This is a genomic window from Streptomyces sp. NPDC045678 (assembly GCF_056432085.1).
Genome location: NZ_JBWKJS010000002.1, coordinates 515,601 through 557,678, shown reverse-complemented (window position 1 = coordinate 557,678; position 42,078 = coordinate 515,601). Strand labels below are relative to the sequence as shown.

30 protein-coding genes and 5 pseudogenes are annotated in these 42,078 nt (G+C 69.8%); 15 read left to right on the top strand and 20 right to left on the bottom strand.

What is annotated here, in order from left to right:
* Positions 1 to 142: 142 nt before the first annotated feature.
* A complete protein-coding gene (locus tag AC07DO_RS08990) occupies positions 143 to 592 on the bottom strand; it encodes a carboxymuconolactone decarboxylase family protein (RefSeq protein WP_479057970.1) in 450 nt (149 codons plus the stop codon).
* 82 nt (positions 593 to 674) lie between these two features.
* On the opposite strand from AC07DO_RS08990, the gene AC07DO_RS08985 reads away from it, so the two are divergent.
* Complete coding sequence (locus AC07DO_RS08985; RefSeq protein WP_479057969.1) at positions 675 to 1,556, top strand: sigma-70 family RNA polymerase sigma factor; 882 nt, start codon at positions 675 to 677, stop codon at positions 1,554 to 1,556.
* Positions 1,557 to 1,586: 30 nt separating this feature from the next.
* Here the strand turns inward: AC07DO_RS08985 and AC07DO_RS08980 are convergent, their stop codons facing one another.
* Positions 1,587 to 2,135, bottom strand: coding sequence for a DapH/DapD/GlmU-related protein (locus AC07DO_RS08980; RefSeq protein WP_479057968.1), 549 nt, complete (start codon positions 2,133 to 2,135; stop codon positions 1,587 to 1,589).
* Between the two features lie 172 nt (positions 2,136 to 2,307).
* Between AC07DO_RS08980 and AC07DO_RS08975 the strand changes: the two genes are divergently transcribed.
* Positions 2,308 to 3,321: a LysR family transcriptional regulator gene (locus tag AC07DO_RS08975; protein ID WP_479057967.1), complete on the top strand. Its 1,014-nt coding sequence runs from the start codon at positions 2,308 to 2,310 to the stop codon at positions 3,319 to 3,321.
* Here AC07DO_RS08975 and AC07DO_RS08970 read toward each other — a convergent pair.
* From AC07DO_RS08970 to AC07DO_RS08955, 4 genes are read right to left on the bottom strand one after another with little or no spacing between them, the layout of a single operon-like run.
* Complete coding sequence (locus AC07DO_RS08970) at positions 3,245 to 4,927, bottom strand: ABC transporter family substrate-binding protein (RefSeq protein ID WP_479057966.1); 1,683 nt, start codon at positions 4,925 to 4,927, stop codon at positions 3,245 to 3,247. The genes AC07DO_RS08975 and AC07DO_RS08970 overlap by 77 nt on opposite strands.
* A 53-nt stretch (positions 4,928 to 4,980) precedes the next feature.
* Complete coding sequence (locus AC07DO_RS08965; protein WP_479057965.1) at positions 4,981 to 7,197, bottom strand: dipeptide ABC transporter ATP-binding protein; 2,217 nt, start codon at positions 7,195 to 7,197, stop codon at positions 4,981 to 4,983.
* Entirely contained in the window at positions 7,194 to 8,114 is a 921-nt protein-coding gene (locus AC07DO_RS08960) for an ABC transporter permease (protein WP_479057964.1), read from the bottom strand. The genes AC07DO_RS08965 and AC07DO_RS08960 overlap by 4 nt, the downstream gene beginning before the upstream one ends.
* Before the next feature lies 1 nt (position 8,115).
* Positions 8,116 to 9,084, bottom strand: a complete 969-nt coding sequence (locus AC07DO_RS08955; protein ID WP_479058573.1) for an ABC transporter permease — start codon at positions 9,082 to 9,084, stop codon at positions 8,116 to 8,118.
* A 583-nt stretch (positions 9,085 to 9,667) separates the two neighbouring features.
* Between AC07DO_RS08955 and AC07DO_RS08950 the strand changes: the two genes are divergently transcribed.
* Complete coding sequence (locus AC07DO_RS08950) at positions 9,668 to 11,929, top strand: glycosyl hydrolase family 18 protein (RefSeq protein ID WP_479058572.1); 2,262 nt, start codon at positions 9,668 to 9,670, stop codon at positions 11,927 to 11,929.
* A 102-nt stretch (positions 11,930 to 12,031) separates the two neighbouring features.
* Here the strand turns inward: AC07DO_RS08950 and AC07DO_RS08945 are convergent, their stop codons facing one another.
* Complete coding sequence (locus AC07DO_RS08945) at positions 12,032 to 14,305, bottom strand: catalase (RefSeq protein ID WP_479057963.1); 2,274 nt, start codon at positions 14,303 to 14,305, stop codon at positions 12,032 to 12,034.
* 634 nt (positions 14,306 to 14,939) lie between these two features.
* Positions 14,940 to 15,194 carry a DUF5133 domain-containing protein gene (locus tag AC07DO_RS08940; protein WP_479057962.1) on the bottom strand — a complete coding sequence of 85 codons (255 nt, stop codon included), beginning with the start codon at positions 15,192 to 15,194 and terminating at the stop codon, positions 14,940 to 14,942.
* A 131-nt stretch (positions 15,195 to 15,325) separates the two neighbouring features.
* Between AC07DO_RS08940 and AC07DO_RS08935 the strand changes: the two genes are divergently transcribed.
* The 3 genes from AC07DO_RS08935 to AC07DO_RS08925 all read left to right on the top strand — a co-directional run bounded on the left by AC07DO_RS08935 (position 15,326) and on the right by AC07DO_RS08925 (position 17,510).
* Complete coding sequence (locus AC07DO_RS08935) at positions 15,326 to 15,979, top strand: chemotaxis protein CheB (protein WP_479057961.1); 654 nt, start codon at positions 15,326 to 15,328, stop codon at positions 15,977 to 15,979.
* Between the two features lie 22 nt (positions 15,980 to 16,001).
* The gene (locus tag AC07DO_RS08930; RefSeq protein ID WP_479057960.1) at positions 16,002 to 16,748 is read left to right on the top strand and encodes a Crp/Fnr family transcriptional regulator; all 747 of its coding nucleotides are present in this window, start codon (positions 16,002 to 16,004) and stop codon (positions 16,746 to 16,748) included.
* A gap of 504 nt (positions 16,749 to 17,252) precedes the next feature.
* Positions 17,253 to 17,510: a hypothetical protein gene (locus tag AC07DO_RS08925; RefSeq protein WP_479057959.1), complete on the top strand. Its 258-nt coding sequence runs from the start codon at positions 17,253 to 17,255 to the stop codon at positions 17,508 to 17,510.
* Between the two features lie 357 nt (positions 17,511 to 17,867).
* Here AC07DO_RS08925 and AC07DO_RS08920 read toward each other — a convergent pair whose 3' ends face one another.
* The 4 genes from AC07DO_RS08920 to AC07DO_RS08905 all read right to left on the bottom strand — a co-directional run bounded on the left by AC07DO_RS08920 (position 17,868) and on the right by AC07DO_RS08905 (position 26,373).
* Positions 17,868 to 19,994, bottom strand: a complete 2,127-nt coding sequence (locus AC07DO_RS08920) for a glycoside hydrolase family 6 protein (RefSeq protein ID WP_479057958.1) — start codon at positions 19,992 to 19,994, stop codon at positions 17,868 to 17,870.
* Positions 19,995 to 20,100: 106 nt separating this feature from the next.
* Complete coding sequence (locus tag AC07DO_RS08915; RefSeq protein WP_479057957.1) at positions 20,101 to 21,621, bottom strand: GH12 family glycosyl hydrolase domain-containing protein; 1,521 nt, start codon at positions 21,619 to 21,621, stop codon at positions 20,101 to 20,103.
* Positions 21,618 to 24,440, bottom strand: a complete 2,823-nt coding sequence (locus AC07DO_RS08910; protein WP_479057956.1) for a glycoside hydrolase family 48 protein — start codon at positions 24,438 to 24,440, stop codon at positions 21,618 to 21,620. Before AC07DO_RS08910 ends, AC07DO_RS08915 begins: the two co-directional genes overlap by 4 nt.
* 106 nt (positions 24,441 to 24,546) lie before the next feature.
* A complete protein-coding gene (locus AC07DO_RS08905; RefSeq protein ID WP_479057955.1) occupies positions 24,547 to 26,373 on the bottom strand; it encodes an endo-1,4-beta-xylanase in 1,827 nt (608 codons plus the stop codon).
* 192 nt (positions 26,374 to 26,565) lie between these two features.
* On the opposite strand from AC07DO_RS08905, the gene AC07DO_RS08900 reads away from it, so the two are divergent.
* Positions 26,566 to 27,306 carry a GNAT family N-acetyltransferase gene (locus tag AC07DO_RS08900; protein ID WP_479057954.1) on the top strand — a complete coding sequence of 247 codons (741 nt, stop codon included), beginning with the start codon at positions 26,566 to 26,568 and terminating at the stop codon, positions 27,304 to 27,306.
* Positions 27,307 to 27,780: 474 nt separating this feature from the next.
* On the opposite strand, the gene AC07DO_RS08895 is transcribed toward AC07DO_RS08900, so the two are convergent.
* Positions 27,781 to 28,098 (bottom strand): hypothetical protein, encoded by a 318-nt coding sequence (locus AC07DO_RS08895; protein ID WP_479057953.1) that lies wholly within the window; start codon positions 28,096 to 28,098, stop codon positions 27,781 to 27,783.
* A gap of 86 nt (positions 28,099 to 28,184) precedes the next feature.
* Between AC07DO_RS08895 and AC07DO_RS08890 the strand changes: the two genes are divergently transcribed.
* On the top strand, positions 28,185 to 28,763 hold the full coding sequence (locus AC07DO_RS08890; protein ID WP_479057952.1) for a hypothetical protein: 579 nt from the start codon (positions 28,185 to 28,187) through the stop codon (positions 28,761 to 28,763).
* Positions 28,764 to 29,503: 740 nt separating this feature from the next.
* On the opposite strand, the gene AC07DO_RS08885 is transcribed toward AC07DO_RS08890, so the two are convergent.
* On the bottom strand, positions 29,504 to 30,901 hold the full coding sequence (locus AC07DO_RS08885) for an MFS transporter (RefSeq protein ID WP_479057951.1): 1,398 nt from the start codon (positions 30,899 to 30,901) through the stop codon (positions 29,504 to 29,506).
* A complete protein-coding gene (locus AC07DO_RS08880) occupies positions 30,898 to 31,755 on the bottom strand; it encodes an alpha/beta hydrolase (RefSeq protein WP_479057950.1) in 858 nt (285 codons plus the stop codon). The genes AC07DO_RS08885 and AC07DO_RS08880 overlap by 4 nt, the downstream gene beginning before the upstream one ends.
* 93 nt (positions 31,756 to 31,848) lie before the next feature.
* Between AC07DO_RS08880 and AC07DO_RS08875 the strand changes: the two genes are divergently transcribed.
* Positions 31,849 to 32,817 (top strand): LysR family transcriptional regulator, encoded by a 969-nt coding sequence (locus tag AC07DO_RS08875; RefSeq protein WP_479058571.1) that lies wholly within the window; start codon positions 31,849 to 31,851, stop codon positions 32,815 to 32,817.
* Between the two features lie 246 nt (positions 32,818 to 33,063).
* Here the strand turns inward: AC07DO_RS08875 and AC07DO_RS08870 are convergent.
* Positions 33,064 to 33,915, bottom strand: a pseudogene (locus AC07DO_RS08870) (ATP-binding cassette domain-containing protein); the annotation flags it as partial.
* Positions 33,916 to 34,034: 119 nt separating this feature from the next.
* Between AC07DO_RS08870 and AC07DO_RS08865 the strand changes: the two are divergent.
* The 4 genes and pseudogenes from AC07DO_RS08865 to AC07DO_RS08850 form a co-directional block, all read left to right on the top strand.
* A complete protein-coding gene (locus AC07DO_RS08865; protein WP_479057949.1) occupies positions 34,035 to 34,823 on the top strand; it encodes a hypothetical protein in 789 nt (262 codons plus the stop codon).
* A 27-nt stretch (positions 34,824 to 34,850) separates the two neighbouring features.
* A complete protein-coding gene (locus tag AC07DO_RS08860) occupies positions 34,851 to 36,011 on the top strand; it encodes a sensor histidine kinase (RefSeq protein ID WP_479057948.1) in 1,161 nt (386 codons plus the stop codon).
* Positions 36,008 to 36,700 (top strand): response regulator, encoded by a 693-nt coding sequence (locus AC07DO_RS08855; protein ID WP_479057947.1) that lies wholly within the window; start codon positions 36,008 to 36,010, stop codon positions 36,698 to 36,700. The genes AC07DO_RS08860 and AC07DO_RS08855 overlap by 4 nt, the downstream gene beginning before the upstream one ends.
* 53 nt (positions 36,701 to 36,753) lie before the next feature.
* Positions 36,754 to 36,906, top strand: a pseudogene (locus AC07DO_RS08850) (HD domain-containing protein); the annotation flags it as partial.
* A 137-nt stretch (positions 36,907 to 37,043) separates the two neighbouring features.
* Here the strand turns inward: AC07DO_RS08850 and AC07DO_RS08845 are convergent.
* The 4 genes and pseudogenes from AC07DO_RS08845 to AC07DO_RS08830 all read right to left on the bottom strand — a co-directional run.
* Positions 37,044 to 37,442: pseudogene (locus AC07DO_RS08845) on the bottom strand (zinc-binding dehydrogenase); the annotation flags it as partial.
* Between the two features lie 342 nt (positions 37,443 to 37,784).
* The gene (locus AC07DO_RS08840; RefSeq protein ID WP_479057946.1) at positions 37,785 to 38,519 is read right to left on the bottom strand and encodes a hypothetical protein; all 735 of its coding nucleotides are present in this window, start codon (positions 38,517 to 38,519) and stop codon (positions 37,785 to 37,787) included.
* A gap of 696 nt (positions 38,520 to 39,215) precedes the next feature.
* The gene (locus AC07DO_RS08835; RefSeq protein ID WP_479057945.1) at positions 39,216 to 39,683 is read right to left on the bottom strand and encodes a 3'-5' exonuclease; all 468 of its coding nucleotides are present in this window, start codon (positions 39,681 to 39,683) and stop codon (positions 39,216 to 39,218) included.
* Positions 39,684 to 39,702: 19 nt separating this feature from the next.
* Positions 39,703 to 40,068, bottom strand: a pseudogene (locus tag AC07DO_RS08830) (glycosyltransferase); the annotation flags it as partial.
* A 1,000-nt stretch (positions 40,069 to 41,068) separates the two neighbouring features.
* Between AC07DO_RS08830 and AC07DO_RS08825 the strand changes: the two are divergent.
* The gene (locus tag AC07DO_RS08825; protein WP_479057944.1) at positions 41,069 to 41,251 is read left to right on the top strand and encodes a hypothetical protein; all 183 of its coding nucleotides are present in this window, start codon (positions 41,069 to 41,071) and stop codon (positions 41,249 to 41,251) included.
* A gap of 114 nt (positions 41,252 to 41,365) precedes the next feature.
* A pseudogene (locus AC07DO_RS08820) lies at positions 41,366 to 41,586 on the top strand (IS1380 family transposase); the annotation flags it as partial.
* Positions 41,587 to 42,078: the final 492 nt, after the last annotated feature.

The following is a 42,078-nucleotide window of genomic DNA, read 5'->3' as shown; positions in this document are numbered from 1 at the left end:
TTTTCGTGGTGTCCTAAGGGAGGAGAGAGAGGGAGAGAGGGGAACATAGAGACGGCGAATCGCGTTTGGTGGTGACCCCCCCCCCCCACACCCTCCGCCACGTGCCGCTCTCGCCTTCCCGCCGCCGTCCGTACGGCTCAACTCACCACGTCTTGCCCGCCTGTTCCCGCACCGCGCGGTTGATCCGGTTGAAGAAGTTGGTCAGCGACGCCTCGAGGACGATCGTGCCCAGCTGCTCCTCGCTGAAGTGCTCGGAGGCGGCGTCCCAGATCTCGTCGGTCACGCCCGGCGCGCCGTCCTGGATCCGGGTGGCGGCCTCGGCCAGGGCGAGGGCGGCCCGCTCCTCCTCGGAGTAGAACGGCGTCTCGCGCCACGCGACGACGTTGTCCAGCCGCTCATCGGTCTCGCCCGCCTTCCGGGCCCCCGCGACCGAGGCGTGAATGCACGGACTGCAGCCGTTGATCTGGCTGACGCGCAGATGGACGAGGGCCAGCAGGCGGTGGTCGACGCCTCCCGAGTGAATCGCCTTGTAGAGGTGCTGGATCGCCGTGGTGACGTCGGGATTCGGCGCGGCGTTCACGCGTGCTTCCATCGGAGCTGCTCCTTCATCGGTTACCTGTGCCCCTTTGGGCCCGTCATCCCCATGACGGAGCAGTCCCGAGGAAGGTAACAACATGTCCGACACCAGCTCGGCGGACCCGATGGCCGAGGCGTTCGAAGTCCAGCGAGACCGGCTGCGCGCCATCGCCCACCGCATGCTCGGATCACACGCCGACGCCGAAGACGTGGTCCAGGAGGCCTGGTTGCGGCTCTCGCGCCAGGACGCGGCGGGCATCCACAACCTCGCGGCCTGGCTGACCACGGTGGTCGGACGGATCAGCCTCGACGTCCTGCGTTCGCGTCAGGTCCGCCCGGAGACGCCGTACGACGACGGCCTGCTGCCCGAGCTCGTCGTGACGGTCGACGACGGACCGGTTCCGGAGGACGACGCGGTGCTCGCCGACTCAGTCGGGCTCGCCCTGCTCGTCGTCCTGGACTCACTGGGGCCCAACGAGCGGCTGGCGTTCGTGCTGCACGACCTGTTCGCGGTGCCGTTCGGCGAGATCGGCCGGATCCTCGGCAAGTCCACCGCCGCCGCCAAGATGCTGGCCAGCCGCGCACGCAGGAAGGTGCGGGGCGCCGAGCGGCCGACAGGCACCGGACGCGAACAGCGGGAGGTGGTCCGGGCCTTCCTGGCGGCGGCCCGCCACGGCGACTTCGAAGGCCTGCTGCGCGTCCTCGACCCCGAGGTGCGACTGACCGTCGACACGCCGTCCGGCACGGTCGTCGCCCTCGGCGCCACGAAGGTCGCGACGGGTGCGCGGCTCTCCGCCTCCACGGCGGCTCAAGGGCGCGCGGTACGCGTCAACGGCCTTCCCGGCTACGTCGCCTGGCGCGAGGACGGCACCCCTCTCTCGCTGCTCGCGTGCACGGTGACCGACGGCCGGATCACGGGCATCAGGATCGTGACCGACCCAGCGAAGCTCGCCCGGATGAACCTGCCCGATCCGGCGTGAGCCCGCGGACCCGGTCGTCCCCGGTGGTCCTCAGTCGTCCCAGGTCTTGCGCTCGAACGCCGCAGGCCCGGTGACGAGGGTGTGCGGCGGAACGTCCTTGGTGACCACGGCGCCGGCGCCGACCACGGCACCGGCACCGATGGTCACCCCGGGCAGAACCGTCACCGCGGCACCGAGCCACGCACCGGCTCCGATGGTGATGGGCGCCCGCGTGATGAACTCGGGCCGCTCGGACGCCCGGACCGGGTGATCGGAGGAGATGAGGTTGGTCTTGGGTCCGATCAGCACCCCGTCGCCGAGGCGAATGCCGCCCTGGTCGTAGAAGACGCAGTTCTGATTGACGAAGACGTGCTCGCCGAACTCGATGCGGAGCCCGTGATCCGTGTAGAAGGGCGGATAGACGGTGACCGAGGCAGGCAGCGGCTTGCCGATGATGTCGGACAACAGGGCCGCACGCCCCGCATTGTCGTCGAAGGGCAGGACGTTGAGCCGCGAGGTGAGGGCGGTGACGTGCTCGATGCGCTCGGCCACGCGCGCCCATTGCGGGGTGTGGATGTAGAGACGGTTCTGATCAGCCATGAAGACTCCCCATGAGAACTCCTGACGGCGGCAGGGCACCACGGCTCGCGGCAGTGTCGCCCGGCCAACCAAAGGTTGACCCGGGACATGGAACAGACCGCCCTGCCCCTGCATCAAGCAACAACCAGTGCGTGTGTGAACAACGTTTGGTTGTCCGCCTAGGATGGGCCGCATGGACGTCACCGCCGTGCGCACCTATATCGCCGTCGTGGAGGCGGAGCAGTTCCAGGAGGCAGCGATCGATCTGTCGGTCACCCCGCAAGCGGTGTCGAAGCGGGTGGCCGCGCTGGAGAAAGAACTCGGCGTCCAGCTGTTCACGCGCGACGCGCGCGGAGCGAGACCGACCATCGACGGGCAGGCCTTCCTTCCCCACGCCCGAGCCTTCATCGAAGCCGCGGAACGCGCCGTGGCCTCCGTGCGGCCGGGCCACCGGGCGCTCCGAGTCGACGTGATCGGCCGGCAGCTCTCCCTTGCCGGCCTGCTGCGCGGATTCCACCGGGCCCACCCCGACACCGAACTGGACGTCGTGACGCTGTTCGACTCCGCCGCGGCGCTGTCCGCGGTACGCGACGGAGTCATCGACGCGACGTTCCGCGCCGTCACGATGCCGGGCCGGCGACTCCCGCACGGCGTCGAGGCCACCCCCGTCCTCGACGAACCGCTGCACCTGTTCACGGGCCCGGACCACGAGTTCGCCGACGCCCCCGCGATCCGTCCCGACCAGCTCGCCGGCCACCGGATCTGGATGCCCGGCAACACCCCGGGCACCGAGTGGGCCGCCTACTACGACGAGCTCGCCGCGACCTTCGGCTTCACCATCGACTCCGTCGGCCCGGACTTCGGCATCGAACCCCTGCTCGACACCATCGCCAACTCCAGGACGCTGGGCACCTTCGTCAGCGAACAGACCCCGCTGGTCTGGCCCGCCGGCCACGACCTGCGCCGCATCCCCCTCAGGGACCCGACCCCGGTCTACCCCCACGCCCTCGTCCGGCGCCCGGACAACCCCCACCCGGCCCTGACCACCCTCCGCGACCACCTCACCGCGGCCTACCCCGGCCGCCCGGGCAACGGCATCTGGACACCGTCGTGGACCGAGGGCAGGACGGCTACTTCTCCCAGCCCACCGTCTCCGGCAGCGGACTGTAGAAGATGGTCGCGCCCACGTTGGCCAGGCCCTTCTTGACGCTGTACGTCGACGGGCCGCTGTAGAGCGGGAGCCGGGCGTAGTCCTGGAGGGCCCTTCGTTCGACGTCGTTCGCCGCCGCTGCCTGCTTGTCCGGGTCGGCGATGTCGCTCGTGGCGCGGATCTCCTTGTCCAGCTCCGGGGACCCGGCGCCCGTGAGGTTGGAGTCACGGTCCGAGCAGTACGTCTCGCAGAGGTAGCGGGCCCCGAAGGGGTCCATGGAGCGGTTGCCCGAGAGGAACAGGTCGAACTTCCGCTCACTGAGGATGCTGGAGAAGTCCGCGTCGTCGGCCTTCTTGATGGTGAGGCGGATGCCGGACTGCTTCAGCATCGCTGCGAGCGCGCCCGCCGTCGCCTTGGCCAACGGGTCCTCGCCCAGCAGCGTGTAGCCGACCTCGAGCTTCTTGCCGCCCTTCTCGCGGATCCCGTCGCTCCCGGGCTTCCAGCCCGCCGCGTCGAGTTCCTTCTTCGCCCGGTCGGGCCCGTACTTCAGGACGGCCGAGACGTTGTCCTCGTACCCCTTCTGGAAGCTGTAGAGCAAGGCCGAGCCGGGCAGCGGCTCCTTGTAGTCCAGGCCCTGGAACTGGATCTTCGCGATCTGGCCGCGGTCGACGCTCTCCTGGATCGCCTTGCGCACCGTCTTGTCCCCGAGGACGGGGGACTTGGTGTTGAAGTACAGCGAGTACACGAACGGGCTGCCACCGCTCCGGATCTCCGTGCCCTTGAGCCCCTTCACCTGCTTCAGGCTCTCGGCGTCGACCGCGGAGACGTAGTCGAGCTGGCCGTTCTTGAACGCGTTGATCGCCGCGGTCGACTCCAGGTTCACATAGACGCGCTTGTCCAGCTTGCCCTTCCTGCCCCACCACTTCGCGTTGCGGACGAACGTGATGTTGCCCGAGTGGGTGTCCCACTTGCCGACCGTGTACGGGCCCGCGCCCCACTCGGGATGCGCCTTCTTCACGTACGCCTTGTTGAAGTTGTCGACCTTCGCGGCCTTCGGGTGCAGGAACGTGGTGAACAGGCTCGGCCAGGAGGCGTTGACGCCCTTGAAGGTGACGACGGCCTGCTTGTCGTCCTTGCCGCGCGCGACGTCGGTGATCTGGCTGTAGCCGTCGGTGGTCGAGGCCGCGTAGTCCTCGTCGGAACCGTTGTTGGCCTTCCAAGTGGCTTTGATCGCGGTCCAGTCGATCGGTGTTCCGTCGTTGAAGACGGCCTTCTTGTTGAGCGTCAGAACGACCTTCTGGTTGCCGTCCGCGACGGACACCTTCACGTCGCTGAAGTAGTCCGGGTTGTACTGCACCGCGCCGGTCGGCGAGAAGGTGATCGCGTTCGCGTTGTACCAGGCCCACACCCGGGACGCCGTCAGCGTGCCGTTGACGTGGAACGGGTTGCCCTGCTCGTCGAACGTGCCCGCCGTCGTGTAGGTCCCGCCGTCCCTGAGCTTGTCGTACGCCTTCGGGTTGTAGTCGGCGGCTCCCGAAGCGGCGGACGGGGCGTTGTCCGAGCCGGAGCCCGCGGCGCCGTCACCGGATGAGGACTGGCACGCGGTGGCGGTGACGGAGACGGCTGCTATGAGGGCGACGGGCAGGGCCAGTCTTGTGCGCATGGGAAAAGCGTCCTTGAGTCGAAGGTTGGTGAAGGGAAGGAGAGGGGCGTCGGCTACGCGGCGTGGCAGGCGTACGCGTGAGTCCGCTGCCCCGGCACCGGCCTGGTCGCGGGACGCTCCGTACGGCACCGCTCCCGGACGTCGTCACCAGCGGACCGGTACAAGGGACAGCGGTCGACGAACACGCAGCCGCGCGGCAGGTCCGTGGCGCTGGGCTGCTCGCCCTTCAGGACGATCCGCTCACGGGTGCGTTCGCGCTCGGGGTCGGGTATCGGGATCGCCGACAGGAGGGCCCGCGTGTACGGGTGCCTCGGGTCGGAGAAGAGCGTCTCCGTGTCGCCGGACTCGACGATGTGCCCCAGGTACATCACCGCGATGCGGTCACAGATGTAGCGGACCACGGCGAGATCGTGGGCGACCATGAGGTAGGCGAGCCCCAGCTCACGCTTGAGCCGGCCGAGCAGGTTGATCACCCCGGCCTGCACCGAGACGTCCAGGGCGGAGAGCGGCTCGTCGAGGGCGAGCAGCTTCGGGTCCGTGGCCAGCGCCCGGGCGATGCCGATCCGTTGGCGCTGGCCGCCCGAGAGCGCGGCGGGGAAGCGGTCGCTCACCGCCGGGTCGAGACCGACCAGCGTCAGCAGTTCGGTGACGCGGGAGCGGACGGCGGCGCGGTCGCGTCCCACGGCCCGCAGGGGTTCGGCGAGCAGTTGGTGGACGGTGAGGCGCGGATCCAGGGCGCCCGTCGGGTCCTGCATGACGATCTGCACGTCGTGCCGCAAGGTGCGTCCGGTCCTGCGAGGACCGGCTGGAGCGTCGTGGGTGGCGTGGGCGCCGCCGACGACGGACGTACTGACGGCGGCGCCACCGACCGAGGCGCCTGCCCCTGCACCTGCACCCGCTCCTGCACCCGCGTCCGCACGAGCTGCGTGATCCACCGCCGCCCCGATCTCGATCCCCCCGATCTCGATCCGGCCGCCCTCCGGTCGTCTCAGCCGCAGGATCTCCATCAGCGTCGTCGTCTTGCCGCTGCCCGACTCGCCCACCAGGCCGAGCGTTTCTCCGGCACGCAGTTCGAAGCCGACCCCGTTGACCGCGTGCAGCGTCCCGACCCTGCGCTTGATCAACGCGCCCTTGGTGACGGGGAAGGTCTTGACGAGGTCTTCGACGCGCAGCACCACATCACCGCCCGCGGCCCGCCCGGGGTCCTCCTCCCGGTCGACGGGCACGACGCCCCCCGCCGGATCCAGCGTGCCGTCGGCGATCTCGGCCGCCCGCAGGCACGCCACCTCCCCGTGTCCCGTGACCTCGCGCAGCTCCGGTTCCTCGGCGCGGCACGCGTCGAGCGCGACGGCGCACCGGCTCGCGAAGGGGCAGCCGCCGGGCAGGCCCGACAGGGCGGGCGGCTCGCCGCCGATCGGGACGAGGGGGCGGCGGACCCCGCCGTCCACCGTCGGCACCGCTGCCAGGAGCCGTGCGGTGTACGGCATCGTGGGCCTGCGGAACAGCCCGTGCACATCCGCCTTCTCGACGAACCGCCCCGCGTACATGACGGCGACGTCGTCCGCGTGGCCCGCCACGACGCCGAGGTCGTGGGTGATCAGGACGAGCCCGGCGCCGGTCTCCCGCTGCGCGAGACGGAGTACGTCGAGGATCTGCGCCTGCACGGTGACGTCGAGCGCGGTCGTCGGTTCGTCGGCCACCAGCACCCGCGGCCGGTTGGCGATCGCCAGGGCGATGACGACGCGCTGGCGCATGCCGCCGGAGAACTGGTGCGGGAAGGACGTGGCCCGGCCCCGCGCGCCGGGGATGCCGACGAGGTCGAGCAGTTCGACGGCCTGCTCCCAGGCCGCCTTCTTCGACAGGTTCTGGTGGACCCGCAGCGCGTCCGAGAGCAGGCGCCCCACGGGGAAGATGGGGGTGAGCGCGGACAGGGGGTCCTGGAAGACCATGCCGATGGATTTGCCGCGTACGCGCGACAGCGCCCGGTCGTCGAGGCCGGTCAGGTCCTGGTCGCCGAGGCGGACCTGACCGCGCACGTCGGCGGTGGGCGGCAGCAGCCCCATGATGCCCATCGCGGTGGCCGACTTGCCCGAGCCGGACTCGCCGACGATGCCGAGGGTGCGTCCCGGCAGCAGATCGAAGCTGACGCCGCGCACCGCTTCGACGGGCCCGGCCTCGGAGGGGAAGGAGATCCGCAGGTCCCGTACGGAGAGCACGGGGGCGGCGGTGAGAGGGGAGACCTCGTCGTGCACTGTCGTGGTGAGTGTCATCGTCGGCCTCCCGCCGCGCCGGTCACAGAGGTGGGGTCGAGGGCGTCGCGCAGCCCGTCGCCGATGAAGGTCATCGACACGGTGAGCAGCACGACGAGGCCCGCGGGAAAGGCGAAGAGCCAGGGTGCGCTGGTGACGGTGGCCGCCCCGGCGGCGAGCATCGTGCCGAGGGAGACGTCTGGGGTCTGGACACCGAACCCGAGGAACGAGAGCGCGGTCTCGCTGAGCACGGTCGTGACGACACCGAGCGTCAGGTTGACGATGAGCAGGGAGCCGAGGTTGGGAATGATGTGGCGCAGGATGATGCGCAGGGGGCGTACGCCCATGAACTCCGCCGCCGTCACGTAGTCCCGTTCGCGCAGCGACGTCGAGACGGACCAGATGACCCGGGCCGTGGACATCCACCCGAACAGGGTCAGTACGAGGATCAGGGCGCGCCAGTCACCGGCGAGGCGGTGGGACACCAGCGCGAGGATGAGGAACGAGGGGACGATCAGCAGGAAGTGGATGACGGCGAGGGTCAGCCTCTCCACCCGGCCACCGAAGTACGCGGCGCTCGCACCGATGACCGCGGCGACGGCGATCGTCAGGACGGACACGCTCACGGCGATCACCAGCGACCGCCGCAGTCCGTGCACCGCACTGGCGTAGATGTCGTTGCCGCCCTGGTTGGTGCCGAACCAGTGCACGTCACTGGGTGGCTGGGTGAGGGCGGTGAAGTCGGCGTCGGTGTGGGTGTAGGACGTGAACAGGTCGCCGAAGACACTGAACAGGACGAGCAGCGCGAAGATCACGACGCCGGCGACGGCGAGGCGGTTGCGCAGGAAGCGGCGCAGGTAGAGCCGGCCGCGGCCGAGTTCTGCGCGCGGCCGGGCCGTATCGGTCCGCGGGTGGACGGCCTCTGTTGCTGTCGCCATGTCAGTTCACCCGCACTCTCGGGTCGAGGAAGACCGTGGCGATGTCCGCGAGGATCGCGCCGATCGCGGTGAGCACCGCGGCGAACGCGGCTGTCGCGACCGCGCCGTGCACGTCGTTCTTGCCGATGGTCTGGATGAAGTAGCGGCCCATGCCGTTCCAGCCGAAGATCGTCTCGGTGATGACGGCGCCGGTGAAGACGGCGGGCACGCTGAACGCCACGGACGCCGCCGTCGGGATCAGCGCGGCGCGCAGCGCGTGCCTGCGGACCGCCTGGCTCCGGGTCAGGCCGGTGGCCTGGGCCGTGCGCACGAAGTCGGAGTTGATCGTGTCGAGCAGCAGCGACCGCTGGGTCAGGTGGTAACCCACGTATCCCATGAGTGTCAGCGTCAGGGTCGGCAGGATCAGGTGGAGGAGGCGGTCACCGATCGTCGGGAGCAGTCCCTCCACGTCGGGTGAGTTCTCCCCGGCGACGTACAGGAAGTGGAGCCCGGCATGCTGGTTGAGCCAGATGGCGACGAAGACCACGGCGAGCGCCGCGACGGGTGTCGGGACGTTGAACAGCGCGATGGACACCGCCTGCGAGACGCGGTCGGCGGGGCCGTACTGGCGTGCGGCGGTGTAGACGGCGAGCGCGACACCGATCACGACGGACAGGACGGTCGCCATGACGACCAACTCGGCGCTGACGAGGGCGCGGTGACCCACCTCGCCGTTGACGGAGATGCCGGTGGGCGAGCGGCCCCAGTCGAAGTGGAGCGTCACGGAGGTGAGCCAGTGCCACCACCGCTGCACCAACGGCACGCCGGGGTCGAGGTTGTACGGGGCGAGGGCGCCGGCGATCTGCGCCTCGCTGCGGGCGGGCCGCAGCTCCTTGAAGTTCGAACGCGGGTCGAGAAACCAACTGGCCAGGAAGTACGTCGCGTTGGTCGCGACCGCGATCATCAGGAGCCAGCCACCCGCCTTGCGCATCACATAGCGCACGGCGCGGACCGCCCCCTCACCACACACGTGGGACGCGCCGAAAAGGCGCCGGACAAACAGGTGCAGTACATGTGTGGTGGTGCTTTCTGAGGATGTACGGGTATGGAACGGTGCCGCGAAGGACGAATGTCAGCTTGATCCGTACTGACCGGCCGCGCCAGCTTTTGACCGCTTCCGCCACGAGGCCGCAACACTGTCGCGGAGCGCGCAATGTTCCCGTAGGAGCCGCAATGCTCCCGTAGCAAAACGATCACCGGCGGCGTCAAGGCGAGGCAAAATATCGTCGAGTTGGTCCAGTCCATTGCGCCGGTTCTTTGCGGACGCGGGAGCGTGGCGGAGGGGCCCGGCGTCACGCGGTGGTACGTCCGCACGCCCTCCCGTCCGCGTTGACATGCCCACGGGCAGTGGTTCTCTGAAAGGTCCGTACCGCAGGAAGCGCGTCCTCACCTCATGAAGGAGAGCCGTGTCCTTACGCAGATTCGTAGACAGGGCCGTACGCAGACCCGAACGCAGATCCTCACCCGGACCCGCTGCCGGACCCCATGGCCGCCCGGCCTTCCCCCGGCGCCTCATCGCCGTCCTCGCCGTCTTCGCACTGGCGCTGGCCGGACTCACCGCACTCGCGGCCCCCGCCGTCGCGGCCGCCAAGCTCACCGCCACCTTCGTCAGCGAGGGCAGCGGTACGTCCTGGACCGGCAAGTTCGTCGTGAAGAACAGCGGCGACACGGCGGTCAGCACCTGGTCCATCGAATTCGACCTGCCCGACGGCGTCACCATCGGCGACCACACCCACGGCACCGCCGAGATCAAGGGCAAACACGTTGTCGTCACGCCCGCCTACTACAACGCCCGTGTCCCCGCGGGCCGCGACACCGAGCCGTACAGCTACACCTTCCGCGGCAGCGGCCAGCTCAAGCCGCCCACCGGCTGCCTCATCAACGGCGACAAGTGCGACGGCACCGCGGCCGTACCCCCGAAGGCGCCCGCCGGACTGAATGTCGCCGACGCCACCGCCCGTACCGTCAGCCTGAAGTGGACGGCGGCCGCGCAGGGCGACTTCCCCGTCGCCTCGTACGAGGTACTGCGCGGCACGACCGTCGTGGCGGCCAGCGCCACCACGCAAGCCACGGTGCGCGGCCTCGAACCCGCGACCGCCCACCAGTTCAGCGTCCGCGCCAAGGACTCGCGCGGCAACACCGGTGAGGCGAGCGCCCCCGTCACCGCGACGACTGTGGACCCGGCGACCGACACCGTGCCGCCCACCGCGCCCCGCAACCTCCGCGCCAGTGACGTCACGTCGAGCACCGTGAAGCTCGCCTGGGACGCGGCCACCGACAACCAGCGCGTCGCCGCGTACGACGTCTACCGCGGCACGACCCTCGTGGAGAGCCTGCCGGCCGACACCCTCACCAGCACGGTGACCGGCCTGACGCCCGCCACGGAGTACACCTTCACCGTCAGGGCGCGGGACGCGGCGGACAACGCCTCGCCCGCGAGCAACCCCCTGTCCGTCACCACCAAGGAGGCCGTGGGGGAGGGCGGTTACGCGAAGGTCGGATACTTCGTGCAGTGGGGCATCTACGGTCGGCAGTACTTCGTCCGGGACCTGGAGACCTCCGGCGCCGCGGCCAAGCTCGACGTCATCAACTACGCCTTCGCCAACATCGACCCCAAGAACCTCACCTGCCTCAACGGCGTCACCAAGGGCACCACGCAGAACCCCCAAGACCCCAACCAGGGCGAAGGAGCCGGGGACGCCGAGGCCGACTACGGCCGCGCCTTCCCCGCCGGGCAGTCCGTGGACGGCGTCGCCGACGACGGCTGGGGCAAGCTGCGCGGCAACTTCAACCAGCTGAAGAAGCTCAAGGCCAAGCACCCGAACCTCAAGGTGGTCGTCTCGCTCGGCGGCTGGACCTACTCCAAGTACTTCTCCGACGTCGCCAAGACGGACGAATCACGGAAGAAGTTCGTCAAGTCCTGCATCGACATGTACATCAAGGGCAACCTGCCCGCCTACAACGGAGCGGGCGGTGACGGCGTCGCCGCGGGCATCTTCGACGGCTTCGACCTGGACTGGGAGTGGCCCGGCTCGCCTGACGGCCACCCCGGCAACCACTGGAGCACGGACGACAAGGCCAACAACACCGCCCTGATCGCCGAGTTCCGCCAACAGCTCGACGCGCTCGGCGGCGGCCACCGACTGCTCACCGCCTTCACCCCGGCCGACCCCAAGAAGATCAACGAAGGCTGGGAGCTCAAGGAGGTCTTCAAGCACCTGGACTTCGGCAACGTCCAGGGCTACGACTTCCACGGCGCGGGCAGCGACAACTCCTGGGAACCCAACCGCACCGGGCACCAGGGCAATCTGTACAAGGACGCGCAGAGTCCGTACGCCAACGACTTCAGCGTCGACGACGCCGTGAAGGCGTACACCGACCAGGGCATCAAGCCGCGCAAGCTGACCATCGGCTTCCCGTTCTACGGACGCGGCTGGCAGCAGGTCGCCGACGGCGGCGCGCACGGCGAATGGCAGAGCGCCAACGGCGCCGCGCCCGGCCAGTTCCAGGAGGAGGCGGGCACACGCGGCTACGACAATCTGGTCGCCGCCTTCCCGAACCTGACCGTCTACCACGACGAGCAGTCCATCTCCACGTACGGCTATACCGGGCCGAACGGCCAGTGGTGGTCCTTCGACGATCCCTGGTCCATCGAGAAGAAGACCCAGTACATCAAGTCCAAGGGTCTGCTCGGCGGAATGATCTGGGAAATGTCGGGGGACACCTCGAACAACACCCTGTTCAACGCCCTGGACCGCGGTCTGAAGCAGCCATGACGGAGGGACTGGCACGCTAACGCCGGGGGCGGTGCACCGACCCGGTGACACCCGGGCCGGGAAGAGCCTCTTCCCGGCCCGGGGGCGTGCCGCGCGAAGTGGTCAGCCGACCAGTCCGCCGGTGAAGCGGTCCCAGACACGGTGCTGCGAGAGCAGCTCCCGCATCCGGTCGAGTACCGCGGTGCCGCCGGAGCCGAGTACGACGCCGGGTGCGTCGGCCGGGACGCCCGCGGCGTCGAGGACCCGCTCGGCCCCGGCCCAGCCGCCGATGGCCTTGCCGTGGCGGAACGCCTCGTCCAGCAGCAGCCGCAGCCGCGGATCGGGCTCGGAGCCCGCGGTCTTCGCCTTCGAGTCCCGCGCGGGCAGCGCATCGGCGCCGGCCGCGGGGCTCCCCACCACCAGCAGGGCGTCGAACTCGATGGAACGGGCCGTGGCGAACGTCCGCTGCACCGTCAGGGGCGCACCGTCCGCGTCCAGCTTTCCGCCCGCCGGGGCGACGACCAGCGGCACCATGCCCGCGTCGAGCACGGACTGCCGGACCGCCCGCACACCGTCGGGGTCCTCCGTCCCGTCCGTCACGATGCCGATGATCCGTCCGTCCAGCGGCCACGTCCGGCCGACCTGGGAGAGGGCCGGGCTGGGCAGCGCGTCCCGGAGCGGCACGGTCGGGGCGGGAGCGGGCAGACCGAGGGCGGCTGCGACCTGGGCGCACAGGTCGGGGTCGATGTTGGCCAGAGCCTGCAGACCACGTTCCTTGACCGCCTGCTCGTAGCACTTGCCGAGCTCGAAGGAGTAGGCGTTCGCGATGTGCTCGCGCTCCGGCGGGCTCATGCTCAGCCAGAACATGCGCGCCTGACTGAAGTGGTCGTCGAAGGTGGCAGGCGCCTCACGCACTTTGCGCGACGCGGGCAGCGCGACAGGCACCTCGATGTCCGCCCCGGTGCCGGCGCCCGCCATGAACGGGCAGCCCCCGTCGAGCGAATTGGGGTGGTACGGCGCGACGCCGCGGTGCACGGCCGTCTGGTGCATGCCGTCCCGCAGCATGTCGTTGACCGGGGCGTGCGGACGGTTGATCGGCAACTGGGCGAAGTTGGGCCCGCCGAGCCGGCTGATCTGGGTGTCGAGGTAGGAGAACAGCCGCCCCTGGAGCAGCGGGTCGTCGGTGACGTCGATCCCCGGGACGAGATGGCCGACGTGGAAGGCGACCTGCTCGGTCTCGGCGAAGTAGTTGGAGGGATTGCGGTTGAGCGTGAGCAGCCCGATGGGCTGCACCGGGGCCAGCTCCTCCGGCACGATCTTCGTGGGATCGAGGAGGTCGATGCCCTCGAAGGTCTGCTCGGGGGTGTCGGGGAAGGTCTGGATCCCCAGTTCCCACTCGGGGTGGGCACCGGCCTCGATGGCGTCGGCGAGGTCGCGGCGGTGGAAGTCGGGGTCCACACCGCCGGCGATCTGCGCCTCCTCCCAGACGAGGGAGTGCACGCCGAGCCGTGGCTTCCAGTGGAACTTCACCAGGGTGGTCTCCCCGGCCGCGTTCTCCAGCCGGAAGGTGTGGACTCCGAAGCCCTCCATCATCCGGTACGAGCGGGGGATGCCCCGGTCGGACATGTTCCACAGGGTGTGGTGGGTGGCCTCGGAGTGCAGGGTGACGAAGTCCCAGAACGTGTCGTGCGCGCTCTGCGCCTGCGGGATCTCGCGGTCGGGGTGGGGCTTGCCGGCGTGGATGACGTCCGGGAACTTGATGGCGTCCTGGATGAAGAACACCGGGATGTTGTTGCCGACCAGGTCGAAGGTGCCCTCGGTCGTGTAGAACTTCGTCGCGAACCCGCGGGTGTCACGCACCGTGTCCGCAGAGCCGCGTGAGCCGAGGACGGTGGAGAACCGGACGAACACCTCGGTCTCCACGCCTTCGCCGAGGAAGGCGGCCTTGGTGACGCCGGCCGCGTTGCCGTAGCCGCGGAACACACCGTGGGCGGCGGCGCCGCGCGCATGGACGACCCGCTCCGGGATCCGCTCGTGGTCGAAGTGGGTGATCTTCTCCCGCAAGTGGTGGTCCTGGAGAAGGACGGGCCCGCGCGGGCCGGCCTTGAGCGAGTGATCGGTGTCGTACAGCCGGTCGCCCTGCGCGGTGGTCAGCCACTCGCCCTGCTGCGCGGCCGCCGCACGACCGTCACGCGACGGTGTACCGGTGGGACTCACAGGTTTTGGACCGGTCTGGTCGGCCTTCGGCGGCAGCGGCTCCCGCGGCTCGGTCGGCTCGGCCACCGCCGGCGACTCGGGGCCGGGCTTCCCCGGCACTCCCTCCTCGGGCCCCTGTCCCCCCGTGACCGTGTCCTTCAGCTTCTCCACCGCGGCCTTCACGGGGTGCTCGCCGTCCATCTTCATCTCCTCTGCTGCGATGTGTCGCGTACGGGGCGCCTGAGAAGCCCGCACGCGATGGTCGAAACGGAGTACCCGAATTTGACCGTTCCGCACCGATCGGTGCTGCCAAATGCGCAGAAGTGGAGATGACGCCTGCCGAGGGCGCGTAAAGCTGCCCTTGCTCGGGCGCGCGGCGCCCGAGGCCCCGGCAAGTCGGCGGTGGCCGGGAGTCGTCGGCCACGTACAGGCGCGTGAGCGGGCCGAACCGTGCGGCAGTCAGCCCACCGCCCTGTCATGGGGAGAACCGGTACGGTCCATCTGCCTCCAGGCGCGGCGAGCACGGCGGACAGCAGTGCAGAACGCGACGGCCCCGGCCTTGGCGGCGCTGCCCGTGCTCTGCAGCACGAACCACGGCATGAGGGAAAGCGCCCACCGTGAACGAAGCAGGTCAGCCGGTGGGCGAAGCGAAGTGGTCGGCGTCTGGCGCGCAGGGCGAGGCGCACCGCGGTGCGGTGTTCACCAGCAGTGCCTCCAACACTCCGCCGGGATGACCACCCGGCATCTCCCGCATGGTCACCTCGGACACCGGCCCTCCGCAACGACGATCCGTCTCAGTGGGCGAGCTCGCACAGGAAGCAGACCGAGTCGCTACTCAGGCGGTGAGGTGCGTGTCCTTGGCGACGGAGGTCCGACGGGACGCCGGGGACCGGCCGGCCGCTGCCAGAATCTCGTCGGCGGCCGCGATCGCGGCGTTGATGGAGCGGGTCCCGGTTATCGCGCACAGTGCGTGGGTCACGTCCGCCAGCTCCCGCTGCCAAGCGGGTACGGGCTTCTCCGCGAGTGCGATGCGCGCGTTCGCGTAGCGGGTCAGCAGGCTCCTCACCCGGCGCGGGTCCGACTTCGACACGACCACAGGCTCCTATCCAAGCGCTCGTCAGTGCTCTACGGCTGCCCCGAGAACGCGCTCTCATGCCGAGCCGATGGCCGCTTCGACGACGCGCGCACGCTGTGCCCGGTGGCGGGCATTAGACTGCACCTATGTTCGCTGCCGCACAGAATCCGTCCGCCGCTTTCGACGTGGTCTGCATGACCGCGTCGCTGGGCGGCGTGAGCGCCTACCGCGAGATTCTGTCGTCGCTGCCCGAGTCGTTTCCCGCCGCGCTGGTGCTGGTGCAGCACCGGCCGGTGCGCGAGTTCGACCTGCTGGTGAAGGTGCTCCAGTACCGCTCCGCGCTGCCGGTGCGACTGCTGCGGGACGCCGACCAGCTGACGCCCGGCGTGGTTCACGTGGTGCCCGCGGGCCGTTCTGCCGGCTTCTCGCCGGATGGCTCGGTGACCCTGCATCCCGTGCACGACCACTGCGCGGCGGACCCGACGTTCACCTCCGCCGCGACCGCGTTCGGCCCGCGCCTGCTGGTCGCGGTGCTGACCGGCCGGCAGCAGGACGGGGCCCTGGGAGTACGTCATGTACGGGGTGCGGGCGGCCGGGCGCTGGCCCAGGACCTCGCCACATCAGAGGCGTCCGGCATGCCGAGCGCCGCGATGGCCACGGGCTGCATAGACTTCGTGCTGCCCCTGCCGGTGCTGGCACACGCGCTGGTCAGCCTGGTGATGGTGCCGGGCGCCGCCGGCATGATGCGGGTGTCGTTGCCGCCCTGGGCGGCCGTGATCCCCCCGGCATTGGCCACCTGACCCAGGACGAGAGGCGCACCGCATGGCGAGCGACACGGGCGGCACGTACGACCCGGTGAGCAACCGGATCCTCGCCGCCCTGCCCAAGCCCGCCCGCGAGCATCTGCGTCCTTACCTGGAACCGATCGAACTCGTCGCCGGCGACGTGCTCTACCGCCCCGGCGAGCGCATCGACGCCGTGTACTTCCCTCTGATCGGGGTGTGCTCGATCGTCACTGACCTGGAGGGCCCCACCGTGGAGGTCGCCACCGTCGGCGACGAGGGCATGGTCGGCCTCCCCGTCTTCCTCGGCGTGGCGACCGCCACGGAACGCACGCTGTGCCAGGTCCCCGGCCGGGCCCTGCGGATGGACGCCGACCGGTTCCGTCACGAGATCGCCCTGCTGGACGGGCAGTTGCAACACGCGCTGCAGCGCTTCACCCAGTACATGTTCACCCAGCTGGCACGCAACGCGGCCTGCATCCGCGGCCACCGTACCCACCAGCGCTGCGCGCGCTGGCTGCTGATGACCGCCGACCGCATGCACAGCGAGCGCTTCGAGCTCACGCAGAAGTTCCTCGCCCAGATGCTCGCCGTACGCAGGTCCTCCGTCAGCGAGGTCGCCGGCGCGCTGGCCGCGGACGGCTGCATCCACTACAGCCGCGGCACGATCACCATCCTGGACCGCGACCGCCTGCAGGCCCACGCCTGCAGCTGCTACGAGGTCATCCGCGACGCACACGCCGCGGCGCTGCCTCCTTACGCGGACGCACCGGAACCTTCCCGCTGAACCGGAAGAAGCCGAGCTTCTCCCGGTTGAGCCGAGTTGGCCCGCGCCTGGCCCGGAAATGACTGCCCGGCAACCGGCGGTGCAGCCGCCTCGGCCCGGATGTTCACCCGCGCCCGTTCCGGCCAATGACCTGTAGGGCGTGCTATCTCCCAGGTGCCCCGGTGGCCATACTGCCCGAAACCGCCGGTGGCTACCGTGCCGCTGCGGCTATCAGGGAGGGAAACATTGAGACGGTTACGTTGCTTCGCGATCCTGTGCACAGTCCTGGGTGGCCTGCTTTTCACCACGACTCCCGCACACGCGGCCACCTCACCTGCCCGCCCGGACTCCCAGTCCGCTCGCCTGGTGCCGCTCCCCGCCCACCCGAACACGGCTCCTGCGGTCGCAGCCGGCCAGGTCACGAGAGTCGTTACCTACATCGTCGACGGCCAGAACGACAATGTGTCCGGCTGCACTGTCACCTTCAGGAACGGCCCGGCCCCCGCCCTGTTCCTCTGCGGGACTGTGTTCACGAAGTTGGAATGGGCCGACGGGCACTCCGAGTTCATCGGACTGGGAACGGACCATCGGGTGTGGACGTCGTGGATGACGGTCCCCGGCGATGTCGGCTCCTGGGCTCCCTGGGGAAGCCTTGGCGGCCATGACCTCAAGAACGGCGTGACGGCCGACTACACTCCGACCCTCTATGTGCGCGGCGGAGACGACCGCTGGTACTGCCGCACGTACAGCGGCGGCTGGGGCGACTGGTACGACTGCACCTGACGGTCTCTGGTCAGCCCGGTCAGCCCGGTCAGCACGGGGACGGTGGAGCACTGGCCCCCCCGGGGTGTTTCGAGTGCCGGATCGTGACGTCCAAGGGCAGCCGGGCGATCAACGCCTCAACGTAGACCGGGTGACCGATCTTGGAGTTGATGGTGGTGGCGGTCGTGTGGGCGCCGGGCGGACGTCCGCGGGCCGCCCGGTAGACGCCGAGCGCCTGCATATCGTTCGCGGTGACGATCGCGGTGGGCCGATCAGGCCGGCCGAGCAGGGTGCGTGCCGCGGCCTGTCGCCCTCGCGCCCCCGGGGCGGAAGGGCACCGGGGGCGCGTCGTGCCGTACGTGCGTCAGGCCTTGCGGGTTACGGGGCGGTGCCCCATAGGAGTTGGCCGCCGGAGTAGACGCCGATCTTCGGTGCGTCGGTGTATGTGCTGGCGGTGCCGTGGCTGTAGTCGTCGGCCTCGTTGAGGTTCGACCAGTCGCTGCGGTGCAGTCGCAGTTGGATGTCGCCGGTCGAGGCGCCCGCGGTGAGTGTGCCGCCGGTGAGGTTGACCTTCAGGTAGCGGTTGGCTCCGGTCGTTGTGCCGTTCGTCGAGACCGAGTGGGTGAGGTTCGAGCAGCCGATCTGTGCCCAGTCGCACCAGGTGGTGTACGAGGAGGCCGAGTCGTCGAACCAGTAGCGGATCTCGACGTCCTTCAGGCTCTGCGTACTGCTGCCGGTGTTGACCAACTGCAGGTTCATCCCGATGGCGCTGTCCGTGACGCTCGTGTCGCTCGTCTTGTACTGCACCTTCAGATTGCCGGTGCCCGACCCACCCCCCGAAGTCGTCGTGCCGGTGACCTGCGCGGACTGGGCCGAGGCGTTCCCGGCGGCGTCCCGCGCCCGCACCTTGTACTGGTAGGTGGTGGAGGCGGTCAGAGCGCTGTCGGTGTACGTCGTGCCGCCGGTGGAGCCGACGAGGGTCCCGTTGCGGTACACGTCGTACGACGCGACGCCCACGTTGTCCGTCGAGGCGGTCCAGGACAGGGACACCGAGGACGCGGTGGTGCCCGTCGTCTTCAAGCCCGCCGGGACACTGGGCGCCTGGGTGTCGGGGCCCGGGTCGCCGCCGCCGTTCAGCGGCGGGTAGGCGTTGGTCAGCAGCATCTGGAACTGTGCGGAGAACCAGCGGCCGGCCAGCGGGGCGTTGGCCATGGCGCCGGTCGGATTGTTGCCGTTGCGCGCGTTGCCCTCATAGGTCGGGTCGCACATCCGGTCGAAGCCCTTGCCCTCGTCGTTGTCGACGGGCTGGCTGTTGCCGTCCGACTCGCCCGGGGGCTTGGCCCACACGTACGCGTCGATGCCGGGTTCGGGCGCGGTCCGCGGGCGTTCGCCGACTCCGGCTCCCTGCTGGTTGCACCAGTTGCCGGTGTGGATGCGGCGGTCCACCCTGCCGCCGTCGACGTAGGCGTCGACGGAGGTCTGCGGGCCGGGTCCTGTGGGTCGTGCGGCGCCGCCCCAGCCGTTGCGGGCGGTGTCGATGAGCATGCCGAGGCCGGGGTTGAAGCCGCCGCGGCTGACCAGGCGGTCGCGCAGCGCCTGGGCGAAGGACAGCTCGTCGACGTAGTAGTTCCAGTCGACCCACTTGGCCTGGCGCACGGTGGTGCCGTTCACCGAGTCGGTGACCTTGAAGTTCGGCTCCTTCAGCGCACCGTAGTTGGCGGTGTTGACGATGAAGCCGGCGACGTCGTCGACCGTCGCGCCCTCGGTGGTGGCGGCCTTCTTGAACTGGTCCACCGCCGGGTCGAAGTTGGTGTCCCAGCCGAGCCAGCCGTGGTGTCCCGCGTCGATGTAGTTGTAGACGTTGGGGATGTCGCCGAGCTTGTTCAGCGCGTAGCCGACGCCCTTCTCGTACGACCCCAGCTCCTTCACGTGCCGGCAGGCCTCCGTGGCGCCGGCCGCGCTGCCCGCGTTGGTGACCATGTTGGGCAGCGAGTCCGGCTCGATCAGCGCGGAGATCCGCAGTGCCGCGTACTTAGGGTCGGCGAGGATCTCCGCGATCGGGTCGATGTACTCCGACTTGTACCGGCCGAGCTCCTCCGCTTTCAGCTCGCCGTTGGAGGCGAGCGCGGAGCAGTCGCGGCCCGGCAGGTCGTAGATGACGACCTGGAAGAGCGTGGCGCCCTGCGTCAGCGCGGTGTCGAGGTGGGCGCGCAGGCCACGGCCGTTGGAGGTGCCGGTGATCGCGGCGATCCGGTCCATCCATACGAAGCTGGGCTGGTCGGCGATGACGGAGCCGCCGGGCTCGGCCTTCGCCTTGGCGGACCAGTCGGGGTTGACGTACGGCTTGGCGCCCACGTACGGGTTGTCGACGCGGGCCGCCGCGGCCGCCGAGGCCGGTGCGGTGGGCAGCGCGACGCTGAGCGTGGCGCCCATGGCGAGCGCCGGCAGCAGCGCCGCGAGCCCCCTGAAGCGGCTCTTGCGTCTGAGGTGCATGGTGGTGTTCATCGTTGCTTGGTGTTCCTCTCGGATACTCGGATAAAGGTGTGCGGAGGTACGGCCCGGTGGCGGGAGGCAGCGGGAAGGATTCCCGCCATCGGTGTCCGGGGGTTGCTCAGGGCGCTGTGCCCCACAGGAGTTGGCCGCCGGAGTAGACGCCGATCTTGGGTGCGTCGGTGTATGTGCTGGCGGTGCCGTGGCTGTAGTCGTCGGCCTCGTTGAGGTTCGACCAGTCGCTGCGGTGCAGTCGCAGTTGGATGTCGCCGGTCGAGGCGCCCGCGGTGAGTGTGCCGCCGGTGAGGTTGACCTTCAGGTAGCGGTTGGCTCCGTTCGTCGAGACCGAGTGGGTGAGGTTCGAGCAGCCGATCTGTGCCCAGTCGCACCAGGTGGTGTACGAGGAGGCCGAGTCGTCGAACCAGTAGCGGATCTCGACGTCCTTCAGGCTCTGCGTACTGCTGCCGGTGTTGACCAACTGCAGGTTCATCCCGATGGCGCTGTCCGTGACGCTCGTGTCGCTCGTCTTGTACTGCACCTTCAGATTGCCGGTGCCGGTCCCGCCGCCGGGCTCAGTGGTGACGCTCACCGGACCGGTGGGCGGCGAGACATTCCCGGCCGCGTCCCGGGCGCGCACGGTGTAGCTGTACGCGGTGGACGACGTCAGTCCGGTGTCGGTGTACGTCGTGCCGCCGGTGGAGCCGACACGTGTGCCGCCGCGGTAGACGTCGTACGACGTGACGCCGACGTCATCCGTGGCGGGATCCCAGGCCAGCGAGGCGGACGACGAACTCGCGCCGGTGGACCGCGGGTTGCGGGGCGCGGTCGGCGGCGTGGTGTCCCCGCCGCCCGAGCCCTTGCCGGCGTCGAACGAGAAGGAGTTCACGCCAAGGCCCTGGCCGCCCTGCCAGATCTCGAAGCCGGCCTCGGCGTCGATCAGGTAGTGCGCGGGGTTGATCTGTCCGCGCGCGGTGGCGTCGTCGACGAGGCGCTTCACGTCGAGGTCGGTCACCGCGGTGGCGCCGCCCTGCAACACGTACGAGATGACCTTCCACCCGGAGGCGCCGGGACCGGTCCACACGTCCCACGTCCGGCCGTCCGCGGTGATCGTCGCCGTACGGGAGCCGATGGGCTGGACGCCGCCGCGGTGGTTGATCCAGATCATCACCTCGGTGCCGTCCGGCTGGTCGTCGGTGGTGGGCGTGGAGTTGAACCACAGGTCGTACGCGGCGTTCCAGGCACCGGAGGAGACCTGCGTGGTGTCGAACGTCGACCGGGCGCTGCCGAGCTCGCTCACCCGGATCGGCAGGCCGCTGTTCGTCGTGCACGCGCCCCAGTGGCAGCCCTTGTAGCTGGAGGGGTAGGTGGCGGGCGGCCCCGCCGTGGTGAGCGAGAAGTTCGCCTCGGTCAGCTTCCAGGCGCCGGTCGCGGTGTCCACGCCGACGCACTGGCGGGCCGAGGAGTTCCACTCGTTCTGCTGGTACGTGTACGCGCCGCCCTGCATCTCGGTGGTGCCCCACTGGGTGCAGTCGGTGACCGGCGCGGCCGCCGCCGGGCCCGCTCCGGTGAACAGCGCGAGCCCGGCGAGCAGGATGCCCGCGGCGGTGGCGGCGAGGGCACCGCGCAGGTGCCGTCCCGTCACGGCGCCGTCCCCCAGACGAGCTCGCCGCCGACATGCGCGGTGATCTTGGAGGCGTCCGCGAACGACGTGTTGGTGCCCCGGCTGTAGTCGTCGGCCTCGTTGAAGTTCGACCAGTTGCTGTTGTGCACGCGCAGCTGTATCTCGCCGGAGTCGCCGCCCGCGGCGACGCTGCCCGCGCCGGCGCTGAAGCCGACCTCCAGGTAGTGGTCCGCACCGGTCTTCGGGCTGCTCATGGCGACCACCCGGTGGGTGATGTTGGCGGCGCCGAGCATCGCCCAGTCGCACCAGGTGCTGTACGTGGACGGGCCGCCGTCGCCGGTGAAGTAGTAGCGGACGGTCACCGTGGAGAGGCTGAGCGCGCCGCCTCCGGTGTTGCCGACCTTCAGGGACATGCGGATGGCGTTGTCGGTGGCGTTGGAATCGGTGCTCTTGTACTGGACCTTGGCGCCGCCCGTACCGCCGCCGGCTTTGGTGGTGCCGGTGACCTCGGTGGACAGTGCGGAGGCGTTGCCCGCGGCGTCGCGGGCGGCGACCCGGTAGTGGTAGGCGGTGGACGCGGAGAGCCCGGTGTCGGTGTAGGTGGTCGCGGTCGGGGTGCCGACCGGGGCGCCGTCGCGGTAGACGTCGTACGCCGCGACGCCGGTGTCGTCGGTGGACGCCGTCCAGCTCAGCGACACGCTGGTGCCGGTCGTCGCCGTCACCGTCAGGCCGGTCGGGACGGTCGGCGCGGTGGTGTCGCCACCGCCGGGGCCGCCCTCGTCGCCGAGGAGCTCGGCGTACGAGGCGAAGGAGAGCGCCAGCGCCGCCTGCGCCCAGAAGCGGTGGTACGTGAAGACCGGCGGGGCGCCGCCGTCGAGGTACGTCTGCACCTTCGACCAGCCCGGCTCCTGCTTGAGCCACGGTCGCATCCCGATGAAGGTCGTGCCGGAGCCCAGCTTCACGCCCTGCGGGGAGGTGCCGGACCAGCCCGTCGGGAAGTACACCGGGTCGTCGAAGCGGTCGTAGTCGCGGCGGGTCTCGGGGACGGCGATGCCCTTGGCGTCGGCGTGCTCGGCCATGGCGTCGAGCAGGGACTTGGCGAGCCCGGCCGCGTCGGCGTCCCCGGACTTCGCGGCGTAATAGATCAGCGTCATGGACAGCGCCGCGCCCACGCCGACGTCGTCGCCGTAGTCGACGACCGACACGTGCAGGCCGGTGTTGGCGCCGGGGTTCGTGGCGTTCCAGGTGTCGGGGGCGCCGGTCCAGCGCAGGGTGGCGGGGAAGCGGTAGCTGCCGTCGGCGCCTACGGTGGTCTCCTCGGAGGCCCAGGCCACCCACTTGTCGAGGACCGCCTTGGCGGTCGCGTTGTTGGTGACGTAGTAGTACTGGGCGACGCGCTCCATGCACCAGACCTGGAAGCCGAACCAGTTGTTGCTCGGCGGGTCGTGGTAGACGGGCTGCCAGTCGTACGCCATGCCGTAGAAGGTCGGTGTGCCGGCCGGCGGGGTGCCGTACTGGCCGTCCCAGCTGTTGGAGCAGCCGCCGGCGAGCCCGCCCTCGGAGGACTGCAGCCAGCGCAGGAACTCCAGCTGCCGGGTGAGCGACTTCTGCCAGTCGCTCTTCGCCGTAGGTGACTTGGGGGTGAGGGCGGGGATGGTGGACAGCGCCCAGGCGGCGAGGGGGTTCTGGTAGCCCTGGTGGGCGATGCCGTCGCCGATGCGCCAGGCCCAGCCGCCGCCGGTGCCGGACGAGCCGCCCCAGGCGTAGTACCAGGACAACAGGTAGTGCTGCGCGTCGCGGCCGGAGGCGGGCTGACAGCCGGTCGGGCTGGTGCAGTTGCCGATTTTCTTGAAGTACTTGTCGAACATCGCGTAGCGCAGGTAGTCGCCCATCTTCGCGGCCTTGGCCACGGACGCGGAGACCTGGCCCGCCTTGCCCTGCGCCGTCGCCCAGGTCAGCGCCCAGTACGCGGCCTGCACGGCGCGCGCGTCGGCGTCGGGGGCGTTGGTGTACTTCCACTGCTTCGCGTACGAGCTGTCCTTGACGAACAGGTCGAGGTAGCCGTTGGCGCCGCCGTACTTGAAGAGGTCGGTGCTGGGCTGCGGAATGGTCTCCCAGACGGACTCCTGCGCGCCGCGCTGGTAGCTGTTGACGAACGACGCCATCTTGCCGGGGCCGAGCTCGTCGCCGGTGCCGGGCTTGTTGCCGAAGCCGTAGACGTTGTCGAGGTCCATCAGCCAGTGCATGCCGTAGACGTCCATCGTCCCGTACGCGGAGGCGAGTTCGGTGGCGATGGGGTCGGCGCCGACGGGGATGGAGGAGTCCATCTGGGACGGATAGCTGGTGACCTGCGGGTGCTCGGGCGCGTAGGTGGCGGGCTTGGAGGGGCTGTACGAGTCGTTGGTGGGCTGGTCGGCGTGCGGCGGGATGATCGAGGCCTCGGCGACCTCCCATGACTTGTTGAACGGGGCCCAGTCGCCGGTCACCCGGCCGTACGCCGCTTCCAGCCAGATCCAGAAGCTGAACGCCTCGGAGGTCGTCTGGTGGCCGTGGTCGGGAGCCTCGACGATCAGGGTCTCGGCGCAGTGGTACGGGATGCCGTCCGGGCTGAAGTAGCCGCTGGCCGGGTTCTTGATCTTGTTGTACTGGGTGAGGAAGGCCTGGGTGTAGGGGCCGTCGTCGGCGGCGGCCGCTTGTGCGGCGGACCCGGCCGGGGCCTCGGCAGCCCGGGCGAACGCCTGCCCGGCGCCGAGGGCGACGAGCGCGCCGCCGGTCACGCCGACGAAGGAACGCCGAGAGAGTAAAGCGGATCTTTCGGATCTTTCGGATCTTTCGGGCATTTTGGGGTGTTCGGACACAGGTCCTCCAAGAGGGGGTCCGGGTGGGAGTGGTGGTGGTGCCGCCGGAACGGTCCGGGCGGGCGGGGCCGGCCGCCCGGACCGCGGTTCAGGGGGTGGTGCCGTAGACGGTCCGGCCGTCGAGGTGGACGGTGATCTTCGGCGCATCCGCGAAGGAGGTGTTCGTACCGCGGCTGTAGTCGTCGGCCTCGCTGAAGTTCGACCAGTCGCTCTTGTTGAACCGCAGTTGTGCCTCGCCGCTCGAGGTTCCGGGGGCGAGGCTGCCCGCCCTGGCGGCGAAGCCCACCTCCAGGTAGTGGTCGGCGCCGGCCTTCGGACTGCTCATCGCGACGACCCGCTGCGTGAGCTTCCCGCAGCCGAGCACCGCCCAGTCGCACCAAGTGCTGTACGTCGTGGCGCCGGATTCGCCGCTGAAGTAGTAGCGGACGGTCACCTCGGAGAGGTCGACGGCCGAGTCACCGGTGTTGACCAGCTGCAGCCCGGGCTTGATCGAGTTGTCGCCGGCGGACTGGTCGTTGTTCTTGTACTGGACCTTCAGGGAGCCGTCGCCCGTGCCCGCCGGCTGCGTCGTCGCGCTCACCGGGGCGGACTGCGCCGAGACGTTCCCGGCGGCGTCGCGGGCCCGCACCGTGTAGGCGTACGCGGTGGAGGCGGCGAGCCCGCTGTCGGTGAAGGACGTACCGGAGGCCGTCCCCACCTTCGTGCCGCCGCGGTGGACGTCGTACCCCGTGACGCCCGTGTCGTCGGTGGCGGCGTCCCACGTCAGGGAGACGGAGGCCGAGGTGGTGCCGGTCACCCGCAGCCCCGACGGCACGCTCGGGGCCTGCGTGTCGACCGCGCCGGTGTCGCCGAGGGCCTTGCGGATCGCGTCCATGACGACGGGCTTGGGCTGCAGGTTCCCGTCCCACGGGAGGGCCGAGCCCTCGCCGTCGAAGACGCCGGGGATCCAGGAGTACTTGTCGGTGTAGTCCCAGACCGTGATCCCGACGCACCGGGTGACGGCCAGGCAGGCCTCGGTGGCCCGGCGGTAGTAGTCGGCCTGGGTGGCCTCCTTCGCCGAGTCCTTCGGCAACCGCATCCGCACGTCGAGCTCGGTGATGGCCACGTCGAGGCCGAGGTCGGCGAAGCGCTTGATGTTCTGCTGCATCTGGTTCGGGAATCCGTACTGGATCGCCAGGTGCGCCTGCAGCCCGACCCCGTCGAGCGGCACGCCTGCCGCCTTCAGATCCCGGGCGAGGGCGTAGAGGGCGTCGCTCTTCGCGCCGATCCCCTCGACGTTGTAGTCGTTGATGTACAGCTTGGCGTCGGGGGCGGCGGCCCGGGCGGCGCGCAGGGCGTGGGCGATGTAATCCTTGCCCATGGCGTTGTGGAACGGCGAGTCGCGGAAGCTGCCGTCCTCGTTGAAGGGCTCGTTGACGACGCCCCAGGCGAACACCTTGCCGCGGTAGTGGCCGGCGACCTCGGCGATGTGGTTCTCCATGGCGGGGCGCACCTGCGAGGCGGGCAGCTGCCCCACCCAGCCGGGCAACTGGCTGTGCCACACCAGGGTGTGGCCGCGAACGCTCCGGCCGTGCGCCTGGGCGAAGTCCACGACCTGGTCACCGCCCGAGAAGCTGAACTGCCCCCGGGTGCGCTCGGTGCTGTCCCACTTCATGGAGTTGCCGGGGGTGATCGGCCCGAACTGGGAGCCCAGGATCTGGGTGTACGGGGCGTCGGACAGTTCCCCGTTGTCGGTCGCCGAGCCGAAGTACCTGCCCTTGGCGTCGGCGAGCTGCTGCAGCGTCGACGGCTCGGCCGCGGACGCCGGCGACGGCGTGAGCCCGATCGCGGCCGCCGCGAGGGCGAGGGTGGCGATCAGGGCGGCGATGCTCCGAGACGCCCGTCTTCGGGCGGGGGGTATGGGCGCCGGCGTCATGCTGGTTCCTCTCTCCGGATGCGGGAGGGGGATGCTCGGGTGCCACCGAAGCCCTGCGACGGGGGTCCGACCGGTCACGGCGCTCGGCCTCCTCCCCGCGACTCTGGTGGCAGACAGTGCAAGTCTTGAAGGTGTGGGAGCGCTCCCAAAGTGCTGTAGCGGGGTTCACCTGTCAAGGAGTTGGGTCGAAACTTGCGGAGCAACTCACGAAAACGACGACAGCTCGGGCTTTGCCTGCCCTCCGCAGACAAGAACCAGCACAACCGCAATCCGGACGACAACCGGAAGGTGATCTGCCCTGACGGCTGGGCGGCCACCTGTGGCAACCCCGACGCCATCAAGGTCACCGAGATCAGCTCCACCGACAAGGTGTCCTGTGACGAGTTAGCCCATGCCTCTGCCTGCAACCCCAGCGGCATGGGCGGCCTGGGCGGCATGAACGAGGTCGACACCGGCAACAACTGCGTGCAGACCTATGCCACTCAGGTCATCGGCCAGGCGCAGGCCTCGGCCGCATTCGGCGCGGCTGCCGGCGGCTGCCGGCGGCTGTCATGCACGGCGGAACGCGGCAGGTGGGAGCTGATCGAGTTCGGTCGTCTGGCCATGGACCCCCGCCAGCAGCGCGCCGCCACCTTCGGCTTCGCTCTGCGCCCCGACCAATGGGGGCGCGGCTACCGCCTCGAAACCGTACGCCTCCTGCTCGGGCTCGGCTTCGATGAACCAGGCCTACATCGCATATGGGGCGCTCGGGCACCGCTCGACGAAGCGTCTGCAGAGACGATGTCAGCGGCCGGAATGACCGAGGAAGGCACCATCCGCGAGCTGGTCCTGAAGGCTGGCCAGTGGCGGGACTCTGTCGTACACGCAATCCTCGAACGAGAATGCGTGCACGAGCCCGGGCCAGGCGAAAGCGTAAGGGGGCCTGCTGCGTGAATCGCTGCCCGACGCCACGCTGATGGCGACCTGATGTAACTGCAACGGCGAGGGTGCCAGCACCGTGGACGGGGGCACCGTCCCGTGCCCGGCTGGATGCCAAGACGGCGCGGTGGACGCGCCCGCCGACCGCGAGAGGCAACAACTGGACGTCGTGGATCGGGTCGCGCCAGGGCTCGAACGAGGTGTCCCCCCCCCGGATACCGGACAGCTCCAGGTACACGACGGCCGGCCCGCCGCCGTACGGCTCGTTGCGGGTGGGCAGCGGGCGCTGCAGGACGCACCCCTCAAGGAGCACGGTGGCGCGCCACCAGACGTCGGAGGTCTGGTCACGCCGGGGCGGGGCGACGATAGTGCCGCGCGGCCATGCCGACCAGCACGGAGAAGTCGTTGACGGACAGGTCGCCGGGGGAGGATCCGCTCCTGGCGTTTCAGGAGCCACCGGTAGTCGACGAAGTACTCGGCTGGCACCGGTCAGGCCACCCGCGGGGCGCCGTGGCCGACCATGGTCGGCCCGCCGAACTCGGCGTCGAAGGCCGCGGCCGACTCCTCGGTCACGCGGCGGAACGCCTCGCCGCCGGTTGCCAGGTGTAGCCTGCGCACGCCGTCCGAGGCGACCAGGTACATCTGCCCGTCGGCGTACCGCGCCTCGACGACATCCGGGACCTGCGGGCGGCGTACCGTCCACCCGGCCTCGGACGACGGCTTCGGATTGGCCTCGAACCAGCCGTTGCGTCGCGCTCTACGGCACCCGTGGTCGAGCCGAGGGAGCGCGGTTCGCGCAGCAGCCACCGATGCATGGGCGTCGGTGATGGGTAGCACCTTCGGTGATGGCAGCAACGCTGGCGCCGGCGCGTGTGCTCGCTCATTCTGTAGCCATGGATGACAACTCCCGTGCGGGCAGAGCGCTTTGGACCGCCTACCCCACACTCTGGCTCTTCGAGCCCGGTGGTCTTCCCGTGGGGGTTCTGCTCCCGCTGGCGGCTGTCCTGGCTCCTCTCTGGCCGGAGGGAGGGCTCACGCTCGGCACGGTCGCGGTTGTGTGGATGTGCGTCCGCCTGACCGGCTGGCTGCGCCATTGGGCCACGGTCGTCGAGATACGGGTGGACGAGCAGGCCGGCCGGCTGAGGCTGCGGCAGCGGTACGGGCGGACCCGTGTCCACGCGCTGGACTCGTTGACCGAGCTGCGACCCGTGCAGGTCGGCCCGGTCTCCTGGGTCTCCACCGGGCCCGGGGAAGCCCAGGAGGACGACGAGTACGAGGAGAAGGACCAGGTGGTGCTGGAGCTGCGCGTCGGCAGGCGGCTCTACACCACGTACAACTCCCCGCACAGCACGTCCGCGATGGCCCGGGCCGTCTCGGCGCTGAAGGCGGTGTGCCCTCGGACGAGGGTGCTGGAGACGGCGTCCCGGCGGCCGACCTTCGTGGATGTCGAGCGGGGTATGTCACCGGGCTGAGACTCGACCGGCGTCAGTACGGGGGAGAGGCCGGGGCGAGAACGCGCTCGGGGGTGTGCCGCCCTGGTCTCGTGCCCGCCGAAAGCAAGCTCCAAGGCGTCCAGAGCACCTGTGCTTGGGTACGGCCGCGCGATCATCTCGGTCGCCCCCCATCCCCGACGCAGATGCATGGCGTGGCCGGCAGTGCGGGCGGTCTCGCACACCTCCCTTTGACGCTCGGCGCTCTGAATGAGTGGACCGCACAGGAGACAGCCGGCATCCGACCTCATTTCCGGACGCGGCCACTCGACTCTTGGAGAACACGAACCGTGACCACACCGGTCACGAGCCGCCGACCAGCGATCAACAACCCCGCCAACTACCCATCAACGCACTCAAGCTACCGGCGCCGATTCCTCACGCGGCCGCCGACCACCGATCAAAGTCACAGCTGTCCCGCGCGTGATGTTCAGGATCCGTTACCAACCGCTGGATGATCTCCTGCGTCACTTTCCTGCTCTGCCGGATCATCGAGAGCCGTCGCGGCCGGTGTGGTGACAGAGAAGGCTGGTCAGCGGGTGATGCGGCGGGTCATGAGGGTGATGGCGGCGGTGCACGCCTGATGCCCCGCCGAGTTCGACGCACGCTCGGAGAACTCTTTCAGGAACCGGCGATCGTCGTTTATGTTCCTTATGTTCCCTCGGGGATTCGGAGTGGGCACGGCCGACGGGGTGAGGCGAAGGCCGCTGGAGGCCGGCGCTTTACCTACGTGCCCCTCCACTGTGACTGCTGGGGCCGTGAACCGGCTCGGTGCCAGGCCGGTGCTGGAGCCGGAGGCTGATCAGCGCGGTGATCGTGAAGGCGGCGACCTGATAGAGCATGGCGTGCCGGAACGCGGTGTCCGCATCGGCGGCGGGGGCGTAGTAGGCGAGTCCGGCCGCGGTCACTCCGATGGATCCGCCGAGCTGCTGTGCTGTGGGCAGCAGCCCGGAGACCGAACCGGCTGCGGGGCCGTGCACCTGGGCCAGGATCAGGGCGAACACCGACGCGGTGAAGGCGCCGAACGCGGCTCCGCCGACGGCCAGCACGGGGAGTGCCGCCTGACGTCCCGCCGCCGAGCCGACGAGGGGGGCCAGCGCCAGGCACATCCCGGCGAGGATCAGGGACGCGACGGTGAGCACCGTCGGCCCGTGCCGACGAGTGAGAGCGGGCGCGGCTCTGCTGCCGACGACGGCGCCGGCGGCGAACGGTGCCGCCGCCAGTGCGGCCGTCAGGGCCGAGTACCCGACAGCGGACTGAAGGTGGAGGAAGAGCAGGTAGGTGAAGGAGGGCACGCCCGTGTTGAACACGAACACCAGCAACGTGCCTCTCCGCGCCGACCGGTCACGCAGCACTGCGGGATGGATCAGCGGATCAGGCCGGTGCGGGAGGCTCCGGACGAAGTGGCCGAGGGCGGCCACAGCCACGGCGAAGGCGGCCCACGTCCACCAGGGCCAGCCTGCTTCCCGCCCCAGCGCCAGGGGCAGGACCAGCGCGCCGGTTCCTATGGTGATCAGCAGCGCACCCAGCTTGTCGACGCGGAGTCCGTCCCCTGCGCGGGTGCGGGGCAGCGCGGTCGCTCCTGCCAGCGAGGCGAGCGCCACCGGTACGGTGAGGAGCATCACCGGCCGCCAGCCGAGGCCGAAGAGATCGGCACTGAGGACGAGTCCGCCGATCAGCGGCCCGGCCAGTGACGCGACGGCCATGGTGGCGCCGTACAGGCCGAAGGCGCGCGGCCGGCGCGATGCAGGAGTGGCGGCCTGGATGAGCGACAGGACCTGGGGGGCGACCAGACCGCTGCCCGCGCCCTGCACCAGCCGGGCAATGATCAGCGATGCGGCGTCGGGGGCACACGCGCCGGCCAGCGAACCCGCGGTGAAGACCACGGTGCCCGCCATGAACAGCCGGCGGTAGCCGTACCGGTCGCCCAGCCGCGCGGCGGGGATGAGCAGGCACGCATACGTCAGGGTGTATCCGGCGAGGACCAGTTGCACGGCGCCCGGGCCGGCGCCCAGGCCGACCTGTATCGCCGGCGCGGCCACCTGGGCGACAGTGACGTTGAGGAGCTGCATGAACGTGGCGCTGAGCAGCACCGGCAGGACGAGGCGTCCGCCGCTCACGGCAGCAGAGCCGCGGCGAGTTCACGGGGGCGGGCGGCGAACGGGCTGTGGCTGCCCGGGAGGGTGCGCACGGTGAACGGATTGCCTGGCATGGCCCGGTCGGCTTCCTCGATCATCAGATCCTGCACGGCCGTGGGCAGTGCCCGGTCGTCCGCGCAGCGCAGGAAGGTCCTTGGGACGCGCCCCCAGCGCTGCGGAGTCACGGCGACCGGGGTGGTGGGGATCGCCAGCGGCAGATCGGGGCTCAGTGCCGAGCGCCAGCGGTCGAAGCGCTCCCGTGGGGTGTCGTGGTAGTGGGTCTGCCGCAGTTCCTCGATGTAGGCGGGATCCTGCGAGAGCGGGTTGATCCGCACGGCGCCCAGTTCTCCGGGGTCACCGAGATTGAGAGTCCGGCCCCGTGCCGTGGCGTTCTCGGGTGAGCCGAGGTAGTCGAAGAACCGGGGCCGCCCGGCGGGCACGAAGGCCGAAAGGTAGACGATCTCGTCGACGAGTTCGGGTGCGCGCTCGGCAGCCAGTGACGCGGGGCCGCCGCCCGCGCTGTGAGCGACGAGCACGATGCGACGGTGGTGGCGGGCCTGGCGCAGCGTGTCAAGGACGGCCTCGGCGCTGTCGTCCATCGTCACGGTGGCGAGCGCGGACTTCTCGGTCAACAGGCCCGGCTGGCCCGGCTGAAGGTACCCGGTGGGCAGTGGGGCGTCGAAGCCGTGCCCCGGCAGGTCGACGGCCATGCTCGCGGCACCGAGTGCGGCGAGTGCGCGCTGGGTTGCCGCCCACTGTCCGGAGCCGTGCCAGGCGCCGTGCACGAAGACGAAGACGGTGTCGGTGTCGGTGTCGGTGGAGGAAGAATCGGTCATGACCGCATTCCACGCGACCCGGCCCCGATCATCCAGTGAAAGATCTGACAGGCTGCTCGACGATACATGTGAGATATGACTGGGAGGCTGGCCATGGAGGCGCGGCACCTGCGGTATGCACTGGCCCTCGCGGAGCACGCACACTTCGGTCGGGCGGCCGGTGCGCTGGGCATCGCGCAGCCCCCGCTGTCCAAGCAGATCGCCGACCTCGAACGGGAAGTCGGCGCCCGCTTGTTCGATCGCACCCGCCAAGGGGTGTTTCCGACGGCGGCGGGCGTGGCCTTCCTCTCCCGGGCGCGCAGGGCGCTCGACGAGATCACGGCGGCCTCGGTCGACGCAGCCAGGGCAGCACGCGGCGAGACGGGACAGCTGCGCCTGGGGTTCATTGCCTCGGCGCTGCTCGAACCCCTGCCGGACGTCCTGGGCCGGTTCGGCCGCGAACGGCCCGACGTGCGACTGGAACTGCACGAGATGGCGACGAACCGCAGCACGGCCGCGCTCGTCGCCGGCGAACTGGACGTGGCGATCGGCCTCGGCCGGCCACGGGGCGTCGGGGCCGAGCAGCTGGTCTCGGTCCCGATCGGACACGACCACCTGGTCGCTGTCGTGAGCAGCACGCACCCGTACGCGGGTCAGTCGTCGGTGGACGTGGACCAGCTGCGGCGACAGCCGCTGATCGTTGCGCCGGGGGAGGATGAGCCGGCCGTCGTCACCGGGCTGCGGACGCTCCTGGGCAAGGACTCCCCGGCGCTCTCCGGCGCGACCATCGCGAGGGATATCCACACCATCATCGGCCTCGCCGCCTGCGGGGTGGGCGTCGGTCTGGGGCCCTCTCGCATGCTGACGGCGCCACGACGGGGCACCTGGTTCTGCGAGGTGACCCCGCGCACGCCTCTGCCCGATCTGGTCCTGTCCTTCAGCGCCCGGGACCGTTCCCCGGCGCTGAACGCCTTCCTCGACGTCATCCGAAAGAACTGCCCCGAGGTCGGCGCCGCGCTCGACCACCGGCTAGGCCCACTCGGACCACAAGAAGAAGGGGACCGCGACTCGACCCCTACCTGACTTCGCTCAGCCGGACGACGGCGAGGCCCTAGAGGGCAGGGCGTCTGAAAGCCGGTCAGCGGGCAAGTTCCCTGGTAGCGGGGCGGTGGCGCACTTTCAGGGGCTGGGGTGTACGGGCTGCGTTCCCGCGGCGAGGTCAACGGCATCAAGCGCCACCTGCTCGTCGATACCTGCGGCACCGTCCGCTGCTCGGGTGGCGTTCGGTACGAATCAAACCCGATGGCCATGAGTTCGTTGGCCGCGGCGCTATTTCAGGGCGTCGATGATCTGGCCGTCCTCCAGGTGCATTTGACGGGTGACCCGTACCGCTTCCAGGAGCCGGCGGTCGTGGGAGACCAGCAGCAGGGTGCCGTCGTAGGAGTCGAGGGCGGCTTCCAGCTGTTCGATGGCCGGAAGGTCGAGGTGGTTGGTCGGCTCGTCCAGGACCAGCAGGTTTACCCCGCGGCCCTGGAGCAGCGCGAGCGCGGCCCGGGTCCGTTCGCCGGGGGAGAGCGTGGTCGCAGGCCGTAGGACGTGGTCGGCGCCGAGGCCGAACTTCGCCAGCAGGGTGCGTACCTCGGCCGGTTCCATGAAGGAGGCCACGGTGCGGAAGGCGTCCAGGAGGGATTCGGCCCCGTGGAACAGGGCCCGTGCCTGGTCGATCTCGCCGGTCACCACCCCGGTGCCGAGGCTGTGGTCGCCGCAGTCGAGCGGGACACGGCCCAGGAGCGCGCCGAGCAGGGTGGACTTGCCGGTGCCGTTGGCGCCGGTGATGGCGGTCCGGTCGCCCCGGTCGACCTGGAGCGAGAGGGGCCCGAGAGTGAAATCGCCGCGCCGGACGACGGCGTCGCGCAGGGTGGCCACGACCGCGCCGGACCGTGACGCGGTGTCGATGCGCATCCGCAACTGCCACTCCTTGCGGGGCTCCTCCACCTCCTCCAGACGCTCGATGAGGCGTTCGGCCTGCTTGGCCTTGGCCGCCAGGTTCTCGCTGTTCTCCGTGCGGGCGTTGCGGCCGAGCTTGTTGTTGTCCCGACTGCGACGCTGCGCGGTGCGCACGCCCTTGTCCGCCCAGGACCGGTGGACGTTGGCCCGTTCCTGCAGGGCGGCCTTCCGGTCAGTTTTCGGACCCGGTGGGTTGGAATTTCCGGTGCTCGACGGGTCATACCCAGGTCTGACGCTGCATTTCAGATCTTGGTCCGACGCCCCGCGGGGGCGGCGAAGGCATCGTCGTCAGTATGAAGAACACGACGACGTCCATGGGCGCCTCGGCCGTAACGATCGGCGCCCGACTGCGTGGCGCGCTCCCTGTGGAACGGCTGGAGGGCACCGGCTTCCCCGGACGCTGGGTGGGCGGCACCGCCATGGTGCTCGGCCCACTCCTGATGCTGGCCGGTGCGTTGCTGAGGGTCCGCTTTCACTTCTTCTACCCCGATCAGCTCGCCGCGTACGAGCAGCACCCCACCCTGATGGCCACCGCGTACGGTCTCTTTGCCGCAGGCGGCCTGCTGCTCTGGCCCGCAGTGGCGGTGGTGGCCGCACGGATCGGGGCCCGGAGCGCGGGCTGGAGCCTGTGGGGCGGGGGCCTGGTGATGTTCGGGCTGTTCGCCCGCGCTTTCCATGCAGGAGCGGACCACCTGGCCTTTCAGCTGGTGCGCTCCCAAGGAGTCGACGCTGCCACCGAGGCGGTCTCCGCCGGCTACGGCGCCTTCCACGTCTTTGCCGCGCTGAATCTCGCCATCCTCGCGGGGTGGATCGTCCTTGCCCTCGGGGCCTGGCGCACCCGGGTGCTCGGCCCGGTCCGTGCCGCCGCACTCGGCCTCATGGCGGCACTGCCTCTCGGAGTGCTCAAAGGGACCACGCCGCTGTCCCTGGTGGCCCTGGCCGGGCTGTGCGTCGGGCTGGTGCCGTTGGGCCTGGCATTGTTGGGTGAAGGGCACCGTCCCAGCCGCAGGGCAGTGCTGTCCTGGGTGCCGCTGACCCTGTCGGTGCTCGGGCTGATGGTGCTGCTCGGACAGGCCGGCTGAGTGCGCCCGTGCAGCTACGGTCGGGCCATGAACCTCAAGGGGCAGCGTCATCTCTATGCCCTCGACCTCGGCGCGGCCCTGGCTCTGACCGCCGTGTACGTCGGCTTCCCCCGGTTGACCGCCGACGACGGCCAGCCCGCCTACACAGGTCCGACCTGGCTCGGCCTGCTGATCGCCGCCGCGGTCGGCGTGCCGATCGCCGTACGCCGCCGTTGGCCGCTCCCGGTCCTGGGGATCGCGCTCGCCGCCCTGACCGTAGCGTCGCTCCTCGACATTCCTCGCGAGCCGTACATCGCCGCCGGTCTGGCGGCATACCTCGTCGGACTGGCCGAGCCCGCCCGCCGGTCCGTACCCGCACTGGCGATGACGCTGCCGGTGGCGTGCGGCGCCGTCTTCCTCGGCCAGGCGGTGGTCACTCCCGCCGAGGACGGGCAGGGTGCCGCAGTAGTGGCCGCGCTGGTATTGGTGGTGATCGGCGGGGCTTGGGGCGTGGGGTTCGCTGTGCGTGGCCGACGGGTCGAGGCCGGGCGGGAAGCGCAGCGCCGGGCGGAGCACGCACTGGGCGAGGAGCGCCTGCGGATCGCCCGGGAGCTGCACGACATCGTCTCTCACAACCTCAGCTTGATCGCCGTCAAGGCAGGTGTCGCCAGGCATGTGGCAGAGGCCGACCCACAAGAGGCGCGGGCCGCACTCAAGGTCATCGAGGAGACGAGCCGTTCCGCACTGGCCGAGATGCGGCGCACGCTCGGCTTGCTGCGCACTGAGGGCGCCCCCCTGGGGCCTGTGCCGGACCTCGACCGCCTAGGCTCGCTCGCTGCAGAGGCGAACCGGGCGGGGGTGGACGTCGATTTGACGGTGAAGGGCACGCAGGGCCTGGCCGAGGGGACACAGCTGGCCATCTACCGGATCGTCCAGGAGGCCCTCACCAACGCTGTCCGGCACGCTGCCCCGACCCGCTGCAGGGTCATGGTCGAGGCGGATACGCGCGAGGTACGCATCGACGTCGAGGATGAGGGACCACCGCCCGGACGCCTACCGGCCAACCGTCCACTGCCAGGTGGACACGGTCTCCTGGGGATGCGGGAGCGGGCGTTGATGTACGGCGGCAGCTTCGAGGCAGGGCCTCGGCGGGAAGGCGGCTTCACGGTGTCGGTCCGGCTGCCTGCCGAAGGGAGGCAGAAAGTATGACTGACGAGCCCCAGGTCCGAGTGCTGATCGCCGACGATCAGGCGATGGTGCGCGGCAGCTTCCGCGTCCTTGTCGACCACACCCCCGGCATGACCGCCGCGGGTGAGGCCGCAGACGGGGCAGAGGCCGTCGAACTCGCCCGCCGCGAACGGCCGGACGTCGTGCTGATGGACGTACGCATGCCCGAGCTGGACGGCATCGAGGCGACCCGGAAGATCTGCTCGGACCCGGCCCTGTCGAGCGTCCGCGTCCTCATCCTCACCACCTTCGACGTGGACGAGTACGTCTACGCCGCCCTGCGCGCCGGGGCCGCAGGCTTTCTGCTGAAGGACACCCCGCCGACCGAGGTCCTCGCCGCCATCGGCGTCATCGCCGCGGGCGAGGCACTGCTCGCTCCCTCGGTGACCCGCCGCCTGATTGCGGAGTTCGCCCGCCGCCCAGAGCCGACGCGACCGCCGATCCGGTCGCTGGACGCGATCACCAACCGCGAGCTGGAGGTACTCGGCCTGATCGCCCGCGGCCTCTCCAATACAGAGATCACCCAGCACCTCCACGTGAGCCTGGCTACGGTCAAAACCCACATCGGTCGGCTCCTGGCCAAACTGCACGCACGCGACCGCGCCCAGCTTGTGATCGTCGCCTACGAGACCGGGCTGGTAGGCGACCGTCGGCGTGGGTTGCGACGTTGATGGCGTGAATGTTCGTTCTACGCCAGAACCGCACGTGACACCGGACAGGCTTCATGGCCGACGCAGAGCAGGCGCAGGGCACGGCAGGCTTCCTCCTGGAGATGGGGATGCTGAAGCGTGCCAGGCGCTCCGGGTGGTGGATCGCCGGGGTCAAAGACCCCGAGACCATCGCCGAGCACAGCTTCCGAGTCATCGGCACGACGCTACGACGTCCCCGTCGTGGAGGTCGACGACATCGTGGAGGCCCTCCTCGCCGTGACACTGCCCGAGCACCTGCCGGAGGCCCACTTCTGGCGCACTGACCCGTAAGCCGCCCACCGGACGCCCGAGTCGGTGGTCGGGCGGCCGCCTCGTACCTGGCGGCGAGCTCCGCATCGTCCTCGGCGACCGCCGCTACCAGGTGGCCGCCGGGGCGGAGTACGTCGAGAGATCGCTCGACGCTGTCGCCGCCGACCGTGTCGAGGACGATGTCGATGTCGCGGACCGCCTGGGTGAAGTCCATGGTCGTGCAGTCGATCACCTCGTCGGCGCCGAACCTTTCGACGAACTTCCGCTTGCCGCCGCCGGCGGTCGTGATCACGTGTGAGGCGCGTGCTCTCGCGATCTGGATGGCGACGTGGCCGACTCCGCCGGCGCCACCGTTGGTGAGGACGCGGGCGCCCCCGCTCAAGCCTTCGAGGTCGACGAGGCCCTGGCACGCCGTCAACCCGACGACCGGCAGTGCCGATGCCTCAACGTGCCGAGTCCGGGTAATCCGCCGGGCACCACGCGGATGCTGCTCAACGAGTCGTCGGGGACGTGCCTCGGGGAGGCTGCAGCGGAGGGCGTCTTTGACCTTCTCAGTGGTGGCAACACAAGTGGTGGTAGCACAAGTGGTGGCGACACAACTGGTTCGCCGTCCTGGTGCATGCCACCCCTCGCCCAGTCCCGCGCCCCGGGAACCGCAGGCGATCCGGGTGCGGCGGCAAGGCCTTTTACGAGTACTCAGAGATGGGAGAGCGGCGGGGTCACCCCGTACCAGCATCCAATGCCGCCCTCGGCAAAGGATTCGTCGGCCCCCCGGGTCATCCACGTCGGTCGCCGGTCAAGAGGTGTGACGAAGACGCCTGCGGGCGGCGGCGGCCAGGACTGTGCCCAGGGCGATCGAGGCACCGCCGGCCCCGAGCATCCAGCCGGAGGCGGCATCGCTGCCGGTCTCGGCCAAGGCGGCACCCGAGTGGGCCCGGGCGGCGGAATCATCGGCTGCGCCGGGCCGCCCGGCGACCGGTCTGACGTAGCCGCCCCCGGCCCCCGCCCCGGTGGGCGTACTGGTGGTCGGAAGCTCCTTCAAGTCGTCTTGCGAAGCGGGCTTGTTGCTGTTGGATGACTTGCCCTTGGCTGGCGGCACCCTGCCCGGCTCGCTGCCCGCAGCCACGATGTGGATGTCGTAGCCCGACGGCCTCACGTCGTTCCAGACGCCGTTCTCGTCGTCATACGATCCGATGATGCCGGCCGCGCCGAAGCTTTCCGGCATGCTGGCGTCGGCCTTCAGGCGCATCAGTGTGTCGACGTATTCACCGGGCGCCAGGTTGGCGAAGCAGGCGTGGTAACGCCAGTAATACTCGTCAATCGTTTCCTTCCAGACGCCGGCGTGCTCGTCGTACCACTGCACAGTCAGCAGGCTCGAGTTGTCGCCGTTCAGGCCGCCGGCGTCTACGTGGAAATAGACCCAGACCGTCGATATCGCCTTGTCGGAGGTGTTGGTGGCGCGCAGGGTGAAGTGGTGCCATCCGGAGCCGGCCACGATCTTGGTAGGCAGGCCAAGCAGGGTGCGGGTCAACACCTCGTTCGACGTGGCATTGGAGGTCGGGTGCTCGTCGGGGCTGCGGGTCGGCTCAGCGGTCCCGGTCGGCCCGAGGGTTCCGCGCGGGTCGGCGGCAGGGGAGGCCGGCCTGGTCCCGCCGCCGGTGCCGGCCCCGCCCGGCGTGGTGTCGCCCCCGTCGGCCGAAGCCCCGGGCGGAGAGGTGGGGACGCCGGTCTGCCTGGGTGCGGTGGTGCTTGGCGTCGGCTCAGCGGGACCACTGGCGGTGGGCGCCGCCGGGCTCGTTCCTGCCTCAGGTGCCGCAGGAGCCTGGGACGATTCCGCAGCACCGGGGCTGGCCGGATCTGCGGCCGACGCCCCTCTTTCCTCTGCCGGGGGCTCCGGAGCAGGCTCTGGCATGGAAAGCGCCGGCGGGCTGGCCTCTGCCGCCGCCGCGGGTGTAGCGGCCAACAGCGTCGGGGTGGCCACCGAGACAGCGGCCAGGACTGCCATTCGTATGCACTTCAAGGTAACAACCAAATCGCTCGCTATGAGATGTACTCACCCATCCTTGATACTTGTCCGACTTTTCACTACCTTGCATCAGCTTATGGACTCATAAGCTGTGTTTTGGACTTTCGAGGCAGAACGCGTCCCTGTCATCCCGCAGACGGCGGAGCCACGTGGCTGCCGGTGGAGTGGGCGCCGAGTGCGGCGATACGGAGGGGAGGGAGGTCACCACAGGGTGGGGTCCCTATCTGGTTCGGGGGCGCCAGGAAGCTGGATGTGCTCGATGAGCTTGTCGAGGCTGTACTTGCCGAGGTCGGGGTAGGTGGCTTTGGCGAGGCGGAGGGTGTCCAGGACGCCGGCGGGTGCCCAGCCGGGCAGGTGTGCGCGCAGGAGGCGGTAGTCGGTGTGGGCGTTGTGTGCGCAGATCCACGCCGTGCCGAGGAAGGCGCAGACCTTGTCCGCGACGTCGGCCCACGTCGGCTGGTTGGCCAGGTCGCCGTTGGTCAGCCCGTGGATCCGGGTTGCCAGCGGGGTGACGGGGCGGTTGGGGCGGGTCAGCCACCAGCCTGCGGTGCTCTTGTCGGAACGGCCGTCGCGGAGGGGCAGCGCGGCCATTTCGACGAGGTCGGGCGGATTGGTGCCGTTGCCTTCGACGTCGACGACGAGCAGTGCAGACCAGGCGGCGGGGTTCATGGTGTGTCGCGTCGGCACACTAGGGAGTGCCGGTTGTGGCAGCCGAGAGAACAACGTCGACCAGTCGGTCCGCGGCGTCCGGACGCCCGTGCTCGCGGGCCCGCTCGGCGATCGTGGTGCGGTACTGGGGATCGGACAGCAGCGGCGTCAGGGCGTCTTGAAGGGCGCCCGCGGTGACGGTGTCCAGCAGGGCGAGGGCGGCTCCGGCGTCGGTGAGGTAGCAGCGCGCGCTGAGGGCAGTGGGCAGCGCGGCAGCGTGGCGACGCAGGGAGACGAGGTGGTCCTTGCCGCACTGGTGAACGACGTTGGCCCGCTCCAGCAGCCACGCGAGAACACCGTCGACGAGGTCGTTGATCTGCTTCGAGCCCTGGGCGCCGCCGGTGACGTTGTAAACGTCACCGGCATCAGTCCACCTCTCGCCAGCCCGAACGCTTCGGAATTGCCCCAGATGGACGTCTCTTCCGCGTTGCGGCGGGCAACTACGTCGATGCCGCGGCGTACGGCACCCCCTGGGGACGGGCGCGCGAGGCTGCTCTCGGCCTCGTCGAGCATGCTCTTGAGTTGGCGAAGCGCCCCTACGACCTCCGCCACGCAGGCATTTCGTTCTGGCTTGCTTCCGGTGTCGACCCGGCTGAGTGTGCGCGCCGAGCCGGACAAAGCATCCAAGTGCTGTTCCGCTACTACGCCAAGTTCTTGTCCGAGGCGCGGAGCCACGCCAACAGCTTGATCGAGGAGTCGATGCGCCAATGGGAGGTACCGACGGACGACGAGGAGGGGGCCTTAGCAGAAGCTCGGCCCGGAGATGCCCCCGGAACAGCTGATGAGAGGTGGGACACGAGTGGGAGGTAATGGTACTAGCTGCGTATTTCCCCCTGCTGTGTAGCTGTGCGTCCCGAAGGGCGCCTGCCGGGCGATTGCCCTGGTCAGGCGCCCTCTTTCGTGTCTAGAAGAAGCCCGGTTTCTTGGGGGAGTACGACACCAGAAGGTTCTTCGTCTGCTGGTGGTACACGCCTAGCCTTGCTCCTGACCTGCGACAGAGGGTGAAAACGGCTGGTGTGGGGCTGAGTTGGTCCGCAGCTGGTCCGGATCTTGGCGAGAAGACCGAGGTGTCAGCGAGCGCCGCGCGGCCCCACATGGCACAGGTAGGCAAATCCGTCTCGGAGCGTCCAGCCAGTGCAATGCGGACGCCTAAGGGGTGTCCCTTAAGTGGTTTTTGGCAGCACGAGAGTGGCTGGCCGGGATCGAGGTTCCTTTGGGGGAAGCGCTGACCTCGGTTCGCCCCTGTGACCGCACGACACAGCAGCGGATGGCAGGGGTCGTCGTCCCGGCAACGTGTGGATCCACTCGCCCGGGGAGATGAACGGGGCCCTTGCTATCGTGCGCCGATGTCAACGACCAAGCAGTTCCAAGTGACCTTCGACTGCGCGGAACCTGCGCGCCTCGCCGCCTTCTGGTGCGAGGTGCGAGTGCCCGCCCATAACCCGTACTGGGACAACTGGGGTGTGACTTTTCAGGACCCCGACGGCTATCCGCTGGTGCTGTCCACTCGCACTTGGTCCAACTCCTAGGTGCCCGCAAACGTGCAGGTCAAAGCCACTCGTTGATGGCATCCACCAGCACTGTCGCCTCGAAGCGGACCGCGCGTTAAGTCCTCTGTCCTGGCGATGTGTTCTGCGGTCGACCAGCTCGCCCTGGACTGCTGCCCCTGGATGCCGATGCTCGCCCTGGGCGGGCCCGGCGCCGCTGGGAGCTCAAACACCTGCGGCTGCGGCTGTTCACCGCCGCCGCCCAGCTCGTGACCACCGGCTGCCGCCGCTGGCTCCATCTGGTCCGCCGCCGGCCCTGGACCCAGACGACCACCGCCGCGTTCGAGCGACTGCAAGCCGTGCCGCACCCCGGCTGACTAGCAACGACGCCTTGTCCCGACTAGTCATCCTCCGGTCGGAGCAGTGGAAGCCGGCGCCCAGCGAGGCGACAGCCGGGCCACAGGCATGCCCGCCACCAGACTACGAAGCCGAAACGGCCCGCCGGATGAACTGGCGGGCCGTCGCAAAAGATCGTGGCCGGCTCCGTCCGCTGGTTCTTGCCCGGCAGCTACACCTACATCAGGCTCATTGTCCAGACGGCCTTTTGATTCAACTATCAGGCCATACAGCGGCGTACGTGTACTTGGCTACGACGTACAAGTAGCGTCCTGTGGCGGCAGGGCACAACCGTGCTCTGCGGCGCTAGGAGGACGCGTGGTTGTCCGAAACCGAATTGCAGCGTTAACCGCATCGATCGCCCTTGCCGCAGGTGGGCTCCTTGCCATGGCGCCGAATGCCTCGGCAGCGACCTCGGAACTTGGGGGCTGCAAGTATGGCGAGCTGACGGGCAGCCTGGGTCATCAGGGCGC

Bases quoted from the DNA above. Each gene is read 5' to 3' on its own strand.
- AC07DO_RS08910 (WP_479057956.1), bottom strand. From the start codon at position 24,440: ATGCCCGAAAGATCCGAAAGATCCGAAAGATCCGCTTTACTCTCTCGG.
- AC07DO_RS08935 (WP_479057961.1), top strand. From the start codon at position 15,326: ATGTTCGCTGCCGCACAGAATCCGTCCGCCGCTTTCGACGTGGTCTGC.
- AC07DO_RS08945 (WP_479057963.1), bottom strand. From the start codon at position 14,305: ATGGACGGCGAGCACCCCGTGAAGGCCGCGGTGGAGAAGCTGAAGGAC.
- AC07DO_RS08980 (WP_479057968.1), bottom strand. From the start codon at position 2,135: ATGGCTGATCAGAACCGTCTCTACATCCACACCCCGCAATGGGCGCGC.
- AC07DO_RS08960 (WP_479057964.1), bottom strand. From the start codon at position 8,114: ATGGCGACAGCAACAGAGGCCGTCCACCCGCGGACCGATACGGCCCGG.
- AC07DO_RS08865 (WP_479057949.1), top strand. From the start codon at position 34,035: ATGAAGAACACGACGACGTCCATGGGCGCCTCGGCCGTAACGATCGGC.
- AC07DO_RS08890 (WP_479057952.1), top strand. From the start codon at position 28,185: ATGGATGACAACTCCCGTGCGGGCAGAGCGCTTTGGACCGCCTACCCC.
- AC07DO_RS08905 (WP_479057955.1), bottom strand. From the start codon at position 26,373: ATGACGCCGGCGCCCATACCCCCCGCCCGAAGACGGGCGTCTCGGAGC.
- AC07DO_RS08955 (WP_479058573.1), bottom strand. From the start codon at position 9,084: ATGCGCAAGGCGGGTGGCTGGCTCCTGATGATCGCGGTCGCGACCAAC.
- AC07DO_RS08855 (WP_479057947.1), top strand. From the start codon at position 36,008: ATGACTGACGAGCCCCAGGTCCGAGTGCTGATCGCCGACGATCAGGCG.
- AC07DO_RS08875 (WP_479058571.1), top strand. From the start codon at position 31,849: ATGGAGGCGCGGCACCTGCGGTATGCACTGGCCCTCGCGGAGCACGCA.
- AC07DO_RS08975 (WP_479057967.1), top strand. From the start codon at position 2,308: ATGGACGTCACCGCCGTGCGCACCTATATCGCCGTCGTGGAGGCGGAG.
- AC07DO_RS08990 (WP_479057970.1), bottom strand. From the start codon at position 592: ATGGAAGCACGCGTGAACGCCGCGCCGAATCCCGACGTCACCACGGCG.
- AC07DO_RS08930 (WP_479057960.1), top strand. From the start codon at position 16,002: ATGGCGAGCGACACGGGCGGCACGTACGACCCGGTGAGCAACCGGATC.
- AC07DO_RS08825 (WP_479057944.1), top strand. From the start codon at position 41,069: ATGTCAACGACCAAGCAGTTCCAAGTGACCTTCGACTGCGCGGAACCT.
- AC07DO_RS08835 (WP_479057945.1), bottom strand. From the start codon at position 39,683: ATGAACCCCGCCGCCTGGTCTGCACTGCTCGTCGTCGACGTCGAAGGC.
- AC07DO_RS08985 (WP_479057969.1), top strand. From the start codon at position 675: ATGTCCGACACCAGCTCGGCGGACCCGATGGCCGAGGCGTTCGAAGTC.
- AC07DO_RS08965 (WP_479057965.1), bottom strand. From the start codon at position 7,197: ATGACACTCACCACGACAGTGCACGACGAGGTCTCCCCTCTCACCGCC.
- AC07DO_RS08970 (WP_479057966.1), bottom strand. From the start codon at position 4,927: ATGCGCACAAGACTGGCCCTGCCCGTCGCCCTCATAGCAGCCGTCTCC.
- AC07DO_RS08880 (WP_479057950.1), bottom strand. From the start codon at position 31,755: ATGACCGATTCTTCCTCCACCGACACCGACACCGACACCGTCTTCGTC.
- AC07DO_RS08860 (WP_479057948.1), top strand. From the start codon at position 34,851: ATGAACCTCAAGGGGCAGCGTCATCTCTATGCCCTCGACCTCGGCGCG.
- AC07DO_RS08920 (WP_479057958.1), bottom strand. From the start codon at position 19,994: ATGAACACCACCATGCACCTCAGACGCAAGAGCCGCTTCAGGGGGCTC.